This window comes from Paenibacillus puldeungensis, from assembly GCF_042678945.1.
GTDB classification, from domain to species: domain Bacteria; phylum Bacillota; class Bacilli; order Paenibacillales; family Paenibacillaceae; genus Fontibacillus; species Fontibacillus puldeungensis.
In genome coordinates, this window is sequence record NZ_JBHTLM010000021.1 from 1 (window position 1) to 57,671 (window position 57,671).

47 protein-coding genes (1 of these 47 running past the window's edge) are annotated in these 57,671 nt (G+C 47.8%); 5 read left to right on the plus strand and 42 right to left on the minus strand.

The window, feature by feature from the left end; genetic code table 11:
• The 4 genes from ACFQ3W_RS21300 to ACFQ3W_RS21315 all read right to left on the minus strand — a co-directional run.
• Positions 1–1,664, minus strand: a 1,664-nt coding sequence (locus tag ACFQ3W_RS21300; RefSeq protein ID WP_379321258.1) for a peptidase U32 family protein, incomplete at its 3' end; no start/stop codon positions are given.
• A gap of 186 nt (positions 1,665–1,850) precedes the next feature.
• Positions 1,851–5,030, minus strand: coding sequence for a DUF5704 domain-containing protein (locus tag ACFQ3W_RS21305; RefSeq protein ID WP_379321259.1), 3,180 nt, complete (start codon positions 5,028–5,030; stop codon positions 1,851–1,853).
• A 145-nt stretch (positions 5,031–5,175) separates the two neighbouring features.
• Complete coding sequence (locus ACFQ3W_RS21310; protein WP_379321260.1) at positions 5,176–6,087, minus strand: stalk domain-containing protein; 912 nt, start codon at positions 6,085–6,087, stop codon at positions 5,176–5,178.
• 234 nt (positions 6,088–6,321) lie between these two features.
• Positions 6,322–6,528: a hypothetical protein gene (locus ACFQ3W_RS21315; RefSeq protein WP_379321261.1), complete on the minus strand. Its 207-nt coding sequence runs from the start codon at positions 6,526–6,528 to the stop codon at positions 6,322–6,324.
• Between the two features lie 346 nt (positions 6,529–6,874).
• Here ACFQ3W_RS21315 and ACFQ3W_RS21320 point away from each other — a divergent pair, with 346 nt between their 5' ends.
• Positions 6,875–8,512, plus strand: coding sequence for a nitrite/sulfite reductase (locus ACFQ3W_RS21320; protein WP_379321262.1), 1,638 nt, complete (start codon positions 6,875–6,877; stop codon positions 8,510–8,512).
• Positions 8,513–8,704: 192 nt separating this feature from the next.
• On the opposite strand, the gene ACFQ3W_RS21325 is transcribed toward ACFQ3W_RS21320, so the two are convergent.
• From ACFQ3W_RS21325 to uvrB, 3 genes are all read right to left on the minus strand, one after another.
• Positions 8,705–8,818, minus strand: a complete 114-nt coding sequence (locus ACFQ3W_RS21325; RefSeq protein ID WP_379321263.1) for a putative holin-like toxin — start codon at positions 8,816–8,818, stop codon at positions 8,705–8,707.
• Between the two features lie 172 nt (positions 8,819–8,990).
• A complete protein-coding gene (gene uvrA / locus ACFQ3W_RS21330; RefSeq protein WP_379321264.1) occupies positions 8,991–11,870 on the minus strand; it encodes an excinuclease ABC subunit UvrA in 2,880 nt (959 codons plus the stop codon).
• A gap of 52 nt (positions 11,871–11,922) precedes the next feature.
• Complete coding sequence (gene uvrB / locus ACFQ3W_RS21335) at positions 11,923–13,917, minus strand: excinuclease ABC subunit UvrB (protein ID WP_379321265.1); 1,995 nt, start codon at positions 13,915–13,917, stop codon at positions 11,923–11,925.
• 259 nt (positions 13,918–14,176) lie between these two features.
• Here uvrB and ACFQ3W_RS21340 point away from each other — a divergent pair, with 259 nt between their 5' ends.
• Together ACFQ3W_RS21340 and ACFQ3W_RS21345 are read left to right on the plus strand one after the other, a co-directional pair.
• A complete protein-coding gene (locus ACFQ3W_RS21340) occupies positions 14,177–14,995 on the plus strand; it encodes a flagellar motor protein (protein ID WP_379321266.1) in 819 nt (272 codons plus the stop codon).
• Complete coding sequence (locus ACFQ3W_RS21345; RefSeq protein WP_379321267.1) at positions 14,992–15,861, plus strand: flagellar motor protein MotB; 870 nt, start codon at positions 14,992–14,994, stop codon at positions 15,859–15,861. Before ACFQ3W_RS21340 ends, ACFQ3W_RS21345 begins: the two co-directional genes overlap by 4 nt.
• Positions 15,862–16,416: 555 nt before the next feature.
• On the opposite strand, the gene ACFQ3W_RS21350 is transcribed toward ACFQ3W_RS21345, so the two are convergent.
• From ACFQ3W_RS21350 to ftsE, 5 genes are all read right to left on the minus strand, one after another.
• A complete protein-coding gene (locus ACFQ3W_RS21350) occupies positions 16,417–17,775 on the minus strand; it encodes a PDZ domain-containing protein (RefSeq protein WP_379321321.1) in 1,359 nt (452 codons plus the stop codon).
• 182 nt (positions 17,776–17,957) lie between these two features.
• Positions 17,958–19,409, minus strand: coding sequence for a S41 family peptidase (locus tag ACFQ3W_RS21355; protein ID WP_379321268.1), 1,452 nt, complete (start codon positions 19,407–19,409; stop codon positions 17,958–17,960).
• A 192-nt stretch (positions 19,410–19,601) separates the two neighbouring features.
• The gene (locus ACFQ3W_RS21360) at positions 19,602–20,840 is read right to left on the minus strand and encodes a murein hydrolase activator EnvC family protein (protein WP_379321322.1); all 1,239 of its coding nucleotides are present in this window, start codon (positions 20,838–20,840) and stop codon (positions 19,602–19,604) included.
• Positions 20,841–20,927: 87 nt separating this feature from the next.
• Complete coding sequence (gene ftsX / locus ACFQ3W_RS21365; RefSeq protein WP_379321269.1) at positions 20,928–21,842, minus strand: permease-like cell division protein FtsX; 915 nt, start codon at positions 21,840–21,842, stop codon at positions 20,928–20,930.
• Positions 21,832–22,518, minus strand: a complete 687-nt coding sequence (gene ftsE / locus ACFQ3W_RS21370) for a cell division ATP-binding protein FtsE (protein WP_379321270.1) — start codon at positions 22,516–22,518, stop codon at positions 21,832–21,834. The genes ftsX and ftsE overlap by 11 nt, the downstream gene beginning before the upstream one ends.
• Positions 22,519–22,747: 229 nt before the next feature.
• Between ftsE and ACFQ3W_RS21375 the strand changes: the two genes are divergently transcribed.
• Positions 22,748–24,262 (plus strand): VanW family protein, encoded by a 1,515-nt coding sequence (locus ACFQ3W_RS21375; RefSeq protein WP_379321271.1) that lies wholly within the window; start codon positions 22,748–22,750, stop codon positions 24,260–24,262.
• 281 nt (positions 24,263–24,543) lie between these two features.
• On the opposite strand, the gene ACFQ3W_RS21380 is transcribed toward ACFQ3W_RS21375, so the two are convergent.
• Entirely contained in the window at positions 24,544–25,104 is a 561-nt protein-coding gene (locus tag ACFQ3W_RS21380) for a DNA-binding response regulator (RefSeq protein WP_379321323.1), read from the minus strand.
• A 376-nt stretch (positions 25,105–25,480) separates the two neighbouring features.
• Between ACFQ3W_RS21380 and ACFQ3W_RS21385 the strand changes: the two genes are divergently transcribed.
• Positions 25,481–26,704: a CynX/NimT family MFS transporter gene (locus ACFQ3W_RS21385; protein ID WP_379321272.1), complete on the plus strand. Its 1,224-nt coding sequence runs from the start codon at positions 25,481–25,483 to the stop codon at positions 26,702–26,704.
• Positions 26,705–26,786: 82 nt separating this feature from the next.
• On the opposite strand, the gene ACFQ3W_RS21390 is transcribed toward ACFQ3W_RS21385, so the two are convergent.
• The 29 genes from ACFQ3W_RS21390 to ACFQ3W_RS21530 form a co-directional block, all read right to left on the minus strand.
• A complete protein-coding gene (locus ACFQ3W_RS21390) occupies positions 26,787–28,787 on the minus strand; it encodes a methyl-accepting chemotaxis protein (RefSeq protein WP_379321273.1) in 2,001 nt (666 codons plus the stop codon).
• A 609-nt stretch (positions 28,788–29,396) separates the two neighbouring features.
• Positions 29,397–30,812 carry an argininosuccinate lyase gene (gene argH / locus ACFQ3W_RS21395; RefSeq protein ID WP_379321274.1) on the minus strand — a complete coding sequence of 472 codons (1,416 nt, stop codon included), beginning with the start codon at positions 30,810–30,812 and terminating at the stop codon, positions 29,397–29,399.
• Between the two features lie 37 nt (positions 30,813–30,849).
• A complete protein-coding gene (locus ACFQ3W_RS21400; RefSeq protein ID WP_379321275.1) occupies positions 30,850–32,091 on the minus strand; it encodes an argininosuccinate synthase in 1,242 nt (413 codons plus the stop codon).
• 22 nt (positions 32,092–32,113) lie between these two features.
• A complete protein-coding gene (argF, locus tag ACFQ3W_RS21405; RefSeq protein WP_379321276.1) occupies positions 32,114–33,076 on the minus strand; it encodes an ornithine carbamoyltransferase in 963 nt (320 codons plus the stop codon).
• A gap of 3 nt (positions 33,077–33,079) precedes the next feature.
• A complete protein-coding gene (locus tag ACFQ3W_RS21410) occupies positions 33,080–34,312 on the minus strand; it encodes an acetylornithine transaminase (RefSeq protein ID WP_379321277.1) in 1,233 nt (410 codons plus the stop codon).
• Between the two features lie 78 nt (positions 34,313–34,390).
• A complete protein-coding gene (gene argB, locus ACFQ3W_RS21415) occupies positions 34,391–35,233 on the minus strand; it encodes an acetylglutamate kinase (protein WP_379321278.1) in 843 nt (280 codons plus the stop codon).
• A gap of 294 nt (positions 35,234–35,527) precedes the next feature.
• Positions 35,528–36,763 (minus strand): bifunctional glutamate N-acetyltransferase/amino-acid acetyltransferase ArgJ, encoded by a 1,236-nt coding sequence (gene argJ / locus ACFQ3W_RS21420; RefSeq protein WP_379321279.1) that lies wholly within the window; start codon positions 36,761–36,763, stop codon positions 35,528–35,530.
• 100 nt (positions 36,764–36,863) lie between these two features.
• Complete coding sequence (gene argC / locus ACFQ3W_RS21425) at positions 36,864–37,949, minus strand: N-acetyl-gamma-glutamyl-phosphate reductase (RefSeq protein WP_379321280.1); 1,086 nt, start codon at positions 37,947–37,949, stop codon at positions 36,864–36,866.
• A gap of 182 nt (positions 37,950–38,131) precedes the next feature.
• Positions 38,132–38,914, minus strand: a complete 783-nt coding sequence (locus ACFQ3W_RS21430) for a hypothetical protein (RefSeq protein ID WP_379321281.1) — start codon at positions 38,912–38,914, stop codon at positions 38,132–38,134.
• 575 nt (positions 38,915–39,489) lie between these two features.
• On the minus strand, positions 39,490–40,383 hold the full coding sequence (locus ACFQ3W_RS21435) for a YitT family protein (protein ID WP_379321282.1): 894 nt from the start codon (positions 40,381–40,383) through the stop codon (positions 39,490–39,492).
• Positions 40,384–40,509: 126 nt separating this feature from the next.
• Positions 40,510–41,620, minus strand: a protein-coding gene (gene prfB, locus ACFQ3W_RS21440; RefSeq protein WP_379321283.1) for a peptide chain release factor 2 whose coding sequence is annotated in 2 segments (ribosomal slippage) — positions 40,510–41,547 and positions 41,549–41,620 — 1,110 coding nt in all. Because the reading frame shifts where the segments join, the coding sequence is not laid out codon by codon here.
• Between the two features lie 209 nt (positions 41,621–41,829).
• Positions 41,830–44,337, minus strand: coding sequence for a preprotein translocase subunit SecA (gene secA, locus ACFQ3W_RS21445; RefSeq protein ID WP_379321284.1), 2,508 nt, complete (start codon positions 44,335–44,337; stop codon positions 41,830–41,832).
• A 224-nt stretch (positions 44,338–44,561) separates the two neighbouring features.
• Complete coding sequence (gene hpf, locus ACFQ3W_RS21450) at positions 44,562–45,113, minus strand: ribosome hibernation-promoting factor, HPF/YfiA family (RefSeq protein ID WP_379321285.1); 552 nt, start codon at positions 45,111–45,113, stop codon at positions 44,562–44,564.
• Between the two features lie 108 nt (positions 45,114–45,221).
• Positions 45,222–45,632, minus strand: coding sequence for a bacteriohemerythrin (locus ACFQ3W_RS21455; protein ID WP_379321286.1), 411 nt, complete (start codon positions 45,630–45,632; stop codon positions 45,222–45,224).
• A gap of 194 nt (positions 45,633–45,826) precedes the next feature.
• On the minus strand, positions 45,827–46,336 hold the full coding sequence (locus ACFQ3W_RS21460; protein WP_379321287.1) for a VanZ family protein: 510 nt from the start codon (positions 46,334–46,336) through the stop codon (positions 45,827–45,829).
• A gap of 313 nt (positions 46,337–46,649) precedes the next feature.
• On the minus strand, positions 46,650–46,847 hold the full coding sequence (locus tag ACFQ3W_RS21465) for a cold-shock protein (RefSeq protein WP_007132290.1): 198 nt from the start codon (positions 46,845–46,847) through the stop codon (positions 46,650–46,652).
• A 282-nt stretch (positions 46,848–47,129) separates the two neighbouring features.
• Positions 47,130–47,360: a phosphopantetheine-binding protein gene (locus ACFQ3W_RS21470; RefSeq protein WP_379321288.1), complete on the minus strand. Its 231-nt coding sequence runs from the start codon at positions 47,358–47,360 to the stop codon at positions 47,130–47,132.
• Positions 47,357–48,883, minus strand: coding sequence for an AMP-binding protein (locus ACFQ3W_RS21475; RefSeq protein ID WP_379321289.1), 1,527 nt, complete (start codon positions 48,881–48,883; stop codon positions 47,357–47,359). Before ACFQ3W_RS21475 ends, ACFQ3W_RS21470 begins: the two co-directional genes overlap by 4 nt.
• A gap of 13 nt (positions 48,884–48,896) precedes the next feature.
• Positions 48,897–49,979 carry a hypothetical protein gene (locus ACFQ3W_RS21480; protein WP_379321290.1) on the minus strand — a complete coding sequence of 361 codons (1,083 nt, stop codon included), beginning with the start codon at positions 49,977–49,979 and terminating at the stop codon, positions 48,897–48,899.
• A gap of 12 nt (positions 49,980–49,991) precedes the next feature.
• Positions 49,992–50,669, minus strand: coding sequence for a class I SAM-dependent methyltransferase (locus ACFQ3W_RS21485; protein ID WP_379321291.1), 678 nt, complete (start codon positions 50,667–50,669; stop codon positions 49,992–49,994).
• Positions 50,670–50,739: 70 nt separating this feature from the next.
• On the minus strand, positions 50,740–51,645 hold the full coding sequence (locus ACFQ3W_RS21490; RefSeq protein WP_379321292.1) for a polysaccharide deacetylase family protein: 906 nt from the start codon (positions 51,643–51,645) through the stop codon (positions 50,740–50,742).
• 12 nt (positions 51,646–51,657) lie between these two features.
• A complete protein-coding gene (locus ACFQ3W_RS21495) occupies positions 51,658–51,912 on the minus strand; it encodes a hypothetical protein (protein WP_379321293.1) in 255 nt (84 codons plus the stop codon).
• Positions 51,913–52,310: 398 nt separating this feature from the next.
• Entirely contained in the window at positions 52,311–52,652 is a 342-nt protein-coding gene (locus ACFQ3W_RS21500; RefSeq protein WP_379321294.1) for a Na-translocating system protein MpsC family protein, read from the minus strand.
• A gap of 376 nt (positions 52,653–53,028) precedes the next feature.
• On the minus strand, positions 53,029–53,226 hold the full coding sequence (locus ACFQ3W_RS21505) for a cold shock domain-containing protein (RefSeq protein ID WP_379321295.1): 198 nt from the start codon (positions 53,224–53,226) through the stop codon (positions 53,029–53,031).
• Between the two features lie 91 nt (positions 53,227–53,317).
• Positions 53,318–54,142, minus strand: coding sequence for an SDR family oxidoreductase (locus ACFQ3W_RS21510; RefSeq protein ID WP_379321296.1), 825 nt, complete (start codon positions 54,140–54,142; stop codon positions 53,318–53,320).
• On the minus strand, positions 54,126–55,055 hold the full coding sequence (locus ACFQ3W_RS21515; RefSeq protein WP_379321297.1) for a Gfo/Idh/MocA family protein: 930 nt from the start codon (positions 55,053–55,055) through the stop codon (positions 54,126–54,128). The genes ACFQ3W_RS21510 and ACFQ3W_RS21515 overlap by 17 nt, the downstream gene beginning before the upstream one ends.
• On the minus strand, positions 55,049–55,846 hold the full coding sequence (locus ACFQ3W_RS21520; protein ID WP_379321298.1) for an SDR family oxidoreductase: 798 nt from the start codon (positions 55,844–55,846) through the stop codon (positions 55,049–55,051). The genes ACFQ3W_RS21515 and ACFQ3W_RS21520 overlap by 7 nt, the downstream gene beginning before the upstream one ends.
• The gene (locus tag ACFQ3W_RS21525; RefSeq protein ID WP_379321299.1) at positions 55,839–56,546 is read right to left on the minus strand and encodes an acylneuraminate cytidylyltransferase family protein; all 708 of its coding nucleotides are present in this window, start codon (positions 56,544–56,546) and stop codon (positions 55,839–55,841) included. Before ACFQ3W_RS21525 ends, ACFQ3W_RS21520 begins: the two co-directional genes overlap by 8 nt.
• Positions 56,547–56,580: 34 nt before the next feature.
• A protein-coding gene (locus tag ACFQ3W_RS21530; RefSeq protein ID WP_379321300.1) for a DegT/DnrJ/EryC1/StrS family aminotransferase crosses the window boundary here: on the minus strand, positions 56,581–57,671 show its 3' portion. 52 nt of this gene lie beyond the right edge of the window; only the last 1,091 of its 1,143 coding nucleotides appear in the window; the start codon falls outside the window, past its right edge — the gene reads right to left on this strand; the stop codon is at positions 56,581–56,583.

A 57,671-nucleotide genomic window follows, 5' to 3' on the forward strand; every position in this document is an offset into this window, starting at 1 on the left:
GGCCCCCCGCCGTGCGCGGGGGCCGACGCCAGCGCCCCGACTGCGTCAGGGGCGCCAACACCCGCCGCCCGTGTCCACACGGGCGGCTTGGGCCGCTCGGCGGCGAGCTGTTCCACCGCTCGCCGCCGAATGCTGTTCAGCTCTCGCATGGGGAGGATCACGTCGCCATGCAGCACCGCGTCCAGCTCCTCGAGCTGGAACACCGTGCCGCCGAGACGCCCGAACTGCTCTTCGAGCAGGCTCGCGTCCATCGGCCGTTTTTGCGCGACCTCGAGCTCAAGCTCCGAGTCGACGCGCACGGTTGTCCCCTTCTGCACATCCGTCCAGAGGGTCGTCAAAAGCCCCCCGGCATGCCCCATCGCCTGGACATGCACCGGGAATACTCGGTACGGCTTCTCCGTTTCGTACGTTTGACGAAGCCGTTTGTCCAGCGCCGGATCGCTTGTCTTCCAGATCCGATCGCCAACATGCACGCGACGCAGATCGACGTCATTACGCCCTGGCACGATATCGACAATCCAGCCCTCGCCGGCCTCGCCCTCCTGCTTCACGCCCTGGCGGCGCAAATCGTAGACGCGCCCGCCTTCTTCTTTTTTCGTCGGATCCCCGGCGTCAAAAACAATCCCGTCTCCGCGCTTCAGCGGCGCCTCCAGCTTGCAGATGACCCCGTCGCGAAGCACCTTCTCGACCCGGCCCAGATACACGCCCCGGCTTTTTGGAAAAGTCCCTTCCACCAGCTTTTTATTGTTCGTACCCTCCAGGAAGCCGTGCGTAAAGCCGCGCGAAAAGCTTTGCTGCAGCTCCCGGATCTCCTCCTTGGAAGGACGCTCTTGATCTCCATCAAAATAACGGTCAATCGCCTTCCGATACTTGCTGACTACATTCGCTACATACTCCGGACTCTTCATCCGGCCTTCGATTTTAAACGAGGTCACGCCCGCTTCGATCAGCTCCGGCATGATGTCGATCGCTGCCAGGTCCTTCGGCGACAGCAAGTAGGCGACATCCCCCATCGGCTTCTGCTCCCCGTCGACCATCAAGTCATACGGCAGCCGGCACGCCTGCGCACACTCACCGCGGTTAGCGGAGCGTCCGCCCCACATTTCCGACGTCAGACATTGACCGGAATACGATACGCAAATCGCCCCGTGCACAAAAACCTCCATCGGCAGCTTCGCCTGCTCCCCGATGATTTGGATCTGTTTCAGGTTATTTTCACGTCCAAGCACTACGCGCTCCATGTTCCACGGTTTGACGAACTCCACCGCCTCCGGCGAAGTAATCGTCATCTGAGTCGAGCCGTGAATTGGAAAATCCGGCGAGATTTCTCGGATCATTTTCACGAGTCCCAGGTCCTGCACGATCACCGCATCCACACCGCCACCGATGCAGGCATCAATCAGCTCCCGCGCGTCCTTCAGCTCGTCCTCAAATACAAGAATGTTAAACGTCAAAAAACCCTTCACACCATAGCTGTGCAAAAAAGCCATAATCTCCGGCAGCTCGTCCATCCGAAAATTGTTCGCCCGGGCCCGGGCATTAAACTTCTCCACGCCGAAAAATATCGCGTCCGCCCCATTCGCCACCGCCGCCCGCATGCAATCCCAGTCGCCGGCCGGTGCAAGCAGCTCTACGTCCTGCCTTGTTAATGCCGTCTTGCTCATTTATATCCTCCCAATAAACCCTTTGCGGATTTATTCACTCATTTAAATTTTAGATTCCCGTAACTTATTTATTTTAGCAGACATTGCCCCGGGACTCTAGTTTTAGAAATGTCCTTCAGCAAGAAAAAAATACCGAGCCACTCACCCTAAGTTTCAGGGCATGTACTCGGCAATTCAAAAGCATGCTTAATGCGTCACCATGGACCGAAAATCGCCCCGGCTCGACTTGTCCGCGTGATAGAACACAACATCCCCGTCACGCAAAGAAAAGGTTCGTCCATAGGGATCCCGCACGGTTCGCGCAAATCCCTCCATTCCATGCCACTGATTCATCAGCGGCCCATGGATATATTGGAGATAAGGGCTGCTGATCTCCCCATTTCGGACCGTTTCGATGTTGAAGTTGACGACAATGTATCCGTTTTTGAGAAAAACCGGAGACTTGTCGGTTAATCCGCCATGCGTCCGCCCGTATTCAGCCACATTCGTCCCCGCAGCAACCGCATATAGGTCGGATGGCAGACTATACTCGCCGTACCACTTTTGCTCGGCTGCATTTACGCGCGCCTGATCAACACCAGAGGGAATGCCTTCTTTTGGCCCGATCAACGTACGAACTCCCTCCGGCAGTCTTAACCGGCTAAAGCTCCCTACCGACGTTTTTTGCTTAGACCATTTTTGAATAAAATTTTGTACAAACTGACCTCGTCCGATCCCCGCCACCTGATTAAACGTATATTCATGGTCATACTTGTACAACGCCGTGTCGGTCAATTCCTCCGTAGGCACATTTCGCAGCCGCTCATTTAAAATGACATAACGCTGCACCTTGTCAGCGGCAGATCCTATTTTCACAAATTTGCTGCTGCCGGTGTTGTAATACAAATCGACGGCAACTCTTTTGCCGGTGGAAGCACTAATAAAATCAAACGCAGGCGTGATCACAATTTGATCCTGCGGGCCGAACATGTTTCCTTTCGTTTTGAGGTCGAATTTGAAATGATACCCCGTTTTGATCACGGCGTTTTTGTACAGCGGGTGACTTCCCGGTCGAATGGGAAGTGTGTATCTGGCAGCATTCCCGCGCACGGCTCCGTCGATTCCGTTTTGCCCCACCCAATAGGACGTTCCGATGGGGACACTGCTCCCCGGCTTCACTCGAAACACACTCTCCCAGTTGTAGTCGGCAATGTCGGTGATCCGAAAATCGTACACGCGCCCGATGGCATCCACGGAAACCGTATCATAGGCGATATGGTGAGTAAGATCCAGGTTGGCATTCGTTTGCTGCGTTGCTCCGGCAGGCGCGTTATGCGCAATCGTGCGAAACTCGACGTTATAAAAACCTTCATCCACCCACACTGGCAGGAAAAAGGTGAACGACTCCTTGGACTTGTCCACTTCTATCCAGGTATTTTTCGGATAAAAAGTTGTCTTTGATCCATCGTACACATCAAACGGAAACCGCACCTGCTTGCTGCCTATATACTTGAGATAGTTTCGATTCCCATATCCGAGGTAATTCGTGTGCTGCCCGCTGTTCGGCATCTCTACCGTAAACGGGCGATCAAGAATAATTGCTGATCTTCCCGCAGCCGGCTTCGTTTTCTGATTATGCGCTTGGTCGTCCGATACGCTCGGATAAATGACAACCGGGGTATGTACCGTCACAGAGTTGATGCCGTAGATCGGAAAACTTTTATCAGCCCCACCGTTAATACTGCCGCTCATCACCCCGTAATAAATCGTCCCGGAGCTAGTTTGATTGGCTTTATTCGTCTTGCTGAGCGGGATGACATTCCCCGGGCTGTAAAGCACATTCTGGCCAATTTGCGACGCCACCGGAATTTGTCCGGGTCTTGGTCCTTTCTCTTCCGTTTCCGCTCCGCTCATTGTGGTGCCTCCGTTAAAAGTAAGCGTATCGTTCTTGACCTTTACTTTTTTCACCTCATCTTGAGCAAAAGATTCCAGATTTTCTCCGGACACATCGGGTCTCTCCTTCCCACCTGATTTACTGCCTGGCGGCGCTTCTACAGTGGTGGAGGGAGATGGCGGCGTAAATCCGCCCGATTTGGCCGTGGCATAACTAGGCGGTGTATACCCGTTAGGCTGAATCCGAATCCCATTGCCTTCAAAAGCATAATTTTGCAAAGCAGCTTCGTTAATTTGGTAAACCTCCAGGTTATCGATCACCCAGAACGAGTAATCGCGCTCTACAGGGTACGACTTCGTAACCGTCTCGGTATCTGTCTGCGGATCCGGAACGGTTCGAGGTTTTTTGTCGGGTCCAATTTCAGTTTTACCGGGGTCCCAGGTCAACGTATATGTCCGATTTACTGTGATGTTATATGTACACTTGCCGCTCATTTCCACAAACTTGTTTTGGTGAAGATAACTTTTGGCCAAAACATTACCGTACAAGCTCTCCGATGTCGGAATCCCGTCCAACACGTTAAACCGCTCACCCCCCCGGCTGTCCGCCTTGATTACAGCGCTGACGCCCGGGTCATTCAGCGGAACGTCGATGACGTTACCGCTGGGGGTTGGCCTCGTGCACCCACTTGTAGGAGTATCTGGTGGCCCACCCTTTTTATCGTAGTAAAAATATACATAGTAAATTGGAAAATCCCCGTTATACGTAAACCCCGGCGGATCTCCTGTCGCATTAGGCCCACCAACCGGTTCTTTTTGTGTGCTTTTTTGATAGCCTTTGTATTCGTAATTCATTGTTCCAGGCGTATGAGTATACGAGTACGGTCGATCATTCACCAATTTTTCCGTGCGATCAGTAAAGCTCTCTATCCCATCTAAAGATTGACCAGTTGTTGTAAAGTGCTTAATGATGGCTTGGCCTTCAAGAGGTTCTAATTCTGCTTTAAAAAGGATAGGAAAATAAAAACGGTACCCACGTACTCCATCCGATAATCCAGTAGTATCAAGTTCTTCTGGTCTCTCTCCATCTAAAGTAAAAGATTCATTTATCGTAATTGTTGCTGTGTCTGTCCCTAAACCTCTTTTTCCTTTAATGGCTACCGAATTAACGTTGGCAAAAGTTGATTGAAGCTGAGACCAGGTTGCACCATACCTTGCATACTTGAACATCTTATTTACCCATTCCGAGCTTTCTCCAGGAACGATAGGTTGATTAAACTTTGTTGCTATAATTGACTTTATCTTCCTCCCAGAATAGATCATTTGATATTCCCAATCGTAATGAGCTTCCGCCATTGTTGATCCGATTTCTAGCTTCTCACCAGTATATGGATCCTCAATATATATACCAGCGGAATTTGTCCATACATCGGCATATCCCATACCAACGGAATAATAAGTGTTCTCCTCTTGTTCACTTTTTGTCCACTGCAAAATAACTGGACCTTTTACACCCGCAGCTGCTTGTGTTACTTGTCCTTTGGTTGTTATAAGTAGCAGGCATATTATTAATAAAGAAAGCACGGCTCTTTTCTTATAACTCACACTATTTCCACACTCCCTGAGCTTATTTGAACACTTATTTAAATGGATTTGAAATCAAATGTATACTGTCATCTTCTAAGTAAGGAGGAAAAAAGAAATAATCGATATTTTTAATAGAATAATTTTTCCAATTTTTATCTTGATAAATTACATTGTCTCCTGGGCTTTTTATTCTAAATTGGGCGATTTTCGTACCGTCAGATTGTTCGATAATATGACCTGTTCTTGAGCGTATATCACCGTTCCCACTTAGAAAGTACATAACAAGTTTTTTAGGTCCTTTATATCTAACCCTTACTCCATAGTTTTCACTATCTGTCACCATCCACATGTTTAAAAACGTTATTTCTTTGAAATATGTAGGCATTGTTTCATGAGAAACTACCCTGACATCAGTAAACTTTTTATCAATAGCTACCAACATATCCTCTGCACCATGAAAGTAATTCTTATACGACTCGATTTTCTGCAATTTTGTAACCTCAGTTATATCCGGAACTTTTTGATTTCCTATCCAAACCCAATTCCCCACCTGATCCCAGCTAACTGCTTCCCCGAGATTCTCGCTCACAAACCGCAGCGGTACATAAGTTCTTCCTTTGACTGCCTTCGCTTCGGCATCCATCGTTACGATTTTACCGTCAACGGCTGCCTCTCTACTCCCAAGTGTGAGCTCAATGGATTTTCCCGCTTTTTGATAGGAGACGGATTTTCCGGAAAACGCCACCTTTGCACCTAATGCTTCCCCAATACCCCGGAGCGGAACTTGGACACGCCCGTTTTCTGAAACTGGGTCGCCTCCTTGGAACTTGACCTTTCTCCCGTCAACTAGTACAGCCAATTTGGGACTCCCTACGATTTTTTTACTATCCGCTTTTGCGGAGCCCGTTTGCAGCATACTGAAAGCGATAATCCCGCATAGCAGTAAGGCAGGTACTTTTCTCATAAAAATCAAACCTCTTCTCTACTTAAATTTTTGAAAAAATAGGCATCCTTTCTTATTCGCTACGACTTTCGCCTCAACCTCCTTCTATATTACTAATTTGATAATATAATCCATTTTCAGCGACACAAAAAAGCACACCTCAACCAATCGATTACCGATGGTCAAGGTGTGCTTCACCTTTTTGTATTATACACTAGTTCCTGATTCAAACGGAAGTAATATGTAAGCAAGCAATTAAAACCAGGATTTGATCATGACGGCATCCGAAGCCAAAAAGACGAGCAGGCTGATGATTCCGAAGCCGATGGCAAATAAGTTTTTCTTCGGACGTTCAACCAGCAGGCGTACCACACCGATAAAAATAATTACGGTGAACAGAATCATAAAAATATCGAAACTGTTGAATTTCGTTGCCGTTTCTCCCGCCGCGGCGAGCAGCATCGCGAACCCTCCTTTTTGTATAAACGGATATACACATCTCCTTATATGTTATCTTCCCCACTGGCTGGATGCAAGAGGAAAGACAAACTTTTGTCAAAAAAATCAACCTAATTCTGTCCGTCCGGTTAATTATGCTGGATGTAATGTGATTAATTACATTGACATTGTCATTATTATCTTGACTTTCAACTCTCATAAACAAGACTTATATTTAATTGCGTGTATCTATGTTTACGCTGGTGAGGAACTATGGTACCATAATCATATTATATCATAGTTAAATAGTCGGATTTATAGATTTGATGATACTAGTGCATCGCATATCAATAAAAGGAGGCAAAAACGTATGGCTTATGAACCGATATGGGCCGCTGAGCCGGACAAATTGAACAAGTTCGAATTCGTTAAGCTGGAGAAGGACGGATTGGATGTCATCCGCACGATCATTGAGGAATATGCGCAAAAAGGATACGATTCGATTCCGGCGGACGATATGGATCGGTTCAAATGGGCTGGCGTCTATCAGCAAAAGCCAAAAGATGGGCACTTCATGATGCGCGTGCGCATCAACACCGGGATATTGAACAGTCGCCAGGCACGCGCTCTTGCGGAGATTTCTAAGCTGTATGGACGGGATCTCATTGACGTAACCACGCGTCAGGCGATTCAGTTCCACTGGCTGCGGGTAGAGCATTTACCGGATATTTTTAAACGGCTGGAGGATGTGGGCTTATACTCCTATGAAGCCTGTGGAGACTGCCCGCGTACGATTGTCGGCAACCCTCTTGCCGGAATCGACAAGCATGAGCTTATCGACACGACGGGGATTGTCGAAGAGGTGAACAGCTTCTTTTTACTTAACCGGGACTTCTCCAACCTGCCGCGCAAGTATAAAATGTCGATTTCATCGAATATATACAACAACGCCCAGGCGGAAATCAACGATTTGGCCCTCACTCCTGCCGTGAAAGTGATTGACGGTGAGGAAGTGATCGGTTTCCATGCGATGGTAGGAGGCGGCTTATCAGCCAAACCTCATTTGGCAAAACCGCTTGATATTTTTATCAGACCGGAAGAAGTGCTCAAGGTAGCTATTGGTGTAACGACTATATTCCGAGATTACGGCTATCGCGAAAAGCGGCATCATGCGCGGTTGAAATTTCTTGTCGCGGACTGGGGCCCTGAAAAGTTTAAGGAAAAATTGATCGAGCTAGTTGGAGAACTGCCTTCGCGCGGGGAAGACAAAACGGTGGGTTGGCAAGCCGCCTATTTTGACGGCGTACATCCGCAAAAGCAAGCTGGGCTTAACTACATCGGATTGAACGTGCCGATCGGCCGGTTAAATGCAGAGGAATTGATTCAGCTCGCCGATGTGGCTGACGAGTACGGGGAAGGCTTGATTCGGACCACGATGTCGCAAAATATTTTGATCAGCGGTATCCCGGACAGCAAATTGGAGGATGCACTCCTAGCTCCGGTGCTTCGTCGTCTATCCCCTTATCCGAAACATTTCACGAGTCGGACGGTCTCCTGCACAGGCAACGAATTTTGCAATCTCGCCATCGTGGAAACGAAAAACCGGGCTGCGCGAGTAGCTGAGTATTTAGATAACCATATCGAACTGGATGAGAAGGTACGCATCCACTTTATTGGCTGTCCGAATGCCTGCGGTCATAAGCATATTGCGGATATCGGCCTGCAGGGGTCACTCGTTAAAACGGCCGAGGGCATGGTGGATGCGTTTGATATTGCAATAGGCGGTACGCTTGGCGGCGGCGATAACGGCCCGAAAGCACAATTCACCCAAAACCTGAAAGGCCGCGTGAAAGGTGACCAGGTTGCGCAGGTTCTGGAACAACTGATCCTGTTCTACAAAGAAAATCGAACCGAAGCCGAAGCCTTCCATGATTTCGTACTGCGTGTAGGAGTCCCAGCATTCCAAGAGAAGCTGAATGACATTTTGGGTGCCGGGATCGCGTCGTGACGAACGGAATTGTATAAATACACGAGCTCTTTAAATTCCCACGTTTCTTGTGATATTATGGAGGCAGAAGGATATATTAAAAAAGAGTGAAGATGCGCGAACATCTCCACTCGGCAACAGCCGCTTTTAAGGGCGGTAGGCAGTCAAAGGTTTTGTCTATGAAATAGACCGGATACCTTCACCTGGTGCGGTCTATTTCTTTTTGCTTTGGTTTAATGCTATGACGATGGTAACAACTAGTCCAATTAGCGCAACAATGAGAGCACCAAAACTAATCATCAACGTCAGAGCATCTTTTACCTCCACAGGCATCACCTCCTTACTAGGAGACTAGCCGACCGCCCATCTTTGCCTATACTGTTGTTAGGTTAATTGTACCATATTTTGTATATAGTACCTACTCAATCAAAAAGGCAGTTCCTGATCCGATCACATTCAGGAAACTGCCTTTTTTACTATAAAAGATACTTTACCGAGATTAACAAACTTCTCGGCTGTCTACTTCCAATCCCTCAAGCTCCGATGTACGCTTTGTGTCACGCTCCAGGACCGGTGCCAGGTAACGGCCGGTATAGGATTCTTCCACCCGTACGACTTCTTCTGGCGTGCCTGTAGCGATGATCGTCCCGCCCCCGCTTCCGCCTTCGGGACCTAGGTCGATGAGATAGTCCGCCGTCTTGATTACATCGAGGTTATGCTCGATTACAAGGACCGTCTCTCCACTATCGACAAGGCGATGCAGCACCTTAAGCAGCCGATCTATGTCATCGACGTGAAGTCCAGTAGTCGGTTCATCCAGGATGTAAATCGTCTTACCGGTACTGCGGCGGTAAAGCTCGGAAGCCAGTTTCACGCGCTGCGCTTCCCCACCGGATAACGTTGTTGCCGGCTGGCCTAACTTAATGTAGCCCAAGCCAACGTCAAGCAGGGTTTGCAGCTTACGATGGATTTTGGGGATGTTTTGGAAAAACTCCGTCGAATCCTCCACCGTCATCTCCAGAACCTCTGCAATGCTCTTATTTTTGTACTTGACCTCTAGCGTTTCCCGGTTGTACCGGTTCCCTTTACATACTTCGCAAGGGACATACACGTCCGGAAGGAAGTGCATCTCGATCTTGATAATTCCGTCACCCCGGCACGCTTCACAGCGACCGCCTTTAATGTTGAAACTAAAGCGCCCTTTCTTGTAGCCGCGGACCTTCGCTTCGTTAGTCTGCGAGAACAAGTCCCGAATGTCGTCAAACACACCGGTATAGGTCGCTGGGTTAGAACGTGGCGTCCGTCCGATCGGAGACTGGTCGATGTCGACTACCTTGTCCACATGCTCTAGCCCTTTTATCTCCTTGTATTGTCCAGGGCGGACTTTTGCTTTATTCAGATCACGTGCCAGAGTCTTGTAGAGAATTTCGTTCACCAGCGTGGATTTACCCGAACCGGACACCCCGGTTACCGCTGCGAATACGCCAATTGGAAATTTGACGTTGATATTCTTCAAGTTGTTCTCTTTGGCGCCCTTGACCTCAAGCCACCGGCCATCCGGCTGGCGACGCTCCACAGGAACCGGAATGAACTTCTTACCGCTTAGGTATTGTCCGGTCAATGACCGAGGATCGTTCATCACTTCCTGCGGCGTACCTTGAGAGATCACTTCCCCACCATGAATACCTGCACCGGGTCCAATGTCTATAATATAATCGGCAGCCAGCATCGTATCCTCATCATGCTCAACGACGATCAGTGTGTTGCCGATATCGCGCATATGGGCCAGCGTAGAAATCAAACGGTCGTTATCCCGCTGATGCAAGCCGATGCTGGGCTCATCAAGAATATACAAAACGCCCATCAAACTGGAGCCGATCTGCGTCGCCAGTCGAATACGCTGGGCTTCACCCCCGGATAGCGTTCCGGCGGCGCGGCTGAGCGTCAAATACTCCAGTCCCACATTCACCAGAAAACCAAGTCGACTGTTGATTTCTTTCAAGATCATATGGGCGATCGTCGTCTCTTTCTCGCTTAGGGTCAAATGGTTGAAAAAGTCCTGCGCTTCTCCGATCGACAGCGCCGTGACATATGCCATATTTTGACTGTTGATCGTAACAGCCAAGCTTTCCTTCTTCAAACGATTACCTTTACAGGTACCGCATGGTTTGGAACCCATGTACTCCTCAATATACTCACGGATTCCTTCCGAGTTCGTTTCGCGATAACGGCGTTCCAAGTTAGGGATAATGCCTTCAAATGTCACGTACGCATCTTTACTCATACCGAAGTCGTTCTGGTAGCGGAAACGAATCTTAGTATCGCCGGTTCCATACAACAACTTGTCCATCTGTTCCTTCGTCAGCTCCGAGACCGGAACATTCCGCGGAATACCGTAATGCTCGCACACAGACTTCAGAAACTGTGGATAGTAATTGGACATACCGCCCGCCCAAGCCTCAAAGGCACCTTCTTCAATGCTCTTCGACTTATCGGGAATGAGCAAATCCGGGTCGATAATCATTTTGACGCCGAGCCCGTCACACTCCGGACAGGCCCCAAACGGGCTGTTGAATGAGAACATACGAGGCGACAGCTCATCCATGCTGAACCCGCAGATCGGGCAGGCAAAATTCGAACTAAACCGCAGCTCTTCCTGCCCGATAATATCGACGAGGATTTGACCATCCGACATTTTGAGGGCCGTCTCGATCGAGTCTGCGAGGCGGCTGCGAACATCCTCTTTGACCACGATCCGGTCGACAATAACCTCAATGGAATGCTTCTTATTCTTTTCCAATTCAATATTCTCTGACAAGTCACGCTGCTCGCCATCGATCCGAACACGCACAAATCCCTGCTTGGCAATTTCGCTCAATAGGCTCTTGTGCTCGCCCTTCTTACCGGAAATGACTGGGGACAAGATTTGCAATTTCGTTCTTTCCGGGTACTGCATAATGCGATCAACCATTTGCTCGACCGTCTGGGATGTGATTTCGATCCCATGCTCCGGACAGTGAGGATGACCTACCCGTGCAAATAGCAAACGCAGGTAGTCGTAAATTTCGGTTACCGTTCCTACTGTGGAACGAGGGTTACGGCTTGTCGTCTTCTGATCGATAGAAATCGCTGGAGACAAGCCTTCGATTGAGTCAACGTCCGGTTTCTCCATCTGTCCTAAAAATTGCCGTGCATATGCGGATAGAGATTCCACATAGCGCCGCTGCCCTTCCGCGTAAATCGTATCAAACGCAAGCGACGATTTGCCGGAACCGCTCAGCCCCGTCAACACCACAAAACGATCCCGTGGAATCGTGATATCGATGTTTTTCAAATTGTGTGCCCTTGCTCCCTTGATAACTATGTTCTCAATGGCCAATCGGTTCATCTCCTTCAAAAGGTACCTCTACTTATTGTTTACTACTATATATTTACTCCGCCTTGAGCTCCAGCATCGCATCACGCAGCTCGGCTGCACGTTCGAATTGCAGGTTCTTGGCGGCTTCTTTCATCTCGGCTTCTAAACGAGCAATGACCTTCTCACGGTCTCGTTTCGACATTTTTCCTTTAGACACATCGGTCAAATACTCAGCCTTACTTTCGGCCACTCGCGTCGCTTCAATGACATCGCGTATTTTTTTGCGAATCGTCTGCGGCGTGATGCCGTGTTTCTCGTTATAAGCGATCTGTATGCTGCGGCGCCGCTCGGTTTCCTTAATCGCCTTATCCATCGACTCCGTTATATTGTCGCCGTACATCAACACTCTACCTTCGGAGTTCCGGGCAGCCCGCCCGATCGTCTGGATGAGCGAACGCTCTGAACGAAGGAAGCCCTCCTTATCCGCATCCAAAATTGCCACGAGGGATACCTCTGGCAAATCCAGACCTTCACGCAGCAAGTTGATCCCCACCAGCACATGGAACGTACCAAGGCGTAAATCGCGCAAAATACTCATCCGCTCCAGTGTTTTGATGTCCGAGTGCAAATAGCGAACCTTGATGCCGACTTCCTTCAAATAATCCGTCAAATCCTCGGCCATCTTCTTGGTCAGCGTAGTGACGAGCACACGCTCATCCTTAGCAATGCGATCACGGATTTCTCCGATCAAGTCATCGATTTGCCCTTTCGTTGGCCGTACCTCTATAACAGGATCAAGCAGGCCTGTCGGACGAATGATCTGCTGCACCATCGTGTTGCAGTGCTCCAGCTCATAAGGTCCTGGCGTCGCCGATACGTAGATCAGCTGATCCGCTTTGCCCTCAAATTCCTCAAACTTGAGCGGCCGATTATCGAGCGCTGACGGGAGCCGGAAACCATGTTCCACAAGCACCGTCTTACGCGCCTGGTCACCGTTATACATCGCCCGGATTTGCGGCAGCGTCACGTGAGATTCATCGATCACGATCAGCATATCATCAGGAAAATAGTCCATCAGCGTGTACGGAGTTGCTCCCCGCTCCCGAAAAGTAAGCGGACCGGAATAGTTTTCGATCCCGGAGCAGAAGCCAACCTCCTTCATCATTTCAATATCATAACGTGTTCGCTGCTCAAGCCGTTGTGCTTCCAGGAGCTTCCCCTTGGAACGGAACTCTTCCAGCCGCTCCTCCAGTTCCCGCTCGATGTTCTTGATAGCGACCCGCATCGTCTCCTCCTGCGTCACAAAGTGAGACGCCGGGAATATTGCCACGTGTTCGCGTTCGCCAACCAATTCACCGGTCAGCACATCGATCTCCGTGATACGTTCGATCTCATCACCAAAAAACTCAACCCGGATCGCATGCTCACCCTTGGAGGCAGGAAATATTTCTAATACATCTCCACGTACACGGAACGTCCCGCGCACGAAGTTGATGTCGTTTCGCTGATACTGTATATCCACCAGCCGGCTCAATATCTGATTACGTGGCTTCTCCATTCCGATCCGAAGCGACAGCACCAAATTACGGTATTCTATCGGAGAACCGAGACCGTAAATACACGATACGCTGGCCACAATAATTACATCTCGTCGCTCAAATAAAGCACTGGTAGCCGAGTGGCGCAGTTTATCGATCTCTTCATTGATGCTGGAATCTTTCTCGATGTAGGTGTCTGAGGAAGGAATGTAGGCTTCTGGCTGGTAATAATCGTAGTAACTGACGAAGTAATCTACCGAATTGTTGGGGAAAAACTCTTTAAACTCACTCGCCAGCTGCGCGGCAAGCGTCTTGTTATGGGCGATGACAAGGGTTGGTCTGCCAAGCTTAGCAATTGTATGGGCGATCGTAAAAGTTTTCCCGGTACCGGTTGCGCCAAGCAAGGTTTGGTGCTTTTTACCACCTAACACGCCCTCAATCAGCTGCCTTACAGCCTCCGGCTGGTCCCCTTGTGGAGAAAACTCGGAGATGAGCTCAAATTTATTATCACTGAATACTATTTCACTCATTGTCCAACATCACCCTATCGTCTAAAATGAAGTACTATAGGAACCGATAACCTGTTTATGAAAGTAAATGAGACCTCTTGCCTCATCATGTCATTGTCATGTGCTATTAACCATGATCGGTCAATATCGCTAAGCATAAACAAACCATATCTATCTCGCAATCCAATGCAAAAATAGGAATGGGTGTTCCCATGTATTATACCTTTTTCATCCCTGAGATGCAAACAGTAAAGTCAAGAATAGGAGTGTACAAATTCATATGGATATCGCGACGCTGCTAGGCATAATTATCGGACTAGCCGCCTTGATAGGCGGGTTTATTTGGGAGGGTGGCCAACTAGGTGGGCTTTTACAGGTGGCTGCAGCCTTGATCGTGTTCGGAGGCACAATAGCTGCCGTAATGATCAGCTTTCCGATCGCCAAATTACGAACCGTACCACGCGCACTTTCCTTCGCCTTTTCCTCAAAAACTCCTGATCCAAGCGAGCTTATCGAGGATATCGTAGGCATGTCAACAACCGCACGACGCGAGGGTGTTCTGGCTTTGGAAAAAAGAGCGGCCGAGCATCAAAATCCGTTTTTGCGGGAAGGGATACAACTCGTCGTTGACGGAACTGAGCGAAACATGGTGCAGCAAATTATGGAGCTAGAAATCGAAGCCTTAGAAAAAAAACACGAAGGCTATGCTAAAATTTTTGAATCAGCCGGTGGCTATGCACCAACGTTTGGGATTATCGGCACAGTCATGGGCCTAATCCACGTGCTCGGCAGTTTAACCGAGCCTACGGCACTCGGTCCATCGATCGCTGTAGCTTTTACGGCTACTTTATATGGTGTCGCTAGTGCAAACCTTATTTTTCTTCCGCTGGCTTCTAAAATCAGAACGCGCAGTGAAGAGGAAATCGATCGCATGGAGCTGATGCTGGAAGGCATCCTTTCGATACAAAATGGAGATCATCCGCTCCTGGTGCGCCGTAAGCTAGACTCATTCTCCGTTAATGCCCGGCGCCTGCTCCATCATGACGACGTCAGTACCGGCACTTCCTTTAGCCCAGACTCCAGGGAGAGCGAGCTATGAGAAAGCTGATGGACCAGGGCCGTATGAAAGGCCCGGAGAACCGATCTAGGCGTGGCCGCCGGCGCAAGACAGCTGGACACGATATGAGAGACCGCTGGATGATTACTTATGCGGATTTGATCACCCTGCTGCTTATTTTTTTCGTAATGATGTATGCGATGAGTCGTTTAGATGTGGAAAAATATGATATCGTCACCCATTCGCTGCAGTCTACCTTCAAAAGCGGGGACTCTTTGCTAGAGGAAGGCACCGGGATCACCGGCTCCGCGGATCGCTTCAATCATAAAAATCCGTCACCTACGGCCAAAGAAGGCAATAACCGGGGTACTGAGCAGCAAGGGAAAGAGAGCAACTCTAACGAAAAGCCGATGACCGAACGCGAGCTGGCATTTCGTAAGCAAGAGGAGCAGTTGCACAACCTCATGGGCCTCATTGAGAAGTATATCAAAGATAATGGCCTAGAAGACCAAATTCGTGTGGCGGACCTGCCGAAAGGAATCTCGATCACACTGAGCGATCGTTTCCTGTTTGATGCCGGGAAAGCCGATCTCAAAAGCGGCTCCGCCAAAACACTTTCCAAGCTGGCTAGTCTATTCTCTACGCTGGATACGGTCATCAGCATCGAAGGCCATACGGACAGCATGCCGATTGGAAGCGCCTCGAAGTTCAAGGACAACTGGGAGCTGTCAGGTGCCAGAGCCTTGTCCGTGCTGCGCTTTTTCATTGACCGGGAGAAGCTCGACCCTGAGCATTTCCAATATGCCGGATACGCCGACACCCGTCCGACAGCCGACAACAAAACCGATGCAGGCCGGCAAAAAAACCGCCGCGTCGAAATCACCGTACTCCGGCAGCTGCAGCAATAGAAAGAAAGCAAACTCCCCGGCACAAAGCGCTTGTGTCGGGGAGTTTTGTATAGAGCTAGCTGGTCAGCCGATAATAAGGGAAATTTTAGGCCCTATTTAGGTGATTTCAGCTCTGGATCACAAAATAGGGGGAAATTATGTACCTATTCTCCACTTCATCCCTGGAAAACTGTCCTTTTGCCTCGTTTTGACGAAAATAGGTCCATAAAATACCCCTATTTCCACGAGAAAAGCTGAAAATTCAAAAATAAGGCCATAATTTTCCCTTATTCTATGTTTCAGCGACGGTAGCGGTAGGCACATATCCGGGCGGCTGGGGGTGGACTGGTGTTGTCTTCAGCCGGCACTTGAATGGGGGAAAGATGTGCATCAGATGTAGAGCAGGGATAAGGAAACGCCGCATATACTGAGGCGGGAAGAGCGGCTGCTGCTATGCGAGCATGCTGCTCCCACGACGGGCATCCTGCGGCAGGCATGCAAAAACCCCCGGACGGGCAGCGTGGCAGCCCGGTCCGGGGGGTTGCTATGGCTCCTGGCGCCCAGCGCGCGGAGCCATCACAGCTTCGCGGCGGCGTCGCCGCCAGCCGCCGCCGAAGCCCCCTCCCGCGCCGCCGCATCCGGCGCGGGTGCACTGCTCGCGGAGCCTTCGCCGCGTTCGGCGCGCGCGCTCCGCTTCGGCCGCAGCAGCTGCAGCAGCGATAGCGGCTGCAGCTTTACCGCCGCCGGCGCAAGCTCGTCCGGCGCGAGAATCGCGCCGAGCTGGTGATGGTCGCCGGCGTAAATCGCGCGCTGGAGGAACTTGCTCTCGCCCGCGAGATTCAGCACCTCCAGCTTGCAAAAGGCCGGGTTGATCCGCAGCGCAGCATGCATATCCTCCTTCGTGGAGACGGGTACGCCGTTGATCTTGGCGATCGTCTCGCCTGCCCGAATGCCCAGCTCCTCTGCAGGGCTTCCCGGAAGCACGGCGAGCACCTTCAGCCCGCCTTGCGGATTCACAAACATCGGACTGCGCTGCTGCTCCTCATACCGGCTGTACCAGATCAGCCCTTCGTGCAGTACGAATGCCGCCAGCGCAGCGAGCAGCATCAGCGGACTCCACCAAGCGGCGAGCAGCGATAGCGCCAATAGAACGCACCCGTAGGCAAGCAGTCGCCCGGAAGAGATGCGTGCTTTATCCTTCGGCAGCAGACCAATCGTCATCTCCGAGAAGCCGATGACGATGGGCAGCGCGATCATCCCAAAGCCGCCCTGCCAGGCATCCCCGCCGAACAGCGGCGTCCATGGCAGCACGCCGCCTGTAGTCTGCGCCGGAATCAACAGAAAGAGCGGCACCGGCCACAGACTTTGCATTTGATAACCCCCGACCAGCTTTCCGCGTTTGCCTTCATAGAAGAGAGGGCCGGCAAACGAGGCTCCCTGCCAGCGGACAAGTAGTCCCTCTGCCAGATGAAGCAGTGCGACCAGACAGAGCAAAGCCGGAATGTCCAGTTCCCGTACGATCCGAACCGCTTCCCCGAGCCAGTCTGTTCCGGTAAACCCGGGGAACAAATTCAACGCAAACTGAATTACCCCCAGCAGCCCTACCGAATAAGCCAGGCATAAGTAGCGGATGCGGAACAACATAAGCACCAGCGTGATCACCCAGATACAAACGATGCCTTCCATCGTCAAATTCATTCCAAGGAAAGCGAAGATGACGGACACCGCAGCACCGGCCGCCAAGCCCGCTAAAGCAGTTCGCCACGTTTGAGCGCCCCAGCCGTGCAGACGCACATGGAACAGCTTCCGCTCCAACACCACTTGTCTGCGGTAGATAAGCGCGATTATCACGAGCGAAATATATAAGAACGGCTGTAATAACAGCTGCGCTCCCGCTTCCGCCAAATTCCACAATCCTTCAAGAATGAGATCCAAGAGATCCTCACGCTCCTTTTTTATAACTATCGTAATCCATGACAGCGTAATATCGATAATCCAATTTATGGGGATAGCGTATACTCTCCCACAGAAATGCGTATTTGTGCAGCGAACGTGCCAAATAGCCAAGAAAAAAGAAGGCTAAAATTCAGCCTTCTTTAAGAATTCGACACGCTAGATCATATTTCCTTCCGGATTTCCTCCAGTGCCCGCTTTAACTGTGCATCGTTTTTCGGATCGCGGATGCTCTTGATAATGCTATCCTCAAGCGCTTTGGCCGTCTTGGCGTCCAGGACGCCACTTGCCTCGATATTTTGCGACGATTGGAACTGCTTTAGCGCCTGCTCCGTTTTTCGGTCAAAATAGCCGTCCTTGCGTCCCGGTTCAAGCCCCAGACCGTTCAGCATGATTTGTGCGCTCTTGATATCCTCGCCAACCATGTCGTATTTGAAGGTCTTCTCCTTGTCAATTCGCGCTACCGTAAAATAGTCCGGCTGAGCTACGGCAATATCAGGCTTGATCCCTTTTTTATGGATCCATTCCCCGTTTGGCGTGAGCCATTTGGCAATCGTAATTTTGAGCAGGCTGCCGTCGCCAATTTCCCGGGTGAAGCCAGATTGTACCGTTCCCTTGCCGTATGTCGTCTCGCCAATCAACTTGGCCCCTGCCGACTCCTTCAAAGCACCGGCCATAATCTCAGAAGCGCTGGCGCTCCCCTTATTCGTTAAGACAATAATAGGATACGTTTTTCCCGTGCTTGCTCCCTTTGAAACGGACTGTTCACGCTGCTTGTTTTTGTCCTCTACCTGGACGATCACTTTCCCCTTCGGTACGAACAGCCCACTCATTTCCTCTACCACATCCAGTACACCGCCCGGATTGTTTCGAACGTCGATAATTAAGCCCTTCAAGCCCTTCTTCTCCAATGCGGTCAGTTCCTTCTTAAACCGCTCCCCTGTATTGCTCGAAAACTCCGTAATCTCAATGATGCCAATTCCGCCGTTTTCCATACGAGAGTATACAGTTTCCATGGCGATATCATCACGGATGATTTTAAATTCCAAAACCGCCGAGGAACCTTCCCGCTTCACCTTAACCTTTGCTTCTGTGCCTTTGGGACCGCGAATTTTCTTGACCGCATCGTTCAAATTTAGTCCCTCAAACGATTGTCCATTCACCGACAGCAAAATATCCTTGGGTTGAATTCCGGCTTTCTCCGCCGGTGAACCTTTAATTGGAGAAACAACAACAACATTACCGTTCTCCATCGATACTTCCGCGCCGATTCCTGTAAAGGAACCTTCGATTTCTTCAGAAAACTGCTGCGCTGTTTCGGGAGCCATATACGAAGAGAAAGGATCTCCCAGCGCATCCATCATCCCGTCGATCGCACCGTCGACCAGCTTGTTTTGGTCCACCTTTTCCACATAGTTGTTCTCAACCAGCTTCAGCGCCGTCTCAATCTTTTGAACTCCATCCTTGCTGCTCCGCGCCTCGTTATCAGCAAAATTTCCGCTGCGCGTCGGAGCCGAACCGGCGAAGCTCCATTCTCCGGTCAAGGTCATGGTCAGCAGACTGCTGACGAGCATGGTCATCAGAACGAGCAGAGTTACAGTACGTCCCTTGAACATATAATGAAATCACCGCCTTTTTCAATATGTTGGCCCAGCGATAAGGCTGAGTAAGTCCTGGGAATAGTTGTCCCATAGTATATGTCCAGCCTGCGTTAAATATTTACAAGACTGAACAGAGTAAACAAAAACGGATAACTCATCCCGCATGGGGGGTGGCATCCGTTTTCGACGAACACAATATTAATATTATTATAAATAAGGCATTGGGTCCACCGGATTCCCGTTAATGCGAACTTCAAAGTGGCAGTGAGGTCCGGTCGAATTGCCTGTGCTGCCGACCTCTGCGACTTTCTCGCCTTTTTTCACCTGCTGGCCTTTTTCCACCGCGATACCGCCGTTGCGAATATGCCCGTACAATGTCCAGACATTATCACCATGGTCGATAATAACCGTGTTGCCATATCCGCTCCACCATTCTGCAACAATCACAACGCCGCCTTCGGCTGCGTGAATATCTGTGCCTTGCGGAGCCGCAAAGTCAACCCCAGTATGATCCTTTCTCACGCCGGTAATTGGATGAATCCGTGATCCAAATCCGGACGATATCCGGGCACCGTCTACAGGAAGGCCCATTGAGCCGCCGTTTCCTTTAAAGCCGCCACTGCTGCTTCCGCTACTGGTTCTTGAGGATGATTTTCTTTTATAGGTATATACCTGAGCCGCCTTAAGCTTGTTCTTCTCTTTCTCCAATGCGGCGCGTTTAGTGGCAAGCTCCACCAGCAAAGCTTCCTGGTCTGCGCTGATATCGTCAGATTCTTCAATATCGGAGTTGTATTTGGCGATCAACTGCTGTTTTTCATTCTCTTTGACTTCCAAATCGCTCTTACGATCTTCGGCATCGGCATACAGCTTTTTCACCTTGGCGTAATCCTGCTTGAGCTGCTCCTGCTGCTTCACGATCAGTTCTTTATCCCGCTTATGCTCGTCCAGCAAAACATGATCCTGGTTGGCTATAGCCTGCAGCGAATCGGCGCGCTCCAGAAAATCAGAAAAGCTCGTCGAGGACAACAATACGTCCAAGTAAGAGACCGCTCCATCGGTATACATCAAGCGAACTCTGGAGTCTAGTAAATGAGAGCGCTCCTGAATCCGGGCTTTCGTCTCTTCCAGCTTGGTCGCGGTATTCCGGAGATCATCCTCCGTTTTATCGATTTCAACCGATATTTTAGTTAATTCGTTGCTTACGGTATCAATTTGTCCCAGCAGCTGCTGTACATAATTCGTGTTCTTATTTACATAATGCTGCGCTTCCTGCTTCTGGTTCGCAGCCTGATCCTGCTGCTTCTTAGCCTGTTTGGCCTGCTCTTGAAGCTGTTTGAGCTCTTTATCGATCTGGCGTATCGTTTTGGTCTTGGCAAAGCCTTCGGTAGGTTGGAAGATTATAGCAGCTAAGGCGATAACGGCAATCATGGATATCCACTTTTTCAACTTCGTTTCCCCGTCCTTCTTTATCATCTTCAAAGCAAAAGGCTTGTTTAAACCGGCATCCTCTGCGAGGCTTTAAACAAATTTTTGCTAAACCTTCAAAAACTTGCGGATTGACATGGTACTGCCCCAAACGCCGATCAAAAGTCCAAGGCCAATGAGCAGTCCGCCGAGCCTTAACTGAATCTCCTCCATCGGTACGAGTCGGAAAGCCAAGGTCACATCAGATTTCACGGTTTCGGCCAATTCGTTATAACCGAAGAACAGAATCGCTACGGTAATTAGCGAGCCGATAAGGCCAATGAGCGCTCCCTCCACAAAAAACGGCCAACGTATGAAGGTGTTGGTTGCGCCTACGAGCTTCATAATCCCGATTTCGCGTCGGCGGGCCAAGATCGTAACCCGAATGGTGTTGGAAATCAGGAACATCGCCATAATGCCCAGGCCGGCGACAAACGCAAACCCGATATTGCGGATCGCTCTCGTAATTTTAAACAGCTTTTCGGTCGTACCTTGACCGTAATTGACTTTATAAATAGGCTTGTCTGAATATTTATCGTTAAGTGCAGTGATTTTGCTGGCTACGTAAGGGATTGTGGTCGGTTCAATGACTTCTATCTTAAACGTATCAGGGATCGGGTTCGTCTTCTCGTCGTAACCCTCCAGCAAATCCTTACCCTCGGCCCCGAGCTTCTTCTTGAAGTCCTTGAGCCCATCTGCTTTAGGAATCAGAGTTACGTGGCTGACTTCCTGCATTGAGCCGATATCGGTTGCGAGTTGATCACGTACTTTCTGCGTAACGTTCGATTTCAAGAAGGCTTTAATTTGCACCTGGCTGTCCGCTTCATCTGCAAAAGAGTTCACGTTAAGCACAAGCAAAATAAACACTCCTAAAATCAATAGAGACACAATAATCGAGGTGACGGATGCCACCGACATCCAGCCATTGCGAAACACATTTTTGGCGCCTTCTCGAAAATGGCGCAGGAGGGTACTAAAAATCATAACCGTACTCCCCTCTTAGCTGGTCACGTACGATGTTGCCGTGTTCTATTGCTATAACACGTTTGCGCATCGTGTTGACGATGTCTTTGTTGTGTGTAGCCATGACGATCGTGGTACCACGAAAGTTGATTTCATCCAGCAGCTGCATAATTCCCCATGACGTTTCGGGATCAAGGTTGCCTGTGGGCTCGTCCGCGATAATCACCGACGGGTTGTTGACGATCGCTCTGGCGATGGCCACACGCTGCTGCTCACCGCCCGAAAGCTGGGATGGGTCGCGATTAGCTTTATTTTTCAGTCCAACCAGGTCGAGCACCTCAATCACACGCTTCTTGATCACCTTCTTGGGAGCTTCAATAACCTCCAAGGCAAACGCTACATTTTCATAGGCTGTCAGCTTCGGCAGCAACCTGAAGTCCTGAAAAATGACGCCGATATTCCGGCGAACATAAGGAATCTTACGAGGTTTGAGCTTGCCGATATTAAAACCGTTTACGGAAATTTGTCCTTTTGTCGGAACTTCTTCCCGGTATATTAGCTTCATAAACGTCGATTTCCCCGCTCCGGAGGGACCGACCAAATAGACGAATTCATTACGGTCAATTTTTACGGAAACCCCTTTTAGGGCATGTGTTCCGTTCGGATATGTCTTCCAAACATCCTGCATTTCTATCACTTGATCACGTCCTAAACCTTTGATTCCTAATCGGTAAATGCCCTCAGTTTACTTTCGACACGTTCTTGCCAAATCCTTTAAAACCTGAGCAAATTCATTTCAGTCCGATATTTATTGTAACAAATATGTTACCTTTTGAGTACCCGAAAGTTCCCTCATTTCCATCATATATATAGTTGTACGAGGATTTTTCCAATTTCCCAATAGGTATTTCTTAAAGGAGCAGGCCATGGCAAAAAAAACTCTAGCAATAATTACTATAAGTCTCGTTGTGCTAATCGGCTCATTCGTGCTAGGTGCACTCTACCTATTTGCAAATCAAGGCACGATTCCCAAAGGAACGGTTGTTGCGGGCCTGGAGCTCGGCGGTTATAAGACCGATAAAGCCTACAGCCTTATTGATCAAGAAATTGCTAGGCTTGAGCAAAAGAACCTCATTATGGTGGTTGATGGGCGAGAGCTGACTATGACCTGGGCAAAAGCAGGAATTTCCTTTGATGCAGCATCATTCCGCGAGGCGGTCCAGCAGCTTTCTCGTGGCACATTGTGGGAACGGCTACGTACAAGATTCAATTTTAATAAGGTGTGGGGGCTTGAGGCCGCACTAGACCCAAAAACACTCGGCTCATTGTTTACCCCTGATTGGGAAAAAGAGCAGTTCGGTGTTCCAGTAGATGCCGTCCGAATGATTGCTCCAGATGACATGATTCGCTATATTCCCGGGCAATCGGTGCTGCGCATCGACCGGGAGCGGCTGAGCAGAGAGCTGACTAGTGCGGCAAACGACTGGGCTAGGCGACAAGTGCTTGGCGGAAACCACCATAACTTCCTTCCTCCGAACACTTCAGAGCCTATTAGGCTAGATGTACCGCTGCGCAGTATTCAGCCTAAAGTAACCGTAGAATCGCTAAAGCGCGAGGGCATTCGGCGAAAAATAACGCAATTTTCCACCGGGCTATCTACCAGCGGCCCCGGGCGGCGGCATAACGTCGCTGCGGCGGCTCGCAGTATCGATGGCATCGTGCTCGGACCGGGCGAAATTTTCGATTACGCCAAAGTTATCGAATACGCCGAGAAAACGTACGGCCTCCGCGAAGCGCCTGTCATATTCCGCGGTAAACTCGTACCGGGAATCGGCGGAGGCATTTGCCAGGTGTCCAGCACCCTTTACAATGCGGCAATTCGCACCGGACTTGAAATTGTCGAGCGCCGTAACCATTCCCTTCCGGTGAGCTACCTTCCCAAAGGACAAGACGCAACCTTTGCCAAAGACTACATTAATTTCCGCTTCAAAAATACCTCCGGTCACCATCTTCTGATCCGCGCCGAGGTTGAAAATGATCAACTCGTCGTGAAGCTGTTTGGGGATATGCCGGAAAATATCAGCTACACCATCGAGTCCCGCACGACAAAAATGCTCCCGTCGCCGGAGAAATACGTCACCAACTCATCGCTCCCATTTGGCAGCAAGCAGATTATTCTGAAGGGCACTACTGGATACGTCGTGGAAACATACCGAATCAAAAAAATCGATGGCCGGACAACGGACTCTGTCCTGCTCTCCAGGGACACCTACCCGCCGCAGCCTTCGGTCATCGCCGTGCCCGTAGCGGAGTCAGGGGGTGGAGCTGGCTCAAACCGACCCGGCTCTCCCGATTCGGGCCAATCCGCCCCCGCTCCTATGGAGCCAGTGCCCCCCTCCCCCTACGTGGAGGATGGTGTAAGCGGCCCAAATTTCCGATAAATCATTGGCCGCACATAGTCCATCCAGAAAATAAGGCCAAAAATTGGCCTTATTTTCCTCTTTTTACGTGAAGCCCATCGGATAGGGGTATTTTATGGCCCTATTTTGGGTTTTCTTACTGAAAACCTGCCCAAAATGGGGCATTCGCACAAAATAGGTACACAAAATTCCCTTATTTTTCGAAAAAGTGACTTTTTGAGGCGAATAGGGCCATAAAAGTCTCCTATTATTCGCCGCCAGTTCCCCCAACTTACCAGTCAAAGATCTGTAGCTACCGTGCATCATAGTTTTAAATGCTCACCTTCTACCACAAGCCGATAAGAGCGTATGCGCTCGCTGCCACTCGCTGGCTCGATCCAATTCTTTGCTGCTAATGACAGCAGCCACTTGCGGGCTGTTTTTCGCTCTACCCCCATGTGACGGCACACATCAGCCGGGGATATCGCTTTCCTCTCACGAAGGAAAAGACGAATCACCTCCCGCTCAACCCAATCTGCTTCGGCAAGCTGACGATTATCCCCAAACCATCTTCCCATGAACTGATGCAGCACTTGCTGACAGTAGCGCGGGCTCTCCTTAACATCATCAAGCGTAAATCGGAGCACCTGCCAGCCATCCATGACAAGATCGTTCTGACGCCTGCATTGATCGGAAAACTGCCACCGACTAATATTTTTCAGATGTGGACCATAGCCATCAATTTCAATCGCGAGCCGAACTCCCGAGCGTAAATAGGCAAAGTCAAGATACCGCGTCCCATCTTTGAAGTCACTAACTTCATATTCGGGATGCAGTTCATGAAAGTGTAGAAAAGCCGGCCACCATACGTTCTCCAAAAACATCTTTTCCGCGTATCCGTGCCCCTCCTGTAACCTCCTTGCGCCTTCACCATTTCGCTGCGCTAAGTGCGTATCAAAAAGCTCTGCGTAAGCCTCTTCAAATTGCAATCACTTTCACCATCTCTCTATAAAAAATAACGCCCCCTGCCGACGGGAACGTCCCGTTAACAGAAGGCGTGTGCTTCACGACTCCAACAGTTTACAAATTCCAAATTTATACTAGAATGGTTGTGTATTCATTTTACCTGATTACATAAAAAGAATAAAGCAGCTCATAAACTATGGATTGTAGTAAATGTTTACCTATGGTAAGGTAATCGTGCCTTATTCTCACAATCAAGGTTCAAGTTTACCGATTCTCAGGAGGACTCCATATTCAATGAATAATCATGAAAATAGCACATATCCCCGTTCTCAACCGCGCGGTGCCTCGGTTTGGCTGCTCATTACCGCCGTGCTGCTAACGGCTTCTGCCCTTCGTTCTCCGATTACCGGAGTTGGCTCCATTATCGGAGAGATCGAAGCCGCTACCGGCTTGTCCCATACGATGTCGGGCATGCTGACCACGCTGCCATTGATCGCCTTCTCAATCTTCGCCCTCACGGCCCCTAGGCTGTCCGCTTCGCTCGGCATGGAGCGAACGCTCTTTTACTCTATGCTTCTGATGACGGTCGGCATCGTGATCCGTTCCTTGCCTTCGGTTACGGCTCTCTTTGGCGGCACCGCGCTCATCGGCATCGCGATCGCTGTATGTAACGTGCTGCTTCCGGGTCTGATTAAAAAGGATTTCGCCCATAGAGTAGGCCTGATGACGAGCTTGTACACCTCAGCCCTAAACCTCTGGGCCGCCATCGCCTCCGGCATCAGCGTTCCGATTTCCCACAGCGCCTTCGGCTGGCGTGGGGCCTTGGGCTGTTGGGCGATCCTGACAATCATCACGGCGATCTTCTGGTTTCCCCTGCTTCGGCGTAAACCGCAGCGCCCAGTTCGTGTATCCGCCGCAGCTCACGCCGAGCTTAAACGCACCACGATCTGGCGTTCTCCGGTCGCCTGGCAGGTCACGATTTTTATGGGATTTCAATCGATCATGTTCTACGTTGGCATCTCCTGGCTTCCGGAAATTCTCCACGATCAGGGGATGAGCTCAGAAAAAGCCGGGTGGATGGTCTCCTTAATGCAGATGGTCAGTATGGCAGGATCGTTTGTAATGCCACTGATCGCGGCGCGGACCCACAGTCAAAAGATACTCTCCGCCGCTTCCGCCGCCTTGTTTTTTGTCGGGTTTGGCGGAATATGGCTGGCACCCACAGCGTTTGCGACATTGTTTATTATTTTAATCGGCCTTGGGTGCGGCACTACATTCGGTCTTGTCATCGTCTTCTTTGCCCTTCGTGCACGCACAGCTGAACAGGCGGCTGAGCTGTCCGGGATGGCCCAGTCGGTTGGCTACATTTTGGCTGCGTTTGGACCTACGCTGTTCGGCTTCATTCATGACCAAACCGGAAACTGGAACACGCCGCTTGCCGTCATCGTTGGCTTATCCATCTTTACGATTATTTTTGGCTATGCCGCCGGACGTAAGGGATACGTTGGTCCCAAGTAAACCTGAGTCCTATCAAAGCCAGTGAGCAAAACAAAAACCTCCAAAGCCCGACACAGGGTTTGGAGGTTTTGTTCATTCTAGGCTACAGCTTAAACCGATCAATCTGGTGATGCATATCCGCAGCCATCTTGGCCAAACCTTCCGATGCGGAGGTGATTTCCTCCGTGGTGGCAAGCTGCTGCTCGGTCGCAGCCGTCACACCTTGGAAGCTGTTCAAGCTTTGCGACGATGCAACCGCAATCCGTTCCACCGAGTCGGCTACTTCATCCGCACTAGCCGACATCTGCTGAGTAATCGCGGATACTTCATGAATTTGCTCCGAAATCCGTTTCGTCGAAACTTCAATGTCGCAGAAGGCGCTTTGTGCTTCTCCGGTGATGGAAATACCTTGTTCTACATTCGAGGTAACTTCTTTACTCATAACCTGATATGCTTTTTTCGTAAGCTCTGTCATCTGTGCTATATTGTCCTGAATCATTTCCGCGGTTTCACGTGACTGCGCAGCCAGCTTCCGTACTTGGGCGGCGACGACGGTGAAGCCTCGTCCGTGCTCGCCAGCTCTCGCTGCCTCAATCGAAGCATTAAGCGCGAGCAAATTCGTTTGCACCGCTATATCGGAAATCGCGCCGCTCATTCCGGCTACCTGCTCGCTTAAGTCATGCATCTGATTCATCAATGCAGCCGATTGCTCCGTCGTCCGACGGATTTCTTCCATTTGCCGTCCTACCTGGCTCACTTTCTCACTGCCGAGCTGTACGTCATTTTCCGTCTGAATCGAGGATTCGACAATCGTACCGGACGATTCGGCGATTTTGCGAATACCGAGTGACATTTCCTCCATCGTCTTGGCGGTGTCCTCGGAGGCTTTGGCCTGGGTTTCGGCGTCCGTGGACGCACCTTGCACCAGCTCTACCACATATTCAACGGCCTTCGCATTCTGCTCAGCACCAGCGTTGAGTTCTTCACTGGAAGCGGCTAGCTGGCTTGCGGTTTCCGACATTTCCTTCACCATACTCCGCAGTGATGCCAGCATTTCATTATAGTTTGCGGCAAGCTGACCAATTTCGTCCTTCCGTTTCGTCGTCACGTCTTCATTTAAATAACCTTCCGTAACCCGTTTAGCGGAATTATTTAAATGCTCAATCGGGCGGGTTATGTTCCGAACGACAAAGAAGAGCAGAATACTTGCCACCACCAATGTAACACCTACCGCAATAAGTCCGGTCCAAAAAATCGGCATGGAGGCATCGCTGAATTCTTTATTATCGAGCACGCCTACGACTTTAAAACCTGTAAGCTTGTTCGTTGTATAATAGGCGCTTTCCTGCACATTTGTTTTTTCATTTTCATAACCGTAAAATCCGGATTCCGAACCCTGCATTTTATTTAAATAATCGCCCTTCGCTTGTTCGCCAATGGCTATAGTCGGGTGAGAGGCATACTTGTTCGTACGATCCAGCAAATAAATATATCCATTTTCGCCCAGTCGAACCTGCTTGACCATCGCGTTCAAACTAGCCAGGTTCAAGGAGACCGAAACCGCCCCTTGCTTATTCTTCAGCGCCCGGCTGATATACAAGTTAAAATGGCCGGTAGTGGATGACTTAAAAGGATCGAGGATCACCGTCTCATCCGGACTTTTGAGCGAACCCTTATACCAATCTCTCTCCCGCGGATCGTACTGCTGCTGCTTGCCAGGATCGGGCGCCTTCATCCAGGAGCCTTTTTCGTTCCCGACGACGAGGATTTCCAGCTCAGGATGCTTCTCCATGAACAGATCAATTAAGCTCCGGGCTTCCGGTGACTTAGCATCCACTTGAGCGGAGTCGATTTGCATGGCCAACTGCTCAACATTGCGAACTTCCGCTTGCACGATATTGGTAAGGGAATCATTCATCAAGCTGATGCTCGATTTCATGTTGTCCTCCATTTTGGAGTGAAGCTCGTTGCTTGCGCTGTTATAACTGGAATATGAAATGAGTACGTTCGGAATGACAAGCATGCAGGCAAATAGAAACAACAATCGATTGCGCAGCTTTCGAATCTCCAAAAGACGTCTCAGTCGGGTGAAAAAGGTGGTCATAGTCCTCTCTCCTTCGGTGTTAAGTTTTCGCCTCACTAATCACAACATTTCAAGGATTGCTGAAAGACGGAAGAAAACCAGAAGTTGTTCATACTGGATGTACCCGCAATTCAGCTGCAGCTGCAAAATTCCCATCCCTACATAAACCATTTTTTTGTCTGCCATATGTAAAAAAATATACTGTACGGTATACTATTTATTTCGACATAATCCGACTGATTCTTTATGGTTTTCAGAAACTTTATGTAAATTGTTAAAATAATTTGGACAAAGATTGTTTGCAAAATACTTTCCACCACATTAGATGTATTTAGTGCAGTTATTTTTGGAAAAATTGTTGATTATGGAATTTTAACTGCATAATGTACATCTAAATTGGGGACTCAGCTATCGCGTGAGCTACTTTGTTCCTTTTAGCTGCACTTTTTACATCTAAATGCTCAATACTTCCAAAAAGACGATTTTTAACTGTATAAAATACATTTAGTAAGTTCCTTCAGCCCCCTTAAATAAAGATCATCTCCCAGGAACGATATAAACTCTGCCCCAAAAAAAGCGCAAATGCAGGGACCCTCATTCCCCCTGCATTAGCGCTTTTATTTACGCTTGTTATTTACTCTTTTCCTCGTACTCCTGAACCCATGCCCGGCCGCTTTCCAGCTTCCGCTCGGCCCGGCCAATCGCCGCAGCCACTTGGCCGGATGCCGTCCCGCCGTACACATTCCGCGCATTAACGACCGTTTCCGGCTGCAGTACCTGATAGATGCTGTCGTCAAACAGCGGCGAGAACTGCTTGAATTCCTCCAGCGATAAATCCAGCAAATATTTGCCGTGCTGAATGCAGTACAGCACTGTCTTGCCAATCACTTCGTGCGCCTGACGGAAAGGAAGGCCCTTACCTACCAGAAAGTCAGCGATGTCCGTTGCGTTCGAGAAGTCCTGATTGACGGCTTCGCGCATCCGCTCCTTGTTCACCTTCATGGTCGCAATCATTGGGGCGAACAATTGCAGAGCTCCCTGCAGCGTTGCGACCGTATCGAACATGCCTTCCTTGTCCTCCTGCATATCCTTGTTGTAGGCGAGAGGCAGCGACTTGAGCACGGTGAGCAGCCCCATCAGGTTGCCGTAGACGCGGCCGGTTTTGCCGCGGACAAGCTCGGGTACGTCCGGGTTTTTCTTCTGCGGCATAATGCTGCTACCGGTGCAGAATGCATCGTCCAGCTCAATGAAGCGGAATTCCGTACTGCTCCACAACACTAGCTCCTCGCTCAGGCGAGACAGATGCATCATGATCATCGAGGCGTTGGACAGAAACTCGATGATAAAGTCGCGGTCGCTAACCGCATCGAGACTGTTCTCATAGGCGCCGTCAAAATGCAGCTGCTCCGCGACAAAATGGCGATCGATCGGGAACGTCGTTCCCGCCAGCGCCCCTGCCCCGAGCGGCAGCACGTTGATGCGCTTGTAGCTGTCCTGCAGGCGTTCGATGTCCCGCTGAAACATGGAAACGTACGCCATTAAATGATGCGCGAACAGAATCGGCTGCGCCCGCTGCAAGTGGGTATAGCCTGGCACAATCGTATCCAGATTGGCTTTGGCTTGTCCCAGCAGCGCCTCCTGCAGATTTTGCAGCAATCCGGCAAATTCAATGACCCGTTTACGCAGGTAAAGGTGCATGTCCGTTGCGACCTGATCGTTCCGGCTGCGCCCGGTGTGCAGCTTGCCGCCGACCGGGCCCACCTCATCGATGAGCTGCTTCTCGATGTTCATGTGAATATCTTCATCCGCTACGGAATATTCCAGCTCGCCACGGCGTATTTTTTGCAAAATCGTATGCAGGCCTTCCTTAATTTTCTCAACATCCTCTTCCGGGACGATCCCGCATTTGCCCAGCATCGTGACATGTGCGAGGCTTCCCTGCACATCTTCCTCCGCCAGCGCTTTATCAAAACCGATAGAGGCGGTATATTCCTCCACTAACCGATTGGTCTGCTTCGTAAAGCGGCCACCCCAAAGCTTACTCAACTGACTCACTCCTTATTTGCATCCTGCTTGCTAGTTGCTATTTCTTGCTGTTATACTGCGCGACGCCGGAGCCGACTTTCAGCCGCAGGGCATTGAGATGAATGAAGCCTGTGGCATCGCCCTGGTCGTACGCCTGCGACGGATCGGCCTCCATCGTGGCAATGTTCGGATTGTACAGACTGACCGGACTTTTCACGCCGGCAGCAATCACATTGCCCTTGTACAGCTTCACGCGAACCGTCCCTGTTACGTTCTTTTGGCTTTCGGTCACCAAGGCCTGCAGCGCTAGGCGCTCCGGCGCGAACCAAAAGCCGTTATATACAAGGGTACTATAACGCGTAATCAAGCTATCCCGCAAATTCATCACTTCGCGGTCCATCGTCAGCGACTCCATTTTGCGGTGAGCAGCAAACAAAACCGTTCCGCCCGGGGTCTCATAGACGCCGCGGCTCTTCATGCCGACAAAGCGGTCTTCAACCATGTCTACACGGCCGATGCCATGCTTGCCGCCTAGCTCATTCAGCTTCTCCATAACGCCGAGTGGATCCAGCCGTTCGCCGTTCAGCGCAACACAGTCGCCCTGCTCAAATTCAAGCTCCAAATATTCCGGTTCATTCGGTGCATCCTCCGGCGATACGCTCAGCAAGTACATGCCTTTGTTTTCCGGCGCCGATGCGTCGAACCAAGGATCCTCCAGCATGCCGCTTTCGTAGCTGATATGCAGTAGGTTGCGGTCCATGGAGTACGGCTTCGCCGCCGATGCGGTTACCGGAATGCCGTTAGCCTCCGCATACGCGATCATTTCCGCACGGCCCGGGAAGCGGTCGCGGAATTCGCTCAGCCGCCAAGGGGCAATCACGGAAAGCTCCGGTGCAAGCGCCGCAACACCTAACTCAAAGCGAACCTGATCATTGCCTTTGCCGGTAGCGCCATGGGCAATCGCCGTCGCGCCTTCCGCCCGAGCAATCTCAACCATCCGCTTCGCAATCAGCGGACGGGCGATACTCGTGCCGAGCAAATACTGGCCTTCATAAAGCGCCCCCGATTGGAACATCGGATAAATAAAGTCTTTCGCGAATTCCTCGCGCAGATCGTCAATGTAAACCTTCGAAGCTCCGGTGGCCAGCGCTTTGGCTTCGAGCCCTTCAAGCTCTTCCTTCTGCCCGATATCGGCGGTAAACGCAATAATTTCCGCATCATAAGTCTCTTTAAGCCATTTCAAAATGACAGAGGTGTCGAGTCCGCCGGAATATGCTAGTACAATTTTGTCTTTTGCCATGATCCTTTATCCTCCTCAAAAGTTAACCGAGCAGAGCGGCCATCAGCGCTTTTTGCGCGTGCAGCCGGTTCTCCGCCTCATCAAAAATAATCGAATGTGTCCCGTCGATCACACTTGCGCTGACTTCCTCACCCCGGTGAGCAGGCAGGCAGTGCAAAAAGACGTAATCCGACTTCGCGAACCCTGCAAGCTCATCATTCACCTGATAATTACGGAAGGCAATCTCCCGCGCCTTTTGCTCCTCTTCAAAACCCATGCTCGCCCAAACATCCGTGTAGATAACATCGGCGTTCTCTACAGCTTCGCGCGGATCGCGCACGACCTCTATTTTGGCTCCGGTCAACTTGGCAATTTCCTGAGCGTCCGCTGTAATTTGCGGATCCGGTTCGTAGCCCTCCGGGCTCGCCACGGAAACGTCCACGCCCAGCTTGGCTCCGCCGATCATCAGGGAATGTGCCATATTGTTTCCATCGCCGACAAAAGCTAGTTTCAACCCTTGCAGCTTTCCTTTATGCTCATAAATTGTCTGATAGTCAGCCAGCACCTGGCAAGGGTGAGCCAAATCGCTCAGTCCGTTGATGACCGGCACGGTTGCGTAGCGGGCCAGATCTACGACCTTGTCGTGGCCGAAGGTACGAATCATGATGCCGTCCAAATATCGGGACATGACTCCAGCCGTATCAGCAATCGTTTCGCCGCGCCCGAGCTGAATATCATTTTTGCTTAAGAATAGCGCATGACCGCCTAATTGATAAGTCCCTACTTCAAAAGAAACCCGGGTCCGCGTCGACGATTTTTCGAAAATTAGTCCCATGGTTTTGCCTTTAAGCGGTTGATAAATCTCCCCGCTTTTTTGCTTATGCTTTAGCTCGATGGCCAGATCGATCAAATAATGAATTTCCTCGGTCGTGTAGTCCGTCAATTCAATAAAATCACGTCCGCTAAGGTTAATGGTGCTACGTTTCGTCTGATCCAGCAAACTCATGATTTATTTCCCCTCCTTGGCGGTATAAGCAGCAATGACTTTTGCCAGTATATTAACAGCCTGGTCGATCTCGTCACGAGTGACCTTTAAATTCGGGAGCAGACGAACGACGTTTGGACCGGCATTGACAAAAAGCAAACGCTGCTTCTGTCCTTCGGCGACCACATCGGACACCGGGCCTGCACATTCGATTCCGATCAAAAGGCCTTTGCCACGAATGTCTTTGACAAACGGCTCGTCTTTAAATGCGGCCTGCAGGCGGCTTATGAGGTAACGCCCCATCTCCTCGGCATGCTCCGGAATTTGCTCTTCGATCATCGTTTCAACCGTAGCAATGATCGCCGTCGCCGCAATCGGGTTGCCGCCAAAAGTGGAGGCATGACTTCCCGGCGAAAACGCCTCGCGAAGGTATTCCTTCGCCAGCATAGCCCCTGCCGCGATCCCGCTGGCAATACCTTTAGCCGCTGTAAAAATATCCGGCTCAATGCCGTAATGCTGATGCGCGAACCATTTGCCGGTACGGCCCATACCCGTTTGTACCTCATCGATGATAAGCAAAAGCCCCTGCTCCTTGCAAAGCGCGGCCAGCTCCTGCACGAATCCCGGGTCGACCGGATGAACGCCGCCTTCCGCCTGAACCATCTCCAGCATGACCGCCGCCGTGTTCGGGCCGATGGCTGCTTTTAAAGCTGGTATATCATGCAGCGGCACGGTGACGAAGCCTTCCGGCAGCGGCAGGAAGCCTTCCTTTACCTTTTGCTGCCCGGTCGCCGTCAACGTAGCCAGCGTCCGGCCATGGAACGACTGGGCGAAGGTGATGATTTCGTAGCGCTGCTCACCCTTAACCTTCTGGTGATAGCGCCGAGCCAGCTTAATCGCCGCTTCGTTCGCTTCGGCACCGCTATTGCAGAAAAACACGACGTCCGCGCAGCTGACCTGTGTCAGCAGACGGGCTGCCGTCTCCTGCTGCGGGATATGAAACAGGTTCGATACGTGCCACAGCTCGTCGAGCTGAGCTTTCACCTTGGCCTTTACCTTTTCCGGCGCATGGCCCAGATTGACAACCGCTAGACCACTCATGAAATCCAAGTAGCGGTTCCCCTGGTCATCCCAGACCCAGCTTCCTTGTCCTTTGACCAATGAAATCGGGTACCGCGAATAGCTCGGAAACAATGCGCTTGAACTTTCTTGGCCTGATGGAGAAGCCTTCTTTTCCTGCAGGTCACTTTGTGCCATCCTCATCCACTCCTATCCCTATGAAATTCTTTTAAATTTAATTTGATAAATCTTTTATCACCTTAAAGATCATGCGATCTATGACATCCGGACAATTCGCGTACCGATGCGCTCCCCGGACAGCACTTTGCCAAGTACGCCAGGCTCGCTGCCGTTGACGATGACGACTTCCTTTACTTTGCCGCTGATGCAGGACACCGCCGCGCGTACCTTCGGAATCATACCGCCATAAATTTCCCCGGTGAGAATCATATCTTCGATTTGCTGCACCGTAATCGTCTCAAGCACTTTTTTCTCGCCTTGCACTGTCTTCATAATGCCGGGCACATCGGTCACGACGATCATACGCGATGCCCCGAGCTCCGAGGCGACAGCCCCGGCTGCGGTGTCGGCGTTAATGTTGTAACGCTGGCCGCCTGCCCCAATCCCCACAGGCGCAATTACCGGGATATAGCCTAGAGTAAGTACACCGACGATTAAGGCAACATTCACTTCCGTCACGTCTCCTACCAGCCCCACTTCAGCGCTGGCCGCCACAGGTTTTGCCTTAAGCAGACCACCGTCAACTCCGGATAAGCCGAGCGCCGATCCGCCTGCCTGAGCAATGCGGCGTACGATCGTTTTGTTGATGCTGCCCGCCAGCACCATCTCTGCGACGTCCAGCACTTCCTCGGTCGTAAACCTTAGTCCGTTCACAAACTTCGTTTCAATCCCGAGCTTCTCCAGATTTTCCGAAATGGCTGGCCCCCCGCCGTGTACGATCACCGGCAAGACTCCGTTAGCCTGAAGCACCGCTAAATCGCTGTAAAAAGAATCCGGCAGCTCCGCAAGCGTACTGCCACCGCATTTCATCACGAACATCTGGCCTGCGCGAGGCTGGCACTCCGCCGAAGCTGCGGCGCTGTTCATTACGGTCGTCATCTTCATTTATGCCCCTTTCTAAATTGTTTTTATCTTAAGTGCGTGTTCAAAAAGTCAGGTTTTCAGCACCGAAGCATATGCTTCCGAAGTGCGTTTTTGCAAAACGCTTTAGATTGGATGAAGCTAGGGAATGAGTAGCGCAGCGTAGGTGGATCCTACGTGAGCAACTAAAATGTTTCCGAAGGAAACATGCTTCGTAAGCATATGCTCGGCCCGGCTGAATTCAAGATTCGACGTCGATTCTGCTTCGTGCCCCTACTTCGTGATCAAAAGATGACTTTTTGAACTACCTCTTTAAGTGCGGTATGCCGCATTGATACGTACATAATCATAGGTCAAGTCGCAGCCCCAGGCCGTTGCCTGGCCATTGCCGTTATGCAAATCGACGGTGATCGCGATGGTGTCGCCTTTCAAGTAGGCGAGCGCTTCCTCCTCGTCGAACGATACCGGACGGGAAGCGGACAAGACGACAATATCGCCAAGCTTGATGTCCACAGTGTCTGGATTGACGGGCTCCCCGGCGCGGCCGACCGCCGCGATGATCCGGCCCCAGTTAGCATCGGCGCCAAACACGGCCGATTTCACCAGGCTGGAACCGATAATGGTCTTGGCGATCACAGCGGCGGAAGCGTCGGTGACTGCCCCACTCACCTTCACCTCGACAAGGCGCGTAGCGCCTTCGCCGTCGCGGGCGATCGACATGGCAAGCCGTTCGCACACATGCCGGAAAGCGGCTGTGAACGCGTCCCAGTCTGCGTGCTTCGGGGACAGTTCCTCGTTGCCCGCAAGTCCGCTGGCCATGGTCAGCAGCATATCGTTCGTGCTGGTATCTCCGTCCACGGTAATCATATTAAACGTCACGTTGGTGGTGTCGCCGAGCAGCGCTTGCAGCGCCTGCGGCTCGATTGCGGCATCCGTCGTGACAAAAGCGAGCATCGTCGCCATATTCGGGTGAATCATCCCCGAGCCCTTGGCCGCTCCGGCGATGGTCACCTCTCGCCCGTCCACGGCCAGCTTGACACACACCTCTTTCTTGACGAGGTCGGTGGTCATAATCGCCTGGCAGAACTGCTCGGCACCCTCGCCACTGCCCGACACCGCTCCCGGCAGCCCGGTGATGCCGCCGTGCACGCGGTCCATCGGCAAAAGCTCGCCGATGACGCCGGTCGAGGCTACGGCGACTTCGTGCTCGCCGAGCCCAAACGCAGCGGCCGCCGCTTGGCGCATGGCGTACGCATCGGCCTCGCCCTGCGCGCCGGTGCAGGCGTTGGCGTTGCCGCTGTTGACCACGACGGCCCGGAGCCGCCGCCCTCCTGACGCGATGCTCTCACGCGTCACCTTCAGCGGGGCGGCCTGGAACACGTTCGTCGTGTACACTGCCGCGGCAACCGCAGGCACTTCGCACACAATGACCCCGAGGTCATTGCGTGATGTTTTTTTCAAACCACAGTGCAGTCCTCCGGCCTGGAATCCCTTCGGCGAAGTAATCGTTCCTTCCGGTGCCACACGAAATAAGCTAACCACTCCCATGACGCTCTCCCCTCAATCTCACAAATAGAATAAATCATAGTTTTCCCCAGTAGCCCGGCTCTAAGCCAAGCAGTTATCAGAAGCAGCTTAGCTCTTAAGCTTATGGATATACAGGACTCAGCTTCAGCCCGGTCGTCTCATCCCAGCCCATCATCAGGTTCAGGTTCTGGATCGCCTGGCCCGCTGCACCTTTGACGATGTTGTCGATAACGGAAATGATCGTTAGCCGCCCCGTGCGTGAATCGGCCGCAAACCCGATATCGCAATAGTTGGACCCGAACACTTCCTTCGTTGCTGGCCAAATGCCTTTTTCCCGAACTCGGACAAAAGGACGACCTTTGTAGAACCCTCTATATAATTCAATTAAATCTCCCTCAGTATATGTGCCCAGCAAACTGGCGTAAGTCGTACACATGATCCCCCGCGTCATCGGAACGAGGTGGGTCGTAAACGTCACCGTGACCGGCTTTCCGGCAACCCAGGACAACGTTTGCTCGATTTCAGGAATGTGCTGGTGTTTGTTCACTTTATAAGCTTTCAGGTTCTCATTGATTTCCGCATAATGCGTCATCAGGCTCGTTCCCCGACCCGCGCCGGACACCCCTGATTTGGCATCGATAATAATGCTCGCCGGATCGATCCAACCTGCATCAAGAACAGGAATGAGACCGAGCAATGTAGCCGTCGAATAACATCCGGGATTGGAGATTAACCCTGCTCCTTCTACCTTTTTGTCATAGATTTCACTCAGCCCGTATACTGCCTTCTCTAGCAGACCGTTCTCCGGGGCAGTATGTTTATACCAAGTCTCGTATACGCTCCCGTCTTTAATGCGAAAGTCTCCGGACAAATCTATTACCTTCAGCCCAGCCTCGAGCAGCTCCGGTACCAGCTTACCGCTGACCCCTGACGGAGTCGCCGTAAATACGACGTCAGCTTTGGCGGCGATTTCCGCCGGATCCACACCGTCAAGCGTTTGAACCACAATTTCCGATAAATGCGGAAAGCCTTCCGTCAGCAGCGAGCCTGCGCTCGAAGCCGAAATGACGGAGGTGATTTCCACCCGCGGATGTCCCCATAAAAAACGAATCAGCTCCACGCCTCCGTACCCCGTAGAACCGACGATAGCCACCTTTATTTTTTCCCCGTTCACCAGCCAGACCTCGCTTTCCACAGCTGCATACATTGCATATTCCGTATTAAATATGTATTATTATACGTTCTAACTTATATAAATACAACCTTTATGCATAAATATTTAACTTGCCATGTTAGAGGATTCCCTTTTATTTAAAAAATAAAAAGCGCGAGATGCGGGGGGGATGCCCACTCTCACGCTTTACGCTGTCAACCTTTACCTTCTTATGGCTAGATCGATGAACCACGATGACCGAAGCCAGACTTGTCCGGAAGCTGTCCATTCACCATTTTCGTTACACGATCCGTGACATCAGCAAGCCGCGAATCATATTCCGTTTGGGTGATTTTTCCGTCTTTCAGGCAGGTGGCGAGTTGTTCCTTCTCTTTCTCCACCAGCAGATTAATGATCGTCGTAACGTCAACATTTTGCTCAGCCGCAATTGAAGCAAGGGTCTTTCCAGACTTCATCGCCTCCTGCAGCTTGTCCGTCGTTAACCCGAGTGCTGCAGCCAGTTCTTCCGAACTGCCGTGCATAAAACCGATGCCATGGTGGGCACCCATGCCATTTCCCATATCGCCTTTGCCAGTAAATGCGCCTTTTGCGTCTAACCATTTTTCTGCAATAGTCGCATAATCGATAGTTTTCGTCTGGCCTTGCTTATTGGTCTTTGTGGCAGCATTCGATTCCATCCACTTGACGAGTTGTGCCTTCAAATCCTCACGGGTAATATTTTGCTCTTGGGCAATTTCCGCCAGTGTCTTCATTTTTATTTTCTCTTTAAACGTCGTTTCATCCAGTTTCAGGTATTGCAAAAGTTGATCTTCCAAGCCGCGAAATCCGAATCTGCCAAACTTGCCATCGCCCGGCTTAACATTAGAGTGAACCTGGGAACTACCCGAGGTCGCATCCGATGCAGATGCAGCTCCGGCGTTCGGCACAGGCAGAGCACCTCCCACCAGCAGCATTGCAGCGGCTATTGAACCAGCCATAAGTATTTTCGTCTTCTTCATCTTCAACATCCACCTTTCCATGATTGGAGTAGCTTACGAAAACATCTTATCCACCTTAGCTGAATAACTGCTGAACGCCGCCTTAACCTCGACTTAATATCACACACAAAATGCAAAAAACCGCCCGAAGTTTGCTTCGGACGGGTTGGATGATCTGGAAGGAACTGCTCGCTTCCTTGGTTATGACGTTCTATCTAAGCGCCATCTGATCGCCAGGTAGCCTGAATAGATGTAAAAAGTGCAGCTATTTTGCGCCGTTTTCGGTTTTTCTCAAATTTAGATGTATTTCCTACATTTAATGAGCTGAATTTCGCTCCTACCAGCACTGCAAAGCTCGATTAACTGTACTTTATACATCTAAATCCACCAAATGTCCTCTATGCCGAAATCTAAATGTACAAAATACAACTAAATCCTGAACGATCCGACGCACTACCTCCACCTCACATAGCCTATTAAGTCACATAGCGTATTAACTTGTGTAGTGTATCAACTAATATGATTCTTCACTTCGTATGGTGCACTCACCACCCCATACGCCCACTACTGCACTACCTACAACTACCATCTACACCCTACTCCTCCTGCACCCGCTTAAACCCTTCGCCGAGCACCTCGTGGGCGTTCGTGATGATGACAAAAGCGCTCGGCTCCAGCGTCTGAACGAGCGTCTTCAGCCGGGTTACCTCGCTCTGACCGACCACAACCATCAGCACGGTACGGTCATCCCCGGTATACCCGCCGCGGGCGCTCAGCTTGGTCAAGCCGCGGTCGAGCTGGTTGAGCACAGCTTCCGAGATCGCTTCGGTCTGCTCGGCGATGATGTAGGCGACCTTCGTGTAATTGAATCCAAGCTCGATGGAGTCGATGATTTTGCCGGTGATGTACAATCCGATCAGCGCGTACAGCGCTTTTTCCGGGGACAGCACAAAACCGGCCAAGGCAATAACGGTGCCGTCCATCATGACGACGCAGACGGACAGGCTCAAGCCGCTATATTTTTGAATAATTTGCGCCAGGGTCGATAGCCCACCAGTAGAGCCTCTCCCCCGGAAAACAATACCCAGCCCCAATCCTACCCCGATACCGCCATAAAGCGAGGCCAACAGCGGGTCTGTGGTCGGTACAGGCAAGGTTCTCGTTATAAAGACAAACAGTGGAAGCACTACCGTGCCGAGCAAGGAACGAATGGCGTAATCGCGCCCAAGCATCCAAAACCCGGCTACGAATAACGGGATATTGAGTGCCCATTGCGTGTAAGCCGGTTCAATCCCAAACAAGGACTGCGCGATAACCGACAGGCCGGAAACCCCGCCTGAAGCAATGTGATTCGGCACAAGGAATAAGTTAAAAGCTAATGCGGTAATCAAGGACCCGACGATAATCATCGTCGTATCGATGGCATGACGAACCGGTCCAGTTAGAGGAATATACTCATTAAGTCTGCGTCTGCGGGTTTTTGGCGGCACCCTGCCCCCTCCTTACTCATACTACTTTTACTATATGTATTCCAGCATCATCAGGAAGCAAACGAAAACCCACCCGAACATGCCTTGCCCGAAGGTGGGTTTTACGATATGCATTTATGAAGCAAATTAAGCTTCCGTCCGAATCTGGCTCCGCAAATACCCGTCGATAAAAGCATCCAGATCCCCATCCATAACAGCCCCGACGTTCCCGGTCTCTACCGAGGTCCGGTGATCCTTCACCATGCTGTACGGGTGGAACACATAGGAACGAATTTGGCTTCCCCAAGCGATATCGGATTGCTCGCCGCGGATTTCGTCCAGTTCCTTTTGCTGCTCCTCCAGCTTGCGCTCATACAGCTTGGAGCGTAGCATCGTCATCGCTCTCTCCCGGTTTTTGATCTGTGAGCGTTCATTTTGGCACGTCACCACGATCCCGGTTGGAATATGCGTGATCCGGACTGCCGAGTCCGTCGTATTGATGTGCTGACCGCCCGCACCAGTAGCCCGGTACGTATCAATCTTGAGATCCTCGGTACGTATTTCAATCTCAATATCATCATTGATTTCCGGCACGACGTCGCAGGAGACGAAGGACGTGTGTCTACGCCCGGAAGCGTCGAACGGAGAAATCCGGACGAGCCGGTGTACACCCTTCTCTGCCTTCAGATAGCCGTAGGCGTTGTAGCCTTTGATCAGCAAAGTGACACTCTTGATCCCGGCTTCATCACCAGGCAAGTAGTCGAGCGTCTCGACCTTGAAGCCACGTTTCTCCGCCCAGCGAGTATACATCCGCAGAAGCATTTGTCCCCAGTCCTGGGATTCGGTACCCCCGGCGCCAGGATGCAGCTCCAAAATGGCGTTCATTTTGTCATACGGCTGATTGAGCAGTAGCTGCAGCTCGAATTCCTCCACCTTTTTAACCAAAGAAGCAACGGACTCGCCGATTTCTGCAGCCATCGACTCATCGCCCTCTTCTTCGGCGAGCTCAGCCATCATTTCGATATCGTCGTATTCCGTCTGTAAGGCATTGTATTGATCAACCGACGACTTCACGGCATTCATTTCCGCAATAATGGCTTGGGCCTTATCATTGTCGTCCCAAAAATCGGGAGCCGCCATTTTCACCTCGTAGTTCGCGATCATTTCCTGCTTCAGGTCTAAGTCAAAGAGACCCCCTAAGGTTGGATAATTTCATAGCGATTTCCCGCATATCTTGTTTCACACTCGGATCAATCATATAGATTAAATCACCTTTCTTCACGGAATAAAATATCAGATTACAAGAAAAATAGCGGCAATTCATGGCGCTTGTTCTACTAAAAGGCACCGAGCTTTCTCTATTCGCTGTCTTTTCGTAAAAACAATGCCGCTAAATTCCGCTATTCTGCTAATAAAGAAACATCGGGGAAAAAGCGCCTTACAGCGCGCTCCCCCGTTTAATGTCAATTAAGCGTTTTGTCCATGGCAGTGTTTGTACTTCTTGCCGCTGCCGCAAGGACACGGATCGTTGCGTCCGATTTGCTCGCCGCGATGTACCGGGCGCTTCTCAACCGGATCCCCGCTCGTGGAGATTTTGTCCTCATCCACAACCGCTTGACGTTCCTGATTCGTCTCAATTTGAGCTTTCATGAGGTACATGGCAACTTCCTCTTGAATGCTGGCTACCATCGCATTAAACATTTCATAGCCTTCAAATTGGTATTCACGCAGCGGATCGGTACCGCCATAAGCCCGGAGATGAATCCCTTGGCGCAATTGGTCCATCGCGTCAATGTGGTCCATCCATTTGCTGTCAACCGCACGCAGCGCGATAACTTTCTCGAACTCACGCACCATTTCCGGTCCGATCGCTTCTTCACGTTCGTTGTATTTCGTCAGGACACGTTCAAAAATATACTCAACCATCTCGTGCGGCTCCTTGCCCCACAAGTCGTCTTTCGTCAAAGCACCTTCATCCAGCAGCTTGCTGTTGACGTACTCAGCTACCTCTTGAAGCTCCCAGTTCTCCGGAATCTCGTCGGCTGTATGCGCCTCAACGACTCTTTCAACGACCGGTTTGATCATATCAAGTACGATTTCCTTAATATTATCCGATTCAAGCACCTCGCGACGTTGTTTATAAATAATTTCACGTTGTTGATTCATGACATCGTCATATTGGAGGACTACTTTACGAACGTCGAAGTTATTGCCTTCTACCCGTTTCTGAGCCGATTCAACCGCCCGGGTGATCATTTTGCTCTCGATCGGTTGATCTTCCTCGAAGCCCAGACGCTCCATCATGTTCAGCACGTTGTCTGCACCGAAACGCTTCATCAATTCATCGCCGAGCGACAAGTAGAACTGTGTCGAGCCCGGATCGCCTTGACGTCCAGAACGACCGCGTAGCTGGTTATCGATCCGGCGTGATTCGTGACGTTCCGTACCGATAATGTGGAGGCCGCCAAGATCAGGCACGCCATCGCCAAGCAAAATGTCAGTACCACGGCCCGCCATGTTGGTGGCGATCGTTACAGAACCAGGCTCGCCAGCGCGCGAAATAATTTCCGCTTCCTCAGCATGATATTTCGCATTCAGCACTTTATGCTGTACACCTTTGCGCTTCAGCATATCCGAAACAAGCTCGGAATTCTCGATCGAGATCGTACCTACGAGCACCGGCTGGTTGTTTTTGTGGCGTTTCACGATTTCTTCAACAACGGCCTTAAACTTGCCTTCTACGCTCTTATATACAACGTCTGGCATGTCGACACGTTGATTCGGACGGTTTGTAGGTACCTGGAGTACTTCCAGACCGTAAATCTTCTTGAATTCCTCTTCCTCAGTCTTCGCAGTACCGGTCATCCCGGCCAATTTGCGGTACATCCGGAAGTAGTTCTGGAACGTAATCGTGGCCAGCGTCATGCTTTCGTTCTGAACCTCGATGCCTTCTTTGGCTTCGATCGCTTGGTGCAATCCGTCGCTATAGCGCCGTCCAGCCATCAAACGGCCGGTAAATTCGTCGACGATGACGACTTCATCCTCCGTTACGACGTAATCGACGTCGCGCCGCATGATAACATTCGCTTTGAGCGCTTGCACCACGTGGTGGTTGAGCGTGACATGCTTATGATCGTAAAGGTTGTCGATGCCGAAGGCGCGCTCCGCTTTGGCAACCCCTTTTTCGGTAAGTGAAACGGCTTTGACTTTAATGTCTACCGTGTAATCCTCTTCAGGTTTCAACGTCTTCACGAACCGGTCGGCCGCGTAATACAGCTCCGTCGATTTCTGAGCTTGACCGGAGATGATCAGCGGTGTCCGAGCTTCGTCAATGAGGATGGAATCCACTTCATCAATGATGCAAAAATAGAGCGGGCGCTGAACCATTTGCTCTTTGTACAGTACCATGTTATCACGAAGGTAATCGAACCCGAATTCGTTGTTCGTCCCGTACGTGATATCGCACGCGTAAGCTTCCTGCTTCTCTTCATGCTCCATGCCGTTCAGGTTCACCCCAACGGTCATGCCGAGGAAGTTATAGATTTGTCCCATCTGCTCGCTGTCGCGCTGTGCCAGGTAATCATTGACTGTAACGACATGCACACCTTTGCCAAGGAGGGCATTCAAGTAAACCGGCAGGGTTCCGACCAACGTTTTCCCTTCACCGGTTTTCATTTCGGAAATGCGTCCTTCGTGGAGCGCCATACCCCCAACCAGCTGTACGTCAAAATGACGCATTCCGAGCGTTCTCTTGGAAGCTTCTCTAACGGTAGCAAAAGCTTCAGGAAGAATCTCGTCCAGCGTCTCTCCTTTTTCAATCCGTTCCCGGAATTCAGACGTCTTAGCCTTCAATTGCTCGTCCGTAAGCGCCTCAAATTTCGGTTCCAATGTATTAATATAGTCCACCGTCTTCATAAGACGTCTGACATCACGGTCGTTCGTGTCGCCAAATATCTTTTTCACTAATCCCAGCATGATTTACCCCTTTCACGCATAAACAGATGATTTGCCTAAATTGTAACAGTTTGTAAGGCATGCCGCAACACGCTCCGTCACGCCTGCACCACGGTAAAGCACTTCTCTATACGAATAAAGAGCCCTATCCATAGGCGGATAAGGGCTCGTTTCGTTTGCATTCAATTGCAAGAATTACCACCTGATTCATACAATCGTCATGAATGGATCCGATGTAACGGGTGTTAATCCTGCTCGATCAATCCATATTTGCCGTCGTTGCGTTTATAGACAACGTTCACTTCCCGGGTATCGATGTTGGAGAAGACGAAGAAATTATGACCAACCATATTCATCTGCAAAATAGCTTCTTCCACATCCATTGGCTTCAGAGTGAAGCGTTTCGTACGAACCACTTCGAGTTCATCGTCGCCTTCTTCCAAGGCAACATTCCCTGCAGTCGCACCTTCAACAAACAGGCTGCTCTTGACGCCTTTCTGACGGAACTTGCGATTGATCTTCGTTTTGTGCTTGCGAATTTGACGCTCGAGCTTGTCCACGACCGCATCGATCGATGCGTACATGTCATCGCTCCGGTCCTCCGCACGAAGCACTACGCCGATTAGAGGAATCGTAACCTCTACCGCGTGCAAACCTCTTACGACACTTAACGTTACAGTACCATCTGAGGTGGGGGGTGCATCAAAGTACTTGTCTAGCCGGCTGAGCTTCTTGTCGACATAGTCTTTCAAGGCCTCAGTCACTTCAATTTGCTGTCCACGAATGCTAAAATTCATAGGGCACTCCTCCTTTGCTTTGCACCTTCATTATACCACAGATGTTAACCCAATGTAAAAAGAGTTACTTTATTGTAAGCCTTTTCGAATCCCGGGCAATCCTCCACTTTAAGAAGCGGCCTCCCGGTTTTTGATATACTCGCCAATATGCACATCCGTCTTGGTAATATGGTTGATCAGCCAGTCTACAAGCAAGCGGTTCAGCTTAATCGTGGACAGGACAGACGGCCCTTTCTCCAGCACGGAGCGCTCGAGCTCCTCCACCTTGTTCACAAATCCGTCATGGATTTGCTTGTGAACGGGATAGTCGGGATATTCCACTTCCTGCATGAGACTCTCTTCATCGCTAAAGTGCTCCACCGTGTAGCTTTTCAAAAAAGACAGTGTCTCTAAAATTTTGTCCTTACCACTTTGCTTCGTGCAGGCCTCCATGAAATCATTCAGTTTGCGGATCAGTTCCTGATGCTCTGTGTCAATCAGATCTACGCCAACGGATAAAGCTTCTCTCCAAATAATCATTCTATCTAGCACCTCCAAGACGTATCATACGATTGCGGGGTGCCGGGTGCTGTGTGACAAGTTATAATCATGCCATCGGAAAAGCGGTTTATGCAAAAAATTCGGACAATTTTCATAAAAGGTTTATCGATCAGACCGAGCGGGCGTCTGTACTGCTCAAGTAACTCATGTGCTTTCAGTCACTTATACGAACCCTACTGACGCTGCCCTATCCGCTTCTGCCTCCAGGTGATCAGCAAAACCATAATAATCGCGCCGAAGATCGCCCCGGCCGTATCCAGCATCACATCTTGAAACTTCGCCGTACGATTCGGCGTGAACATCTGGTGCAGCTCATCCGAGCAAGCATAAAGGAATGAAATCATAACGGCCAATAGGAAGCGACGGAGCCTTCTTTGCGGATACAGTGCAAACATCACAAGAATTGCGAGCAACCCGTAGCTAAAAAAATGCGCGCCCTTCCGAATAAAAAACTCGATAAATCCCGCAACTCCCAAGCTCTCGATGCTTATCTCATGTCCGGCATACTGAAACGAAATTCCGCCAAAGCGGTCTGCGACAGATTGCTCCGAAATACTCGACTGAATGTCAGGCCTTAGATCCTGCTGCTCGTAGGATTGGGAGGAAAGGATGAAAATGACCAGCATGAGCGCAATTGCCGGGATCCAGCGGTACAGCTTGTGAAACTTATGTAATTTAGGCAACGAATTCACCTCTTCAGAACTTTATCACGGACCATCCAGGGCCCGACCTGAAAGCGATACTTTAATAAATGTGCACTAACGAATCCACACATTCTTATTTGCTGCAAAAATACGTAAAAGGCAGGTAAACCCGTGAAATAGCGCTATATGAGTTCTTTAGATTCAAAAACTTCCCTTTTTCCCTCAAATAGCGTTGCTCAGGTTCGTTAGAAATTCTAAAAAATAAAACCCCGGGTTTCCCCAGGGTATTTGCTAGCGAATCTTTAATTGTTAACCATCGTACCGTGCTATGTAGGTCGGCTATGCCGGATGATTATAATTTGATTACGTTAGCGGCTTGCGGTCCACGTGCGCCTTCAACGATTTCGAATTCGACGGATTGACCTTCTTCCAAAGTTTTGAAGCCTTCGGATTGGATTGCGGAGAAGTGAACGAATACGTCGCCGCCTTCTTCAGTTTCGATGAAACCGTAGCCTTTTTCTGCGTTGAACCATTTTACTTTACCTTGCATGCACTAACATTCCCTTCGTTATCAAATAAGAGTGTGACCCTTGTTACCAAGTACCACATTTCTGACTATACCACCCGAACTCATTCAGTGTCAATTGCCAAGGAAAAGGTTTTATTGTAAGGAATTTGTAATTATTTGTCGAATTAATCCCTGCCCTTTGGATGTTCGCGAGTAGCGGGGAGGACCGGCTCCACCTGTCCCACGAATCGCTCTGCCATATCGATTAACATCCTGATTTCATACTTCTGATGACTATCTATAAGTGTTAGTTGACTCGGCCAGTTAATTTGACTTCAGCTTCGTTATCATTCTTTCTAATACTTCAACACTGTCAAAATTGTCTTCATTAATTTCTTCCACAGGGATATCAAGTTCGAATTCTTCCCCTAACTTTGCTACTATAGAAATAATATCAAACGAATCCAGTATTCCGTGTGAAACCAGCGCCTTCTCTTTTTCAAAATTCACATCAGATCTTATATCCTTCAATAATTCGATAATTTTGTTTCTCACTTATATCTGCTCCGTTCATATATTTCCTTTATTTTTATACGATCTACCTTTCCTCTTGCATTCAATGGGAATTTCTCTAGCTCAATAATTTTATGTGGCAGCATGTACTTTGGTAACCTCGTTCTTAGATTTTCTTTTATTCTGTCAATGTCTAAATTGTCACCAGAAGTCACCAAAATGAGTTGTTGCTCTTTTTGATCTAAAAAACAACAACTATTTTTAACAGCTACCATCTCGTTTACAATACTTTCTATTTCTCCAAGTTCAATTCGATGTCCCATGTGCTTTATTTGATAATCTTTTCTTGAACTGAAGAATAACTGCCCATTGGAAATTTTGGCTAAATCCCCTGTTCTATATACTATCTCCGGATAGCTACTATTAATGGGATTTTGCACAAAGACTTTCCTTGTCAACTCCATATTATTATAGTACCCTGAAGACAAAAACTCTCCCCCAATATAAATTTCACCCAATTCCCCATCTTGTACTTCTTCTTGATTTTCATTTAAAACCAAGACTTTCATATTCGGGAAGTGCAGCCCTAACGGCAGTTGCTCTTCGCTAACAAAAAAACGATCTATAATAAAATAAAGGCAATTTCCTGTAACTTCACTAGGAGCATAGAGGTTTACATACATTGCAGAAGGAATATTTCTTCTCCATTCGTTTAGTACTTTTACAGATAATGTTTCTCCTGAAAACATAACCCTTTTTATGGAATGCGGCATTCCACACTCAAACACTCTTGCATTTACTACATGGTTCATCGCAGCAACAGACCAAATGAGCGTATTAATATTTCTTTCATACAAGAAATCCGCCAATTTTTTTGGTATTGTAAAGCAAATTGAGGGAATAATGTGCAATGTAGCTCCTATACTCACGCTAGTATAAATATCTTTGGCAGATATATCAAAATCAAACGAAGCCTGATTACCAAATACATCAGTACCCTCAAAACCAAATAAAGGGATAAATTCTTCAATGAAGCTTACCAGAGAGCGATGTGTTTTTAAGACACCTTTAGGTGTCCCTGTAGATCCCGAAGTAAATACCAAATACAAAGGATCTTCCATTGTTATCTCATTATAAATTCGTCTAAGGATCTGCTCATCTCTTGTAGTATTAATAATTTCGTCGTATATGTATAAGTTAATACTGTCAGGTATTTCTACTTCAAGTAATTTTGAGACTTGTTTTTTCCTGATGATAATCGCCAAAGGCTTAATAATTTCCAGATATAACTTTATCCTTGATGCCGGTGTAGATATATCAATCGGAACATAAAAATTACCTGAATGAACAACCCCCCAAAAACTAACTACGCTTTCAACTTCCCTATCACAAAAAACTATCACTGGTTTCCTTATGCTTTTACTCTCTGCTAATTTTGTTCCAATGTTCTCGGCCAGACATTTCAGTTCTCTATATGAAATTGCCTTGATATTATCACATAGCGCAAGTTTCTCTGGAACCCTATCAGCACTTTCGCTTAGCAAATCAACTACATTTTTACTCATAACCAAACCTCTCCTATATTTGATTTGGCCTATCTTGATCTGCATCACCTTTAAATAAGATCTCACAATTATCCTCATTATCGTTTGCATAATAATGATAATCAAGCTCTACATTTTTCTTTACAAAAGGTTCAAAATACATTGGTACAATAATATTAGAATCTTTTACATTTCTAAATCCTGCATTATAAAAATACTCCTCTTTAAATCCATAGTTATAAAAGCTAATATATTCTGCATTGTTTGAAATCAGTAATTGTTGAAATTCACCATAACAGCCTAACATTTCTTTCCCATTTCCTATGTAATCCACAATAAATATACAGGAATTCCCCTCGTGCTCAGCTTTTCTCCAAACAAAACAAGCAATTCCGCCTTCGTCTACAGTTCTTATTTCTGTAAAATGGTATTCGTATATTGGGTGATTAAAATACCGGTTTACATAATACTTAGGAGATTTAAAGGGAGGAATCCATTGATAATAGTCTTCGAACCGTTCAAATTTATCCTTTAATACTTCTGCAAAGTATTTTGATTGTCTCGACGAGACTTGTGGGAAAAAAACATTTTCACAATTCTCAATCAATTTATAATGGGTTCTATTCGCATTCAGAATATAAAAATGGTTCAATACCCCTATCTTTTCCCCAAGTTTCTTGTTAATCCTTTTGGAATCGTTGGACAGCCCGACCCCCCCAATATATGGTGCGGAAGCGTTCTGTTCAAAAAACCATTTCACTGCAATTCCCAGGCCCTTTGCCCCAACGTCCTCTCTGATTTTCCATATTGCCCCCCAGCGAATAGGTTTAGCAATCTCTCTATCATAAAGATTCGACATAATAAAACCTACTAAGGCATGAATTTCTCCTGTTTTTTTATGAATTGCTAACACAAAATTATACCTTTCATTTTCAACGTCAAGATGTTGCCAATCCAGTAGTTCCTTGGATTTCGTGAAGATATGACCTTTTTGCCAATAATTGTCAATAAATTTTTCTACTTTATCGATTTCATTGATTTTGCAAAATCTAAATTCATAGCTTTTTTCATATAAATGTCTTACTGCATCATATTTCCCCATATCCTTATAATTCATTATTTATACACCTCACAACTTCCTTGCCCATATTTGCCAATGTGAATTCTTAACAGCCATATTGTCAACATACATTTCTCTTTTCTCAATATTAAGTATTTCAAAGTTGTTGTTCGCATACAGTTCTCTAATTTCAGATTCTCCACAGAACCAATAGTTTATCCCTTTAAGATTTCCTACGGAATCATTTAATACAAATAAGTCCTTCTCTATTTCTCTTCCTCTTCCATAGTGTGAATCCTCTTTTGTTCTATAATCAGCTAGAAATAACCCCCCCGGTTTCAGGACTCTATAAATCTCCTTAAATAATTCTGTTCTCTCTTTACCATTTACATAGAACAATGCCCCCCATGCAACCAGACAGTCACTAGACTCGGGTGACAATGGTATATCCGTTCGCTCATTTTGAATATATTGAATCTTCGAATACTGCAATTTATCAATTTTTTCTTTTGTTAGTAATAAACAATCCATATTATAATCAACTGCATAAATATCAAATCCCATTTTTGCCATTACAATTGTATTTCTTCCACTTCCACAAGCAAAATCAACAATCACCTTATTGTCGCCCGTTTTGAAATTTTTATTAAGATATCTCACAACATTTTCATCTGGCCATTGCAGGTCAAAATTTTTCCTGTCCTTTTTCCACAATTCCATCTCTCTTTTATTCTCTTCAGTTATCATTATGCATGAATTCCTTTCAATCCGTTCAAAATTCAAATTTGTGATCTATAGCATCAAGGTGATCAGACATTCAACTTATTACATTTATCGGAGTCAACTTTGCACAATCAACCCTATTAAACCAAAACCCGCTTTGCCCTTGCATTATTAAACCATGCTGGGTAGTAAACCCTCCTAGTAGCCCTTCCCTTCTTAAAATAGGCTCCAAATCATGCATCATTTTTTCATAGGCCATTCCCCCACCATATGCAGGGGTATACCATTTGGGGTCAATGCCAATTTCGTTACGGATAAACTCTCGGCACGGGGCTATCTCTTCATCAAAAAAGCACTGGGCATCTCCACTAAATCCTTTGTGGTTAACAGCATGGATCCCAATCGTCATTCCTGCCTCTTTAATTTTCCGCCACTCGTCGAGGGAAATATAATACTGTTCTATAAATTTATCTATTTCCGTGAACACCTGACTCAGTTTTTTTTCGAGGTATCTTCTGCTTAGTTCTTCAGATAATACAAAATTCAATGCGTACTTATTATATCGACGAAATAAATCATTTTCATAAGCATAGGTATCACCAATAGAACTGGGTATATGATCCAATACATACTCTTTGCTTAATTCATTCCAAATCTCCTCGTCTGAAAAGTAAGAAAGTACAGCATGTACAAGATGAACCACTGGAATTACTCTATGGGTTAACGGACTTGATAAGACAGTAAAGTAACCAGGGAGTCCCTTTTGTTTTAAAATATTAAAAGCTACCTCGTATTGATCCTTTATCGCATCATCAAAAGTTAATATGCAAAAGGGCTTTTTCCCAGGGATACCCTTGAGCAGTCTGTCAGGCTCAACCACCTCATAATTCTTAGTCACCCATTCCAGTTGCTTCATGAAGTCTTCAGGTTCTAGTGGAACAATGCCTTTTTTACCTTTTATCTGTATATAGTGATACATAATTGCCAAATTTTCATTCATTTTTTTACATCCTTAGTTAATTGTATTTGAAAGATCATCAAGGCGAGTTCGATCCCATCGTCGTTCAAAACTATCGATCCCTTTGACATCACCGACACCTCTAGCATTGAGTTTTTTTTCACAGATATACTCATAGAGATATAGATGAACGCAGTAAAGCACCATTCCCGGTAAACAGAAAAAAGCCAATACAATAGCGCACTTTCTCGCTAAATGTATTGGCTTATTAAACAGCGAAGAAACCATAGCCTCTTTCTCTTTAATCAAACCGCTTTATTTTTCAATCACAATCGTCCATTCTCCTTGCAGATCATCTCTGATTGTCCAGGCATAAGTAAAGGAACTTCCAATCATATCCATAGCTTCCTGCATAAACTCACGCTCCAAATAAGGCCGCAAGACTTCTCAGTATTGCGTGACGAGGTCAATGGCACCTTCTTTCACTAAAATTTCGGATAGATTGGATAAAAACCCTTTGACATCACCGACACCTCTAGCATTGAGCTTTTTTTCACAGATATACTCATAGAGATATAGATGAACGCAGTAAAGCACCATTCCCGGTAAACAGAAAAAGCCAATACAATAGCGCACTTTCTCGCTAAATGTATTGGCTTATTAAACAGCGAAGAAACCATAGCTTCTTTCTCTTTAATCGAACCGCTTTATTTTTCAATCACAATCGTCCATTCTCCTTGCAGATCATCTCTGATTGTCCAGGCATAAGTAAAGGGACTTCCAATCATATCCATAGCTTCCTGCATAAACTCACGTTCTAAATAAGGCTGCAAGACTTCCCAGTATTGCGTGACAAGGTCAACGGCACCTTCTTTCACTAAAATTTCGGATAGATTGGATAAAAACCCTTTGATCTGGACAGTGATATTCCCTTCATCTTCCAAGTTAACCTTTACGTTTTCCGGTCCTTTTCCCCGGTAGTGTTTGACGATTTTCACCGCCAGTCTTCTAATCTTCTCTTGATATTCAAATACAGTCGTCGTGGACACTTTTCAGAAACCTCGACATTAGTGTACCTTAATCTGGAAACATTTCTCAACATTTAAATGTTAAACCTATTCGGGAATATTTGTCAATCTAAAATATGGTATAACCTATGCATTTCACAAAAATTTCGCTGCCTTCCCCCGACTATTTTCAATTCTGCTTTAGGATTTCGAGGAGGGCGAATTGTTCGACGCCCACATAGTATCTCCTATACACTATGTCGACTAAACACTGTGACATCTCTCAGGTATTAACGTATCGCCAGGTAGCTAGAAATCCCAGAAAAAATAAAACCCCGGGCTTCCCCAGGGTATTTGCTAGCGAATCTTTAATTGTTAACCATCGTACCTTGTTATGTAGATCGGCTATGCCGGATGATTATAATTTGATTACGTTAGCGGCTTGCGGTTCACGTGCGCCTTCGACGATTTCAAATTCGAGGGATAGACCTTCTTCCAAAGTTTTGAAGCCTTCGGATTGGATTGCGGAGAAATGTACGAATACGTCGCCGCCTTCTTCAGTTTCGATGAAACCGTAGCCTTTTTCTGCGTTAAACCATTTTACTTTACCTTGCATGCACTAATATTCCCTGCATTATCAAATAAGAGTGTGACCCTTGTAACCACGCCTCACATTTCTGACTATACCACTCGTCTTTAGTTTTATATCACCACGCAGTTAGTCCGCCATCAATTATTAAGTTTTGTCCCGTAACATAACTGGATGCATCAGAAGATAAATATAAGATAGCTCCAACCATTTCTTCTGGTTTGGCCATTCGTCTTAATGGAATACGGTTTGAATATTTCATTTTAAACTCTTGGTTTTGTCCGCTTTCTACACCACCTGGCGTTATACTATTTACTCTGATACCTTTCTCTGCCCACATAGTGGCCAAATATCTTGTTAATCCTATTACGGCTGATTTGGAAGCTGAATACACCGGAGGTGTATTTATTTCTCTACCTAAATAGTAAGAGCCTTCGTAAATCCTATTGTCCGGGCCAACAACTCCATAAATTGAAGATGTCTGGATAATTGAACCGCCCTCACCTTGAGTTAGCATTTGCTTACCAACCGCTTGAGCAACTAAGAACATACCGTCTATGTTGACTGCCATGATTTTTCTCCACTCATCAAGTGAGTAATCTTCGATTGGAGCAAAAAACGCTTCCAGATCATCTGCTTTACTGGCGGCGTTATTCAATAGTATGTTAATTGTTCCAAATGTCTTTACAGTCTCAGTTACCATTCTTCTAATAGATTCAATATTGGTTATGTCACATTCAATTCCAATACACTTTACACCGTATTCAGTTGTTAATTCCTCAGCTAAACCAGACACTAAATTACTATTTATATCAACTATAACTACATTAGCACCAAATTCAGCAAGCCCCCTACAGAAGTTCTGTCCAAGAAGCCCTGCCCCACCAGTAACAACAGCCACTTTACCTTTTAAACTAAATAATTTCTCATATTGAAATTTCATTGATAGAAACCCTTCTTTTTTCTTTTTTTGATATCTGACCAGCTATTAATATACGCATAGCATTTATCGTTGTCTCTACAGGGATAGCTGGTGTTTTAGAATCTATCGAGTTAAAAAAGTGCCATATGGTTCTTCTAAACATAGAAAAATTGTCGTTAATTTCAACTTTAGCGATTTTTTTTGAGCCATAAATATCAATATGAAAAGCCAATGGAATATTACCTAGGGCATCAATTTGTACAAGTGTACCATCAGTCATAGTAATGTTTATTAAATCTTCCTTCGAACCTATGCAAAGAACAGACTCTGGAACAAAAGGAGAGAGGTTTAAAACTGCATCAACTAAATGAATCCCGTATTTCTCCCAAGAGTTAATAACGGTCCCCCTAACCAATTTTATTTCTCCAAACCTGGCTTCTTTCATATCTTGACGAAGTTGATCTACTTCCTTAGCATACCTCATTCCTGAACAAGACATAAGTTTTCCGCTTTCCAGGAAAGGTTTAAAATAACGTAATTCATTTATATTTAGTGTTAGGGGTTTATCTATAAAGACAGGTATACCACTTTCCAAAAATACTTTTGCAATTTCATAATGTGTTTCATAGTCATCTCGAGCAATAATAACTCCATCAACTTGACCGATCATTTCCTCAAAATGATCCACTGTGTTCGGTATAAGGCAAGCCTTACATAATAAATCAGTTTCTTCTTTGTTCTGAGTCCAGGCATGTGAAATTTGATAACCAGCAAATCCAAATTCCGAAGGATCCCTTCTTGAGACATAATCATAGATTACTTTCCAACCTGTTTGCTTTAAATCTGAGTCACTATATCCATTAACAATTGATGAAAAAGAAAACGGATGCCCATTACCTTCACTAATGCCAATTATTCCAATCTTTTTTACCATATAGCCCATCCACCATCAACGCAAATGTTTTGACCTGTCATATAACTGGAAGCATTAGAACAGAGCAATGCTACTGCTCCCTTTATCTCATGAGGTTGTCCAATACGATTTAAAGGATTTTTGGAGCCCAATTTCTCCATAAATTCAGTGTTCAATTGAGTCTGGGGATGTGGGAAAGGTCCAGGACTTAAGCAATTAACACGGATTTCATACGGAGCAAGAAAACTAGCTAGGTATTTTGTAAATTGAATGACTCCTGCTTTTGCAGCACCATAACTTGGGGGGTTTGTAAATTGAATTCCATCATAAATTCTATAATCCGGTGCAACATGACCGTACATGGATGTAATATTCAAAATTACCCCTTTCTTTTTTTGCAACCCAGGAACAGCAGCTTTTACACATCTAAATACTGAATTCAAGCTCATTTCAATGTCATACTCCCAGTCCTCATCAGAGATAGACTCAAAAGAATTTTTATTTCCTGACCAGGAATTATTGACCAAAATATCCAGTCCGCCATAGTTTTCCTCTATTTTTGCAAAACACTCTTTTAGATCTTCTTTATTAAGTAAATCAAGTTGCATTGCTGTAGCTCGAATGGAATGGTCAAAATGCATCTCTATTTCTTCACATTTTTGTTTACAACTTTCATAATTTCGGCTGGCAATAATAATATCAGCACCTAACTCAGCTAAAGTATAACTGATTTCCGAACCTAGATAGCCAGCCCCACCTGTTATTAGGGCAACTTTATTTTTTAATGAAAATAATTCAGATAAACTATTCACATTCACTCATCCTTTCAATTAATGTCTCAACTAACAAGAAGTCCAACTCATCATCAATATCAATAGATCTTTCTTTAGGCATAAGTACTGCCCCTTCTTTACCAAACAGTAAGCTTATATCATCCTCCTTTAGTCCATTGATTCTGAAAGAATATACGGCTCCATTTAATTGATAGGCTTTCGGAAGTTTTTGACGAGGAAGCCATGGAACTACCCCAGTAATAAATGTCTCCGGGTTATTTCCATTAATTTTCCAGGCCCTGTGTGGATTTAATTCTGCTTCTTTAAATGTTGCTACAGAATCATATTTTTTATCCTCAAGTATTTTTAAACACTCTGATATGTCAGAACTATTTCTTAAAGGACAGGTAGGTTCTAGCAGAACCATGTATTCAGCTTCTTCTCCACTGGCTCTTAACTTCATAATTAAATCTCTAATTGTGTCTATAACTAGAGAGTCATCCCTTGCTAGCTCTTCTGGTCTTAGGATTACTTCAGCGCCATAATGAATCGCTACCTCTGCAATTTTATCGTCATCAGTTGATACAATAATACGATCAATTTCAGGAGTCTTTCTAGCGGCTTCAATTGCCCAACTTATCAGTGGCTTTCCAGCCAAGAGCTTTATATTTTTGTAGGGTACTGACTTACTTCCCCCTCGTGCAGGAATTACTGCTATAACTCTTTTATTATTTATCACAGTTTAACACTTCCTCTGAGCCAATGATAATGGTTTAACAAAAGAATGCCCGTATTCTATCTATGACAAAACCTTGGTCTTCCTCACTCATATTTGTCCCAGATGGCAAACATATTCCATGATTGAAAAGGAATTGGCTGATATCCATTTCATTATGTTTAAAGAAATCATTTTCAATAAATAACGGTTGCATATGGAGTGGTTTCCAAACAGGTCTGGTTTCAATATTATATTGTTGCAAGTAATGTATTAAATCATATGGTTTTTTATCTGTTAATTCTGGGTCAATTGTCATTACTGTAAGCCAGCGAGTAGACATACAATCTTGAGCTTCTGGCATAAACTGAATGCATGATATACGTTTAAGATGCTCAACATACTTTTCGAAAATTTCACGTTTTTTATGAATTCGCTTATCTAATACTTCTAACTGTCCTCTCCCAATTCCGGCAAGAACATTACTCAAACGATAATTGTACCCTATCTCACTATGTTGATAATGTATCGCTTTATCCCTAGCTTGTGTAGAATAGAATCTGGCCTTTTCTATTAATTCAGTATCATCAGAAACAAGCATTCCTCCTCCTGAAGTTGTAATGATTTTATTTCCATTAAATGAAAATGTCCCAAATTTTCCGAAAGTACCGGTCTTTACCCCCTGATAAGATGCTCCTAAAGATTCTGCAGCATCTTCAATTATCGGAACATTATAAGAATCACATATATCCTTGATCTTATTGTAATCAGCACTTTGTCCATATAAGTTTACTACTACTAGTGCTTTAGGAAGTTTATTCTTAGCTGCATATGTATCTAATGCTTCTTTCAGAGCAGTCGGAGACATGTTCCACGTACCCGGTTCAGAATCAATAAATACAGGAATAGCTCCTTGATACAAAATAGGATTCGCACTTGCTATAAAAGTAAGAGAGGAACAAAAAACTATATCATCTTTTCCTACATTCAATAAAATAAGAGCAAGGTGTATTGCTGCTGTGCCTGAGCTAAGAGCAAGGGCACCTTTTGAGCCTACATAATTTGCTATTTCACGTTCAAATTCATCTACATTTTCTCCAAGAGGAGCAATCCAATTATCATCAAAAGCTTTTTTGATATATTTCTGCT

Excerpts from the sequence above, each read along its gene's own strand:
- ACFQ3W_RS21310 (WP_379321260.1), bottom strand. The coding sequence starts at position 6,087 with ATGAGAAAAGTACCTGCCTTACTGCTATGCGGGATTATCGCTTTCAGT.
- ACFQ3W_RS21315 (WP_379321261.1), bottom strand. The coding sequence starts at position 6,528 with ATGCTGCTCGCCGCGGCGGGAGAAACGGCAACGAAATTCAACAGTTTC.
- ACFQ3W_RS21320 (WP_379321262.1), top strand. The coding sequence starts at position 6,875 with ATGGCTTATGAACCGATATGGGCCGCTGAGCCGGACAAATTGAACAAG.
- uvrB (WP_379321265.1), bottom strand. The coding sequence starts at position 13,917 with ATGAGTGAAATAGTATTCAGTGATAATAAATTTGAGCTCATCTCCGAG.
- ACFQ3W_RS21340 (WP_379321266.1), top strand. The coding sequence starts at position 14,177 with ATGGATATCGCGACGCTGCTAGGCATAATTATCGGACTAGCCGCCTTG.
- ACFQ3W_RS21345 (WP_379321267.1), top strand. The coding sequence starts at position 14,992 with ATGAGAAAGCTGATGGACCAGGGCCGTATGAAAGGCCCGGAGAACCGA.
- ACFQ3W_RS21355 (WP_379321268.1), bottom strand. The coding sequence starts at position 19,409 with ATGTTCAAGGGACGTACTGTAACTCTGCTCGTTCTGATGACCATGCTC.
- ftsX (WP_379321269.1), bottom strand. The coding sequence starts at position 21,842 with ATGATTTTTAGTACCCTCCTGCGCCATTTTCGAGAAGGCGCCAAAAAT.
- ACFQ3W_RS21375 (WP_379321271.1), top strand. The coding sequence starts at position 22,748 with ATGGCAAAAAAAACTCTAGCAATAATTACTATAAGTCTCGTTGTGCTA.
- ACFQ3W_RS21380 (WP_379321323.1), bottom strand. The coding sequence starts at position 25,104 with ATGTTTTTGGAGAACGTATGGTGGCCGGCTTTTCTACACTTTCATGAA.
- ACFQ3W_RS21385 (WP_379321272.1), top strand. The coding sequence starts at position 25,481 with ATGAATAATCATGAAAATAGCACATATCCCCGTTCTCAACCGCGCGGT.
- ACFQ3W_RS21390 (WP_379321273.1), bottom strand. The coding sequence starts at position 28,787 with ATGACCACCTTTTTCACCCGACTGAGACGTCTTTTGGAGATTCGAAAG.
- ACFQ3W_RS21400 (WP_379321275.1), bottom strand. The coding sequence starts at position 32,091 with ATGGCAAAAGACAAAATTGTACTAGCATATTCCGGCGGACTCGACACC.
- argF (WP_379321276.1), bottom strand. The coding sequence starts at position 33,076 with ATGAGTTTGCTGGATCAGACGAAACGTAGCACCATTAACCTTAGCGGA.
- ACFQ3W_RS21410 (WP_379321277.1), bottom strand. The coding sequence starts at position 34,312 with ATGGCACAAAGTGACCTGCAGGAAAAGAAGGCTTCTCCATCAGGCCAA.
- argB (WP_379321278.1), bottom strand. The coding sequence starts at position 35,233 with ATGACGACCGTAATGAACAGCGCCGCAGCTTCGGCGGAGTGCCAGCCT.
- argJ (WP_379321279.1), bottom strand. The coding sequence starts at position 36,763 with ATGGGAGTGGTTAGCTTATTTCGTGTGGCACCGGAAGGAACGATTACT.
- argC (WP_379321280.1), bottom strand. The coding sequence starts at position 37,949 with ATGTATGCAGCTGTGGAAAGCGAGGTCTGGCTGGTGAACGGGGAAAAA.
- ACFQ3W_RS21430 (WP_379321281.1), bottom strand. The coding sequence starts at position 38,914 with ATGAAGAAGACGAAAATACTTATGGCTGGTTCAATAGCCGCTGCAATG.
- secA (WP_379321284.1), bottom strand. The coding sequence starts at position 44,337 with ATGCTGGGATTAGTGAAAAAGATATTTGGCGACACGAACGACCGTGAT.
- hpf (WP_379321285.1), bottom strand. The coding sequence starts at position 45,113 with ATGAATTTTAGCATTCGTGGACAGCAAATTGAAGTGACTGAGGCCTTG.
- ACFQ3W_RS21455 (WP_379321286.1), bottom strand. The coding sequence starts at position 45,632 with ATGATTATTTGGAGAGAAGCTTTATCCGTTGGCGTAGATCTGATTGAC.
- ACFQ3W_RS21465 (WP_007132290.1), bottom strand. The coding sequence starts at position 46,847 with ATGCAAGGTAAAGTAAAATGGTTCAACGCAGAAAAAGGCTACGGTTTC.
- ACFQ3W_RS21475 (WP_379321289.1), bottom strand. The coding sequence starts at position 48,883 with ATGAGTAAAAATGTAGTTGATTTGCTAAGCGAAAGTGCTGATAGGGTT.
- ACFQ3W_RS21480 (WP_379321290.1), bottom strand. The coding sequence starts at position 49,979 with ATGAATTATAAGGATATGGGGAAATATGATGCAGTAAGACATTTATAT.
- ACFQ3W_RS21485 (WP_379321291.1), bottom strand. The coding sequence starts at position 50,669 with ATGATAACTGAAGAGAATAAAAGAGAGATGGAATTGTGGAAAAAGGAC.
- ACFQ3W_RS21490 (WP_379321292.1), bottom strand. The coding sequence starts at position 51,645 with ATGAATGAAAATTTGGCAATTATGTATCACTATATACAGATAAAAGGT.
- ACFQ3W_RS21505 (WP_379321295.1), bottom strand. The coding sequence starts at position 53,226 with ATGCAAGGTAAAGTAAAATGGTTTAACGCAGAAAAAGGCTACGGTTTC.
- ACFQ3W_RS21510 (WP_379321296.1), bottom strand. The coding sequence starts at position 54,142 with ATGAAATTTCAATATGAGAAATTATTTAGTTTAAAAGGTAAAGTGGCT.
- ACFQ3W_RS21515 (WP_379321297.1), bottom strand. The coding sequence starts at position 55,055 with ATGGTAAAAAAGATTGGAATAATTGGCATTAGTGAAGGTAATGGGCAT.